The following is a 55,609-nucleotide window of genomic DNA, read 5'->3' on the forward strand; positions in this document are numbered from 1 at the left end:
GCAGGAACGCCGCCATCGGCCCGAAGCACAGCCCCATCACGAACAGCGCGCCGGCGAGCGCCAGCCACACCAGCGGGTAGGACCGGGTGTCCATCAGCGGGAACATCACCAGGCCCCACACGATCCCGAGCACGCACGCCATCGTGAGCACCCGCTTGCGGCCGATCCGGTCCGACAGCGGCGAGCTGATGACCGTGCCGAGCGCCAGAGCGAGCACCGCCAGCATCGTGATGGTGAGCATGGAGACCTGCGGGATCTTCAGGGCCTTGGTGCCGTAGGAGAGGCAGTACGTCGTCGCGGTGTAGAACAGGGTGTACTGCACCATCATCACGCCGGACCCGAGCAGCAGGTGGGCCCACTCGTGCCGGACCAGGTCCAGGAACGGCACCCGCGAGAGCGACTCCTGCTCGATGGCCTTCTTGAAGACGGGGGTCTCGGCGATGCTCAGCCGGATCCACAGACCGACGACGACCAGCACGATGCTCGCGATGAACGGCACCCGCCAGCCCCACGAGGCGAACGCTGCCGCGTCGATGTTGAGGCGCACGCCGAGGAAGATCGCGTTGGCGAGGATGAAGCCGAACGACGGCCCGAGCTGGGGGAACATCCCCCAGAGGCCGCGCTTGTCCGCGGGCGCGTGCTCGGTCGCGAGCAGTGCCGCGCCACCCCACTCGCCGCCGAGGCCGACGCCCTGGACGAAGCGCAGGATGACCAGCAGCGCTGCAGCCGCGATGCCGAGCGTCGAGTAGCCCGGGAGCAGACCGATGAGCACCGTCGAGATGCCCATCATGAGCAGCGACACGATCAGCACCGACTTGCGGCCGACCCGGTCGCCCCAGTGCCCGAAGATCACCGACCCGATCGGCCGGGCGAAGAACGCCACGGCGTAGGTCGAGAACGCGGCGAGCGTGCCGGCTGTCTCGGACAGCTCCGGGAAGAACGCCGTGTTGAGCACGAGCGCCGCCGCGATGCCGTAGGCATAGAAGTCGTAGAACTCGATGGTCGTCCCGACGAGGCTCGCCAGGGCGATCCGCCCCATGCTCGTCGAGCCCTGCCGCTGGTCGCCGTCGACCGTGGTCATCGCTACCGCCGCCCGCGCCGGCCACGGGACTTCAGCCGCACCCCCGGCAGCGGCGGCGCCGGGATGCGCGACACCTCGCCCTCGTAGCCATCGACCGTGCCGAACCGGTCGGATCCGGCCTCCCACTGCTCTCGTGCAGCGGCCACCTCGTCATGGCTTCGGCCGACGAAGTTCCACCACATGACGATCTCCTCCTCGAACGGCGTGCCGCCGAGCAGTACGACCCGGGCAGGATCGTCACCCACCTCGAGGACGAGCCGGTCGCGACCCTCGTCCACGCACCCCAGGTCGGCCGGCCCGAGCGGTCGGCCCTCGAAGGTCACCGACCCGGTGTCCACGAGCAGGCCGTGCTCGAAGCCGGGGTCGACGCTCAGCTCGAGCCGGGCGCCGGCAACCAGGTCGAGCTGCGCGCCGAGCAACGGCGTGTAGGTGTGCACGGGTGACGCCGCGATCCCCTCCAGCGACCCGAGGAAGACGAGCGCGGTCCCGGAGCCGGCCGGGAGGTCTACCGGATCGGGGGCGTAGTGCTCGAACTCGCGCTCGCCAGAACGGGACTCGTCGGGAAGGGCTACCCACAGCTGGACGCCGTGGAGCACCGACGGACCGGCGACCGAGACCTCGGAGTGCGCGATCCCGTCACCCGCGGTCATCAGGTTGACCTCGCCCGGGAGCACCTGGCCGAGCACACCCGCGGAGTCGCGGTGCTCGATGTGCCCGGCGAACAGCCACGACACGGTCTGCAGCCCGGTGTGCGGGTGGGGCGGGACGTCCATGCCGCCGGAGCCGTCCGGGTCGACGTCGACCGGACCGTAGTGGTCCACGAAGCACCACGCCCCCACGAACGACCGGTCGCGGTGCGGCAGCGTGCGCCGGACCGTGAGCGCCCGGATGCCACCGAGCGGCACCTCGCGGCCCCCCAGCACCTGCACCGACCCAGAGCTCGTCATCCGTGATCCCTCTCCTTCGTCCGGACCGACCACACGATCGTGGCCGGTCCGGGCGCTCGACGCCACCTGACGCCGGGACGGGGCGATGGTTCTACTTGATCTCGCGGCGGGAGATCAGGACGCACCCGACGACGAACGGCAGCAGCGTCCAGATCGCGGCCGCGGACGCGAGGTGGGCCCACGCCTCACCGTTCATGGTGCCCATGACGAGCGGCTCGGTGGAACGGGCCATGTCGATCCACGGGCCGGCGTCGCGCAGGGCGCTGATCATCCCGGTGAGGAACATCCACAGTGTCGGGACGATGTAGAACGCGGCGATGGCCGCGGCCGGAGCCGTCAGGAGCAGACCGAAGGCCACGCCCTGCAGCAGGTTGAGCAGCTGGGCGAGCACGCCGCCGAGGGCGCCCCAGCCGATGTGCCACGGGTCGACCGGGTCGTGGATCGCGACCGCGATCCCGGTGGAGACGACGCCGACCAGGAGGGCGACGGCCATCGAGGCGAGGCCGAGTGTCAGCGCCGCCAGAGTCTTGGCCAGCACGACGCGCAGGCGACGCGGCTCCTGGGTGAACGTCACCAGGCCGGTGCGCTGAGAGAACTCGCTGGTGGCGGCGAGGATGCCGAGGACGGGCAGCAGCAGCATCATGGCCTGCGACGAGCCGCCGACGAAGGTCGTCAGCCCGGTCGTGCTGTGGTCGCCCCAGATGAGGAAGCCGACGTTGATCGCGGCCACCAGCCCGAGGGTGATGATCAGCAGCCAGCGCCCGGAGCGGGTGTCGACGAGCTTGCGCAGCTCCAGGTGGAGCAGTCGGCCGAACGGGATGCCGGGCGATCCGGTCCCCGCGCTGCCACCGGTAGAACGGGTGGTCGGGTCCGCGGGCCCGGTCGCGTTGGCCGCGTTGGCCGCGTTGGCCGCGTTGGTCGCAGCCGGGTCGTGGGTGAGGGCGGACGTGCTCATGCTGCACTCTCCTGGGTGTCGGTGGCGTGCGTGTCGATGGCCTGCGTGTCGGAAGCCTGGTGGCCGCGGTCGGTGCTGCTGGTGAGGTCGAGGAACATCCGCTCGAGGTCGCGCTCCTGCTGGCGCAGCTCGAGCAGGACGACGCCGGCGGCGAGGGCGGCGCGGCCGACCTGCTCCGGCGTGCCGTCGACCACCAGGGCGTCGTTGGTGGACGTGACGACCAGGCCGTCGCGGCGCAGGGCGTCGGTGAGGGCAGCGTCGTCGAGGCTGCGGACGGTGATGCCGCCCTGGGCGACCAGCTCGTCGAGCCGGCCCTGGGCGAGGATCCGACCCCGGCCGATCATGACGATGTCGTCGGCGATCAGCTGCACCTCGTGCAGCAGGTGCGAGGACAGCAGCACGGTCCGGCCCTCACGCGCGAAGCCCCCCAGCAGCTCGCGCATCCAGGCAATCCCTTGCGGGTCAAGGCCGTTCGCCGGCTCGTCGAGGATCAGGACCTCGGGGTCACCGAGCAGCGCGTGGGCGATCCCGAGCCGCTGGCGCATGCCGAGCGAGTAGTCCCGCAGGCGCCGACGGGACTCGCCCTCGTCGAGCCCGACCAGCGTCAGCAGCTCGTCGACGCGGCTGCGCGGCACCCCGACGGCGATCGCGCCGAGGGTGAGGATCTCGCGGCCGGTGCGGCCCGCGTGCTGCGCCGACGCGTCGAGCAGGGTGCCCACCTGCGCGGCGGGGTTCGACAGCTGCGCGTAGGGGCGGCCGAGGATCGTGGCCGTCCCGGACGTGGCCGGGGTGAGCCCGGTGACGACTCGCATCGCGGTCGACTTGCCGGCACCGTTGGGCCCGAGGAAGCCGGTCACGACTCCCGGTCTCGCCGTGAACGTCACGTCGTCCAGGGCGGTGAAGGATCCGTAGCGCTTGGTGAGGTGCTCGAAGGTGATCATGGCTCCACCCTCGCCTGCCGCCGTGGGCGGGCACATCCGTCGAGGGGACGAAGGTCGATGGCCGAAGGTCTACGACCTAGGGATGATCGGTGCGACCTTCGGCTGACGCGCGCAGCCCCACCGGCTGGCTACGGTAGAGCCATGTCCTGGGCCCCGACCGAGCCGCCCCTCACGCGCGGGCAGCAGCTGTGGCGCATCGTCGTCACGGCGCTCATCGGGCTGCTGCTCATCGGGACGGTGCTCGTCGGGATGCCCGACGCCCCGGAGCAGCCATCCCGAGCGGGCGCCCTGCTCGCCCTCGATCTCTTCGCTGCCGGGCCGATCTCGTTGGTGCTGCTGTGGTTCCACCGGCGCTGGCCGTTGCCGATCGCCTACGCGACGCTGGCGCTGTCGACCGTCTCCGCCATCGCCGGGGTGGCGTCGATGGTCTGCCTGGTGTCCGTCTCGACCCGCCGGCGGACGGCCGAGATCGTCCCGCTGGCCGTCGGATCGATCGTGGCGGGTTATGTCTACGAGTTCGTCGTCATGCCGACCCCGGACTCCGGGCCGTGGTGGGTGCCGATGATCTTCGGCGTGGTGCTGACCGGTGCTCTCGTCGCCTGGGGTCTCTATCTCGGCACCCGTCGCCAGCTGGCCGAGACCGAGCGCCAGCGGATCGCCGACCTCGAGCGCGAGCACGCGCTGCGCATCGCCGGGGCCCGCACCGACGAGCGGGCCCGCATCGCGCGCGAGATGCACGACATCGTCGGCCACCGGATCTCCTTGATCGCCATGCACGCCGGCGCCCTGACCTATCGAGATGACTTGACCAGCAAGCAGATCCGCGAGGAGGCCGAGGTCATCCAGGAGTCGGCCGTCACGGCGCTGGCCGAGCTGCGCCAGGTGCTCGGCGTGCTGCGCGAGCAGGGAGCCGTGACAGAGCAGGACGCGTCGCCGCTGACCGTCGAGCCGCCACAACCGACCATCGACGACCTGGGCGACCTGGTCGAGCAGGCCCGCCGCAGCGGCCAGCTCGTGCAGCTGACCCTCGACCTCGGTGACGAGCGGCCCTCGCGCGAGGTCGGTCGCCACGTCTACCGCACCGTGCAGGAGTGCCTGACCAACGCCCGCAAGCACGCCCCCGGCGCCGCCGTCGCCATCCGGGTCACCGGTCGGCCGGGCGACGAGCTGGTGACGCAGGTCAGCAACGGCGCCGGCGAGGCGGTGCCGGCCACGGTGCCGGCGTCACCCCTGACTCCTGTCACGCCCGCCGGCTCCGGCCTCGGGCTGGTCGGCATCGCCGAGCGCGCCGCCATCGCCGGCGGCCGGCTGGAGCACGGCAGCACGCGCAGCGGTGGCTTCCAGGTGCGGCTCACGCTGCCGTGGGCGGCGTAGCCGGACGCCAGTCAGCCGCGGTGCGCGCCGGTGTAGAGCGACCGCGGCCACCAGAACCGGTCGCCCAGGATCAGCGCGAGCGAGGGGACGAGCACCGTGCGCACGACGAGGGTGTCGAGCAGCACGCCGATGAAGATGATGACGCCGAGCTGCGCCAGGACGACGAGCGGCAGCACGCCGAGGACCGCGAAGACGGCCGCGAGCAGGATGCCGGCGCTGGTGATCACGCCGCCGGTCGCGGTGAGCGACCGCAGCATGCCTGCACGCGAACCATGCTCTGCCGCTTCCTCTTTCGCTCGTGTCACGAGGAAGATGTTGTAGTCCACGCCCAGCGCCACGAGGAACACGAACGCGAGCAACGGCGCCCCCGCGTCCAGCCGCTCGAAGCCGAGCACCTGGGTGAAGACCAACCACGCGATGTCGAGGGCGGCCACATAGGTGAGTAGCACCGTCGCGACCAGCACCACCGGCGCGACCAGCGAGCGCAGCAGCAGGATGAGCGCGACGAAGACCAGCCCCAGCACGAGCGGGAAGATCACCGCCCGGTCGTGCGAGGTCGCGTCCCCCTCGTCGAGGCGTTGCGCCTCGCTGCCGCCAACGGACGTGTCTGGGTACTTCGCCACCGCACCACGCACGTCGTAGACCGTGTCGAGCGACTGCTCGGTGCCGGGCTGTGCGGTCGAGACGGCCTGCAGCTCGACCAGCGAGGCGGTCCTCGCGGCAGGACGCACCGACGAGATGCCTTGCACCGCCTTGATGCTCGCCGTCACGTCGGCCGCCTGCGCGGGGGTCGTCATCACGATCATCGGCTCGGCCGACCCGGCCGGGAAGGACGTGCTGAGTCGCTCCGCGGCAGCGATCGCCTCGGGCTTGCGCAGGAACTGGTCGGAGCTGGAGAGCCCGGTCTTGACCGCCAGGACGCCCAACCCTGCGGCGGCGAGCAGGATCGTGCTGACCAGCGCCACGGCCACCGGGCGACGCGACACGGCGTCGCCCACGCGTCGCCAGATCGACCGGGAGTCGACGGCCGAGGTGTCACCCACGTGCGGCACGCGCGGCCAGAAGATCCACCGGCCGAACGCCACCAGCGCACCCGGCAGCACCACCAGGGCGAAGAACGCGGCGACGAGCACGCCCACGGCACAAGCCAGTCCGAGTCCGCGCGTCGTCGGGAAGAGCGAGAGCAGGAGGGTGAGCAGGCCGACGAAGACCGTCGTCGCGCTGGCGACCACCGGTTCTACGGTCTGGCGTGCGGCGATCCGCATCGCGACGTGCCGGTCGGGGTGGCGACGCAGCTCGTCGCGATAGCGGGCGATGAGCAGCAGCGCATAGTCCGTGCCGGCGCCGAAGACCAGCACGGACAGGATGCCGGTGGTGCTCTCGTCCCACGCGACGTCGAACGCGGCGAGGACGTGCGTGGCGAGGACCGCGGCGAGCCGGTCGGCCACGCCGACGACGGTGAGCGGGATGATCCACAGGACCGGTGAGCGATAGGTGAAGACCAGCAGGACGGCGACCACCAGCGCGGTCGACGCGAGCAGCCGGATGTCGGCGCCCTCGAAGACCGCCGCCAGGTCGGCCTGCACCGCCGCCGGTCCGGTGACCTGGGCGCTGACGCCGGAGGGCAGGTCGGCCTTCGCCGCCGTGCGCAGCGCACCCACCTCGTCGGCGGCCACGGTCGCGGAGGTGCCCTTGAGAACGATGGGCACGATGGCCGCGGTGCCGTCCTCGCTCGGGATCAGCGGCACCTGGGCCGATCCGGCGAGCCTGCCCGCCCGCTCGCGCACGGTCGCCAGCTGGGCCGGCGTCATCCGGTCCGCGCTGCTGAACAGCACGATCGCGGTGCTGGTGTCCTTCGCGGGCAGCTGCTCCTGCAGCTCGGCGACCCGCGCCGACTGGGACCCCGCGGCCAGCGTGTCGGTCGCCGCGCGGGTGCGCTCGCCCTCACCGAGACCGGCCATCACGGCTACGCCCAATAGCAGGACGACCAGGGCCAGCACCGACCAGGCGTTGCGCTTCGTCCAGGAAACCATTTCAGCAGGTTACTAAGTTCGTGAAGGATATGGAAGTCCGGAGCGGCCTGCGCCATGATGGGGGCCATGTCCTCCGCCCCTGCCGAGCGCCCCGACCTCGCGGTCACCGGGGCCCACGCCGGTTGGCGGCCCTCGGAGGCCATCGAGGCCCTCGACACGTTGCTGCAGGTGTCGGACAGCACGCTGCCCACCCTGGCGCGCCGGGCCCACCTCAGCGAGAGCGAGATGCGGTCGCTGCGGCACTTCGTCACCGAGGACCTCGGCCCGGCCGAGCTGGCCCGCGTCCTCGGCATCTCGTCGGCGGCCGCCACCGGCATCGTCGACCGCCTCGAGGCCCGCGGTCACGTCGAGCGGCTCCCCCACGACACCGACCGGCGGCGCACCGTCGTCCGACTCACCGACTCGGGGATGCGCGAGACGCTCACCCTGCTGCAACCGATGTTCCAAGGCCTCGCGGACCTCGACGCCCGGCTCACCGACGAGGAGCGCGTGGTCGTCACCCGCTTCCTGCGCGATGCCACCAGCGCGTTGAAGGCCTTGCTGTAGCTCCGCAGGCTTCAGCTCAGAGGTAGGAACGCATCACGCGCAGCGCCGCGCCGCCGTAGCCCCCGCCGAAGAGGATCGCGTGCACCAGCAGCGGCGGCAGCTGGTTCCACGGGATCCGCTCGCGCCAGCCGGCGGCCAGCGGGAACGCCTCGTCGTAGGCCGCGAAGCACTCGTCCCCGAAGCCGCCGAAGAGGTTCATCATCGCGAGGTCGTACTCCCGGTGCGCCCAGTGCGCGGCCGGATCGATCAGCCAGCTGCGCCCGTCGGTGTCCACGACGCGGTTCCCCGCCCACAGGTCGCCGTGCACCAGCGCCGGCGGCTCGGGCGGGCCGCAGAGCTCGTCCGCCTTGGCGGCCAGCCGGTCTACGAGTTCGAGGGCTTGGGGGTCGAGCGCGCCTTCGTCGACGGCTCGGCGGGTGAGCGGACGAATCCGGTGCTCCACCAGGAACTCTCGCCACGTCTTCGTGGGTGTGAGGTCCACCTGCGCCGAGCCGAGGTAGCCCGCGAGCGCGGTGTCGATCGCGCCGAACGTCTCGTGCGTGGTGCGGTGCAGAGCGGCGAGCCCGCGGCCCAGCTCGGCCTCGGTGTCGCGCTTGGGCCGTCCCTGCGGGATCCATTGCAGCACAAGCCCGCTCGAGTCGGACCGGATCACCTCGGGGACGCCCAGCTCGGCCGGGGCGTGCTCCCGCAGGATCGTCAGACCGGCAGCCTCCCGCTCGAACAGGTCGGGTGTCGGCTGCTCCTTGGTCTTGAGGAACAGCGGTCCGTCCGGGGTCTCGAGCCGGTAGGCCAGCGCGATGTCGCCACCGCTCAGCGGCTCGACGGACCGGACGTCGAGGCCGTCGATCAGCGAGTCAGGCAGGGACTGGGGCAGGTTCGTGGATCCCATGGGTCGACCCTTTCACGCCCAGGGGCCGCGCCACACCGGCCCGTGCCCCGGCAGCAACGTCTCGGCGACCACGGCCGCCAGCACGTCCAGCGACCGGCGCGCGCCCGGGAGGTCGTGGGTGAAGAAGTCGGGGATGAGGTGCGGCCCGGTGCGGTCCTCCAACGGGTGGCCGGTGACGACCGCGTCTCCGGTCGCCAGCGCACCACGATCCGGGAACGAGTAGCCCGTGTGCCCGCTCGTGTGCCCGGGGCTGAGCACCGGCACGGGGCGCCCCGGCAGGTCGAGGGGTGTTGTGTCGTCGAAGGGCACGACGTGCTCCAGGTCGTCCTTCTGCAGCGCGCCCGCGCGGATGATGCGCACCGCCCACGACGCCACCCGCGGGCGCCAGGCGCGCACGAGCACGTCACGGGGGCTGGCCTGCTGACGCGTCGCCGCCTTCGCGTTGAGCAGCTCGAGCCGGTGCAGGTACGTCGGCACCCGGTGCTCGCGCCAGAGCCGGTTCACCCCACCGAAGTGATCGATGTGCCCGTGGGTCAGCAGCACGCCGCGCACGTCGCCGAGCTGGTGACCGATCGACTCGATGGACGCCTGCAGCCGCGGGTAGTCGCCCGGGTAGCCGGAATCCACCAGCGTGAGGTCACGCCCGTCCCGGACGACGAACCAGCTGGACGCCGTGCCGGCGCCGTGGAAGAGGTCGTCACCCACCTGGGTCAGCAGGGTGCTCATGCGTGGCTCCCCGCTTGCTCGAGCGCGACCTCGAGGGCGTAGCCCGGGCCGACCCGGGACGGCGTGGCGTAGGTCTTGGTGGTGTGCTCGGTCTGGTCCCAGCGGGGCCAGCTCACCGCGCCGGTGCGGACGAACTCGACCCAGTCCGAGTGCATCTCGTCGGCAAGGGCCTGGGGCGGGTCGTCACCGGTGGAGGCGGTGACCCGCTCGGCGTCGAGACAGTCCCACACGAACGGCAGGTCGACGCAGTGCGGTGCCAGCCCGTCGCCGGGTCGGGCGTACGCGAAGTCGTAGACCCACGTGGCACCCTCGTCCCGCGCGCCGGCCACGGCCACCACGGGCACCCGGAAGGTGAGCTCGGTAATGAGCTGCCCGAGCCCGTAGCCGGGTGCCTCCGGCAGATCGGCGAACGACTCCAGCAGCTGCGGCGCGGCCGCGTCGAGGCGCGAATCGGCCAGTGCGGCACCCAGATCCCCCGGCAGCTCGGCGAACATCGCTCCCACCTGGGTGAACTCGTGCGCCGTGGAGCCGATGAGCAACGGGATCGACTGGCTCGCGGGGTCGCTCAGTGCTGCCGCGAGGTCGGTCTCCGTGGTCAGCACCTCGCCGTCGAGGTAGGGCACGAACGCGATCAGGTCCAGCCCCGCGGCGACCGTGTCGGTCACGGCCTGGGCGACCGACTGCGGGTGGCGGGCCCGCTCGGCCTCGACCGTGTCCTGCAGGTCGAGCAGCTCGTCCTCGCTCAGCGCAGCGAGCCCGGCACGGGTGCACGGCACCCCGGCGAGCTCCGCGACCCGCTGCCCGAGGGCGCGAGCGTCCGCCTTCGAAGGAGGATCGAGCGCGCCGGACTGGCTTATGGCTCCGTGGAAGAGGCCTCGCGCCATCGGCGACGCGAGGAGGGCGAGCACCGAGCCGCCGCCGGCGGACTGACCGGCGATGGTCACCCGCGTGGGGTCACCGCCGAACGCCGCGATCTCGCGCTGCACCCACCGCAGCGCCTCGATCTGGTCGAGCAGCCCACGGTTGTGCGGCGCGTCCTCGACCCACCCGAACCCGTCGAATCCCAGCCGATACGAAAGGGTTACGGTGACGACACCGTCGCGGTTGAAGGCGGCCCCTTCGTACCACGGGCTCGCCGGCGACCCGGCCTTGTAGCCACCACCGTGGATCCAGACGAGGACCGGGAGGAGCTCGGTCGGCTCGGCCGGCTGGGGCGACGGCGTGAACACGTTGACGTTGAGGGTGGACTCACCCGGGATGGACGGCTCGGGGATCGCGGTCACCTCACCGAACGGTCGGCGCTGCGCCGTCGCCCCGTAGACCGTGGCGTCCCGCACGCCGTCCCACGGTCCGTGCGGCACGGGCGCACCGAACCGCAAGGCACCGACCGGCGCCTCGGCAAACGGGATGCCGAGGAAGGCGGCCGACCCGTCTCGCCAGCACCCTTGCACCGCACCGCGACTCGTGCGGACGACCGGCTGCGACGTCATCAGGAGAACCACTGGGTGGGCGGGCCGAGGCGCAGCAGCCCGGCGAAGATCAGCGAGACCACGACGACCGCACCGACGGCCGCGAGTGCCGGGCTGCCGAGCGCCCAGGCGACGGCACGGTCTACGGGACTGGTGGGGTGAGGGCCGTCGGACTGCAGGAGGCGCCACTCGCCCTCGACCAGCCCGCGGCGCTCGGCGGAGCGCTCGAACGGGACCGTGGCATACGGCACCACCGCGGAGGCGAGCCCGAGGAGCAGGTCACGCGCGCGCCAGCGATGGTCGACGGCGACGAGCACGGTGACGACGCAGTAGGAGAGGAACACGAAACCGTGGATGCCGCCGGCGATCCGGGTCGCCCAGTCGGCGCCGAGGGCGTACTTCGCGGCCATGCCGAGGAGCAGCAGGGTCCACGTCACCATCTCGGCGCGAGCGAGGGCTCCGTAGAGGCGGGCGGGGCGGGCGGTGAGCGAAGCCATGGTGCCTTCCGGTCGGGTGCGGTCCAGCCATCATCTCTCACCGGCCTGAGCGGCTACGGCCGGGGACCTGACCCCTGCACCATCTCGAGCACCTCGCGGCCGACCTCGGAGACCTCGCCGGTGCCCGTGGTCAGCTGATCCCAGCCGTGGCCGCCGTCCGGGACCCACCGAAATGCCTTGTGCTGCGTCGGAGCTGCCGCCACCATCGCCTCGAGGCGCTCACGCTGGGAGGAGTCCGGGGCTCCCAGCACGACCAGCAGGGGCATGGTCAGGGTAGGCGCCGCCGCGGCGGAGGTCGGGGCCTCGAACCACGCCGGCGGCCCCGAGAGGTCGACGACGGCGTCCGCCCCCACCGCCTTGGCGTAGCCCGCCGCCAGTGCTCCACCCATCGACGCACCCACCAGCGTGACCCGCTTGGCACCAGCCTTGCGGGCCGAGCTGACGAGCAGCGCGATCTGGGCTCGCCGGTCGACGGTCGCCTCGGTCGAGCAGGTCGAGTCGCCGAATCCGCACAGCCCGAACAGGTATCCGTGCAACGAGCCCGCCGGTAGCGCGCTCACGTACGGCCAGAACCCGCAGTAGCTCTGGTCGGACTGGTGCAGGAACACCGCCGCATTCGGTCCGCTGCCCACGACGGCTCCGGCGAGCGAGATCCCGGGCGCGGTGAGGGTGGTGGTCTTCTCCCCCCACACCTTCGCCCCGAAGCAGACCGCGCTCGTGGCCGTGGGTGCGGGAGACGTCGTCGTAGAGCTCGTGGTCGGATGGGTGCTCCCGCTCCCGCTCCCCGTTCCGTCTCCGCAGCCGGCAGCGAGCATCGACGCCAGGGCGGCCCCGGCCAGCAGAGTCGTGCCACGCCTTCGTGAGCGGCTCATCGACCCATCGTGACCCGCGCCCGACGCCGGCACAAGGCCGCGGGCCGCGCCCAAGCGTTCAGCGCCCGTGTTGCCGTCGCCGCTGGTAGGCCATCGTGTCCGGCGGTCGGCTGGTGTAGCGCTGCCCCGCAGGGGTCGTCACCTCCAGGAAGGTCGACCCATGGCCGTCCGGCTCGCGCCGGTGGCTCCAACCCGGCAGCTCCTTGACCAGGTTGCAGGCCTGGCACAGCCCCTGCGCGTTCGCGATCACGGTGGGCCCGCCGTCGGAGTACGGCATCGCATGGTCGATCTCGCGGATCACCGCGTCGCACCACGGCATCGCGCACACCCGATCCCGAGCCGTCACCAGAGCTCGCTCCCCGGCGCTGAACAACCGACGCCTCGGCTCCCGATCGACCACCGTCCCGGTGAATGGGTCGGCCAACAACCTGCGCACCCGCACCCGTGCCTCGTCCAACCATCGCACGGCCGAGCCGGGCGCAGCCTCAGCCGGCCGATCGGGTTCCGGGTCAGGTTCCGCGTCGCATCCCGGGTCGGCCGCTGGGACCAGCGGCGCGACGGGTGGTTGGACGGCACGCTCGTCCGCACCCACCACCCTCAGCCTCGGTCGGCCAGTCCCATCACCGGTCGCGGCCCCCGGTGCTCCCTGTGCTCCCGGTGCTCCCGGGGCCGATGAGGCGGCTCGGCTCGATGACGTGTTGGCGGCCAGGGCGGCACGCAGCACGGCGTCCAGGTTCCGCTGGCACGCCTGGTATCCCCTCAGCTCCTCCGCTGTCGGTCGACGCTCCAGGGGCACCGTCGGCAACACGCTCGATCGCACCCGAAGGGTCAGGAAGCCGTGCTCCTGCACCAGCCTGAACCCCTCCGGCACCGGCCTCGGCGCCAGTAGCGCCCGCACCGTCTCGGCCGGCACCGGGCCGTACCCGACCAGCCACCCAGCCCCACAGCCCCCACCCCCGCCCGAGCCGACGCGTTCAGCATCGGTCGGCGCCGTGTCGGTCTGCGCGGAACCGGCCTTCGCGGAACCGTCACCCTCGGCGGCAGCGAAGTCCTTGCTGTCGCAGGTCGGGCACCCGGCCGAGCCTGCGGTCGGGTCGGCGGGGCTGTCGCTCGGGGCGGGCCGGCTTGCTGCAGCGAGGTCGTCGCGGGTCAGGACCAGCTGCACCTCGACCGGGATGGGGTCGGCCGCGTCGCGACCGGTCAGCAACGCCACGAACCGGTCCGCCATCAGCTGACCACGGCCACGCTCGTCCCCCTGGGAACGGCGGGTCGATGCGTAGTCCTCCAACACCTTCCGGCACGCCACCCCGTCCGCAGCCGGCAAGAATCCGGACACCCACGACATCGCATCCGCCGCCGGCCGGAAGCTGACCCGACGATCCTTCACTGCGTGTCGGCCTCGGTCCACCACCGCCTGTGGATCGGCTCGGTAGGTCGCCGCGCGGTAGGCGGCGCGCACCTCCTCCACACTCATCTGGGACAGCCGCTCCCGCGCCTGCGGTGTGCCGGCGAGCTCGTCGTCCACGAGCAACCGATCATCGGGCTCCAGGCATGCCGTCTCCTGCGCCGCGACCGTCGCCGCCCATTCGCCCAACGCGCCCTCCCGCAGGGCATCCAGCGTGCCAGGCAGCTCCGCCACCAATGCCTTGGCCAGTCCCAGCAGCCGGGCGCCCTTCCATGGCGACTCCCGCCGCGCCAGCCCGACCATCGCGCCAACTCCACCGCCCTGCTTGGCCTTGCGCAGCCCAGCCGCGTCCTGCTCAGCGCGGACCACCTGGTCCAACCGGACCGCGGCCACCGCCTGGGCGGCAGCCGCCGCGGACTTCAGCACCTCGAGGGACGCGAGCAGCTCCACCAGCTCGGCACTCGACCTGCCGCCCCGGACCGCCGCACTGGAACCTTCCGCGCTCGATCCGTCCGCGGTGGGATCGGGCATGGAGGCAGTGGCGGCAGGCGCCGTGGACATGGACGGAGATGGCGACGTGGAAGTAGCGGACGAGGCAGGGGACGGCGCGGAGAGCGCGGCCACCGTCAGGGCAGCCAGCCGCTGCGTGAACGCAGCCACGTCGGCGACCTCCACCGAAGCCGCACGCGCGACGTTGGACGCGTCGGGGGCGATCGCGGCAGCGAAGGCACCGACAGCGGCTGTGTCGTTCGAGACGTCCGTGTCGCTCTGGGCATCACCCACCAGCGCAAGCCGGATCGCCGCTCGAGCGGTCGCATCCGTCTGGGCTGCAGGTGTTTTCATTTCCTTACCCTACTCTTCTCTTGATTCTCACATCAGGGTCAAATGGGTAAATCACTCTGAGCAACAATGGAATTGACGGGCAAGGCGCTACGTAGTCAGGCCCTTCTCAATGCATGAGGACAGGCGAGAACGCAACCTCGTGCCTTGATGCGCTCGACCCCAAAACGCTGAACTTCTCTGACTCCTCACTGAATTCGCGCCAACCAGTAGCCGGGGCTTGGCCGCCCCGGCAATGACAGTCAACGACCGAACCGTCAGCCCATCGATCTCTTCATCTCGTTGCCGCGACTCTAGCCCGGATGTTTCATCGGGCGACGGGGTCGGCGTAGCCGGCGTCGTTGCCGTTCGATGGGGCTGATTCTGGCAGGTGAGTACGCCACTGGCCCGCATGTCGCTGCGGGTGGGCGTCGTCTTCCACGAACGATGAGGGCGTGCTGGGGTCGTCGCGGCGGGTGGGGTTGCCGGTCAGGGCGGGGACAGCGCCCTCAGGTTGGTCCACGCGGTGGTGAACAGGGACGCCCACGGGGCGGTGTTCTTCACGTGCAGTAGCCGCTGTCGTCCGGTGCGCGCCAGGGTTGCGGCATTGGTGAACAAGCGGTGGCGTAGGGCTTTGGGTTCCCACCGCCGCGCGGGATGCCCGGCCAGCGCGAGCATGCTCATCCACGCGAGGAGGTCGTTCGCGACCTGCACGAGGAGCAGCCACAGGCGGTTCTGCGCGAAGCTCTGTAGCGGCAGGTTCGTCAGTCCGGTGTCTTTGGCGATGCGGATGCGGTCTTCGCACCGGGCCCGTCGGCGTTGTACGCCGGCTGCCACACGTCCTCGGGCACGAGCCGATACAGCTCGGGGGTGGTCGCGGGCAGGGTCCATCCGATCGAGTACGACACTGCGCGCCGGTGTAGGAAGGACAACAGTTCACGGGTGCCCCCGGCGCCATCGGTCCTGATCAGGACCCTCTTGCCCGGTCGTGAAGGGTTGATGCCGGGGGTGGCGGCCAGCGCTTGCTTGATGACCCTCTCGTGATCGGTCGCCGTGTTCGACCCGGCGTTCCCGGGCCGCAGCAGCATCGCCAGCGGCTCCCCGGTCCCGTCGGCGCCGTGGTCGAGGAAGGCGCACAACGGGTGGAACCCGTAGCCACGTTTGAACGTCGCCGCGGCGTGCTCCTTGTCCGAATGGGCCGTCACGAGGGTCGCGTCGAGGTCGATGACCAGCGGCTTGGCCGCTGACGCGTCATGGTTCGGGGCGTACCGCCCGGCCAGGTGCCACACGTGCGAGCGTGCCGCTGCTCGAGCCTGGGCGATGGCCTTCTCGACCCGCTCGATGTCGCCGGCCAGGGCCGCGATGGTGCGACTGATCGTCGCATCCGAGGCCACCGGCCCGAACAGGCTCGGCTCGTCCCGCAACAGCGCTGCGTCGCGGCAGGCGTCCCCACCCAACGCCAGCGAGACCGCGAGGTCGGTCACCACTTTCGCCGGATCGTGCCTGGCCAGGTTCTTGCGCCACGGCCGCAGGGCGTCGCTCAACGTCGTGCCCAGGCCCGAGACGCGCACCGTGCGGGTCAGCAGGGCCCCACCCGCGTGCGCCACCGCTGGCACGTCAGCGGCGTCGACTCGGACATGGGGGTACAGCCCGCTACGCTTACTCACCTGAGAAGTGCCCTTCGAATCCTGCGGTTATCGACTTCAGCAATCGACATCCTTGCAGGTCAAGGGCACTTCTCGCGTTCAGTGGTCACTCACCCCATGAAATCTCCGGGCTAGCCGTCACCTCTGACAGACCCCCCACCCCCATTCGCCGCAGAGGTGGAAGCAACGTCCATCCACCACTCCAGCGACGCGGGTCCGCGCAGAGGTCGACAGGCGCGCCCTGGTCGAGATCCGCCCACTGCGCCGAACATGCAGATGCCGGACACGACACGCCGTCCCGGCGTCCGACATCTGCCGTCCCGATGCACGACCGACCGATCAGCGAAGAGGCGCTGGCCGGCGCCTCGACGCCGGACGGGCCTGCGCTGGCGGAGCTGCGCCGGGTGAGCCAGGAGCACGACGTGGTGGTCGTCGTCGGGTTCGCCGAAAGTGCCGACCACACGGTCTACAACAGCGCGGTGGTGATCGACCGCGGAGCGACCGCCGGCACCTACCGCAAGGTGAACCTGTGGGGCGAGGAGCCCCGATGGTTCACGGCGTCCTCGGCCGGGCCGCTCGTGGTGCCCACCTCGGCGGGCACGCTCGGCGTCATGGTCTGCTACGACCTGGAGTTCCCGGAGTGGGTCCGCCAGGCCCGCCAGCTCGGTGTCGAGCTGGTCTGCGCTCCGGTGAACTGGCCTGCGCTGCAACGCCCCTCGAGCGAGCGACCGCTGGAGATCATCAAGGCTCAGGCCAGCGCCGGCTGCTACCGCGTGCCGATCGCGATCGCCGACCGGGTCGGCGTGGAGCGGGGCGTGGACTGGATCGGCGGGTCGACCATCATCGGCGCCGACGGCTACCTGCTGACGCCGCTCCAGCTCGGCGCCGAGGGCATCGTGGCGGCGGACGTCACCCTCGACGGCGCCACCTCGATCGGGCCGCACAACGACGCCCTGGCCGACCGGCGCCCCGAGCTCTACGGGGAGCGGTGACCCCTGCTACCTAGGCGGATCTGAGTAGGGGCGCCCTGTCGGCGCTCCGGGGCGCGGAGGAGACTCGTCTTGGGGAGCCCACCGTCCACCCCAGAGAGCCGGTCCGTCATGCCCACCACGTCCTCGGTCGACGCCCTGATCGCCGCCGGCCTGGTCGACCCGGCCCGCCGCGCCGAGGCCCTCGACATCCTCCGCACCACCGCCGCACCCGACACCACAACACCCGCCACCGCACGAGCCGCCACCAGCGTGGCGACCGAGATCGCCGGCTACGTCGGCGGCATCCTCGTGATCGCCGCAGCAGCGGTGTTCATCGGCACCGAGTGGAGCTCGATGGCGGCGCTCACCCGGGTCCTGGCCCTCGTGCTGAGCGGGCTGCTGCTCGTCGGCGCGGGCCTCGCAGCGACCCGGCTCGGGGTCGCCGGCTCGATCCGCGACGCGGGGCAGGACATCCGTCGCTACCTCGCGAGCGTGCTGCTCGTCGGAGGCGCAGCAGTCCTCGGCGGCGCCGTCGGGGTGTGGGCCGCGGAGCTCACCTCCTGGGACGACATCTGGGCGTCCCGCCTCGCACTGATCACCATCACCGTGCTCGCCGGCTTGTCCTACGTCGTGGTCCCGTCTGCGGTGGCGCAGCTCGTCACCGCCTGGAGTCTCGGACAGGCGCTCGCCGTGATCACGTTCGGCACCGGCGACCTCGAGCACAGCGCCCTGCTCTTCGCCGCGCTCCTGCTCGTGACCGCCGTCGCGTGGGGGTTGCTGACCGAGGCCGGCGCCTTCCGCGAGCGCCAGCTGGGGCGATTCATCTCCGGCGTGCTCGCCGTCGTGGGCGCCCAGTTCCTCTCATTCGAGTCGGGTGACCGGTGGTGGGCCTATCTGGCCCTCGCCGTCATCGGCACCCTCTGCTTCGCGCTCTACGTCCGTCGCGGCGCCTGGCCGCACCTGGCCGTCGGCGTCGTCGCCCTCACCATGGCCGTCACCGAGGCCGCTCTCGACCTGAGCGACGGCTCGGTCGGCGCTGCCGGTGCGCTGCTGATCGCCGGCACCGTCCTGCTCAGTGCCAGCGTGCTCGGGATGCGGCTGCGCTGCAGGGCCGCAAGCTAGAGCTCGCCCTGCTCGGCCGTGCCCGCCGGCAGCGGCGTCATGATCACCACGTCGACGGGCCCGGCCAGCAGTTCACCGGTGGCGGCCTGCAGAGCGGCCACGGCCTCGCCCCGCGAGTGCGCGTCCAGGTCCTCGCGGGTGGTCCACTTCTCGATCATCGTGACGGTGCCGTCCTCGGCATCGTGGATCGCGTAGAGCTCGCACCCGGGCTCGGCGTGCACGCCCGGCATCGTCTCGCGCAGGGCGGCGACGAGCTCGTCCTTGCGACCCTCCAACGGCGTGAACACGGCAGTGACGACGGCGGTCATGGCCGCAACACTCTCACGCCCCAGCGGGTCCCGCAGGGCGACGATCGGGCCTAGGGTGGCTGCATGGGTGATGTCGTGCGTCTTCCCGCCCGCTCCCGCCGGGTCGAGCCGCTGTGGCGCGAGTGCGTGGGTGAGGTGGTCCGAGAGGAGCGCCTGGACCGTGGCGAGCGGATCACCGATGTCGCCGGCCGGGCCGGGGTCGCCCCGCAGTACCTCTCGGAGATCGAGCGGGGCCGCAAGGACCCGTCCTCGGAGGTGCTCGGCGCCGTCGCCGGAGCCCTGGAGCTCACGGTCACCGAGATCGCGCGCCGCGCCGCCGGACGGCTGGAGCGCGGCCCGATCTGCCTGGCCGCCTAGCGCTCGCCGCGGGTCGTCATGATCGCGTCGATCACGCCGTAGTCCAAGGCGCGCTCTGCCGTGAGGATCAGGTCGCGCTCGGTGTCCTCGCGGATCTGCTCGCACGACCGTCCCGTGTGCCGGGCCAGGATCTCCTCCAGCAGGGTGCGCACCCGCTCGACCTCGTCGGCCTCGAGGATGAGGTCCGGGATGGCCCCACGCCCCTCCGCTGCCGGGGCATGGATCACGACCCGGCCGTGCGGCAGCATCGACCGGTGACCCGCCTCGCCCCCGGCGACCAGCACCGCGGCGGTCGATGCCGCCTCGCCGACGCACGTCGTGTGCACCTCGCACCGGACGAACTGCATCGCGTCGTAGATCGCGAGCATCGCCGGGATCGAGCCTCCGGGCGAGTTGACGTAGAGCGCGATCGGCTGGTCCGGGCTCTCGGACTCCAGGTGGATCAGCTGAGCGATCACGGTGTTGGCCACGCCATCGTCGATCCCGGTGCCCAGATAGATGATTCGCTCGGACAGCAGCCGTGAGTAGACGTCGACGGTGCGCTCCCCCTGGTTGGTCCGCGTCGTCACGTACGGGATCGGGTAGCTGCTCATCGCGGCCCTCCGGCGAAACCCGTGCCGGCGCCCTTGCGCGCGGACGCGAGGACAGGATCCATCGTCGTGACGATGTGGTCCACGAAGCCGTAGTGCCGGGCCGCCTCGGCGTCGAACCAGCGGTCGCGGCGCGAGTCACGCTCTACGGTCTCGACGTCCTGGCCGGTGTCCTCTGCGACGAGCGACAGGACGGTGTCGCGCGTGTGCCGTAGATCGTCCGCCTGGATCGCGATGTCCATCGCCGTGCCGCCGATCCCCGCGGAGCCCTGGTGGAGCAGCACCTTGGAGTGCGGCATCGCGTAGCGCTTGCCCTTCGTCCCGGACGACAGCAGGAACTGCCCTGCGCTGTAAGCCATCCCGAGATTCACCGTGACGACGTCGCAGGCGACGGCACGCATGCAGTCGCGGATCGCGAGCATCCCGGGCACCGACCCACCCGGCGAGTTGATGAGGAGCCGGATGTCGCTGTCAGCGTCCTGCGCCGCCAGCAGGAGCAGGCCGTTGCACAGCCGGTTGGAGTTCCAGTCCTCCAACGCCTCGCCGAGCAGCAGGGTGCGGCGCTGGAACAGCTCGCGATACAGGTCCTCGTCGAGCGTCCGGCCGGGTCTTGTCGTAGCGCCATCGTTCATGTCCTCAGCGTGCGCCTGCGCAGGAGCGTGGTCGGGCCGGTGCTGCTCTGAGCAGCGCGGCTCAGGGCAGCGCGCCCCGACAAGGACCCCACCTCTTGTCGACCCTCAGGCAGCCTGCTACCGTTGAACCGGAACCAACCACAGGATTGTGACTCGGCAACGAGGCAAGACCTGAGACCGCACGAGGGTGCGTCGTCTCGGGTCTTTTTTGTTGCCCGGGTCCCCGAGAAGTCAGGGACGACAATGGGGTCCGTCAACTATCAGCAGCTCGCCGCAGACATCGTGGACAAGGTCGGGGGCGAGGACAACATCGCCACGGCGACGCACTGCGCCACGCGGCTGCGGCTCAAGCTGCGCGACGAGAGCAAGGCCGACAAGGCTGCCGTGGAGCAGCTGCCCGGGGTCATCGCCGTCATGCCGGCCGGCGGCCAGTTTCAGGTCGTGATCGGCAACGACGTGCCGCAGGTCTACCAGGAGCTCGGCAAGATCACCCGGTTCGGCGGTGAGGCGGACTCCGACGCCGGTGGCGAGGAGGGGCCCAAGGGCAACCTGCTCAACCAGTTCATCGCGCTGATCTCGTCGATCTTCCTGCCCGTGCTCTGGCCGCTGTCCGGTGCGGGTCTGTTCAAGGCGTTCCTCGCGATGGCGGCGCAGTTCCACTGGCTCGCCGAGACCAGCCAGACCTACATCGTCCTGAACGCCGCGGCGGACGCGGTGTTCTACTTCCTGCCGATGTTCCTCGCCGTCACGGCGGCAAAGCGCTTCCGCACCAACCAGTTCACATCCATGGCGATCGCCGGTGCGCTGGTCTACCCGACCATCGTCGCGCTCAACACGGCCGGTGCCCCCGTGCACTTCTTCGGCATCCCGGTGACGATGATGAGCTACACCAGCTCGGTCATCCCGATCATCATCGGGGTCTGGCTGCAGGGCTATCTCGAGCGCTTCCTCAACCGCACGCTCCCCGGGGCGATCCGCAACTTCATGACGCCGCTGCTCGCGATCCTCATCATGGTGCCGCTCATCCTGATGACCGTCGGCCCGATCACCACCTACGCGGCGCGGGGCATCTCGAGCGGCGTCAACGCCCTGTTCGCCGTCGCCCCCTGGCTCGCCGGCGCGATCATGGGCGGTCTGTGGCAGGTGTTCGTGCTGTTCGGTCTGCACTGGGGCTTCGTGCCGATCATGGTCAACGACCTGACGACGCAGGGCTACACGCTGCTCGGCGGCCCGCTCGTCTCCGCCGTCCTCGCCCAAGCGGCCGCAGCGCTCGCCGTGTTCGTCCGCACCCGCAGCGCCAAGCGTCGGGAGATCGCGGGACCCGGTGCCCTCTCCGGCTTCCTCGCCGGCGTGACCGAGCCCGTGATCTACGGTGTGAACCTGCCGCTCAAGCTGCCGTTCTACTTCGGCATCGCGGGTGGCGCCGTGGGTGGTGCGATCGCGGCGGCCGGCGGCAGCGCCAACAACGCGTTCGTCTTCCCGTCCCTGCTCGGGCTCTCGGCCTACATGGCGCACGGCAGCTTCGCCATGCAGCTGCTCGGCACGGCCGTCGCCATCGCGATCGGCTTCACCCTCACCTTCCTGTTCGGCCCGCGCGAGGAGCCGGACAGCGCGAATGCCGCTGGTGCGGCAGCGATCCCGGACGACGGCTCGCTCGACACCGTGCCTGGACCCGGTGGTGTGGCCGGCGGGTCGGGCATGGCGACCGCCGTCAGGACGCTCGACGTGAGCGCCTCCGTGGCCGGCACCTTCGTGCCCCTCGAGGACGTCAACGACAAGGTCTTCGCGACCGGCGTGCTCGGCAGCGGGCTCGGCATCCTCCCCACGGACGGGACGGTCCGGGCGCCCGTGTCCGGCACGCTCATGACCGCGACCAGCACCGGTCACGCCTTCGGCGTCAAGACGGAGGAGGGCGTAGAGGTCCTCGTCCCCGTCGGCGTCGACACGGTCCAGCTCGAGGGCCGGCACTTCAGCACCAAGGTCACCCAGGGAGAGCATGTGGAACGGGGCGACGTCCTCGCTGTCGTCGACCTCGACGCGGTCCGCGCGGCAGGCTATGACACGACGACCATCATGGTGATCACCAACACCGCGGCCCTGACGTCGGTGACCCCCATCGCGCAGGGTCAGGTGGCGGTCGGCGACCCGGTGCTCGCGCTGGAGATCTGACATGTCAGCTGACCCGACCACGAGTCGGCCCACCACTGCGCAGCACACGTCCGACCACGACACGAGGAGAGACATGACCGACACCACCACGACGTTCCCCGAGGGCTTCCTCTGGGGCGGCGCCACCGCGGCCAACCAGCTCGAGGGCGCCTACGACGAGGACGGCAAGGGCCTGTCCATCCAGGACGTCATGCCGAAGGGGATCATGGCCCCGCCGGTGGAGGGCCCCACGCCGGACAACCTCAAGCAGGTGGGCATCGACTTCTACCACCGCTACGCCGAGGACATCGCGCTCTTCGCCGAGATGGGCTTCACGGTCTTCCGGTTCTCGATCGCGTGGAGCCGGATCTTCCCCAACGGGGACGAGGAGACGCCCAACGAGGAGGGCCTCGCGTTCTACGACCGGGTGCTCGACGAGCTCGAGAAGCACGGCATCGAGCCGCTCGTCACCATCTCCCACTACGAGACGCCGCTGCACCTGGCCCGCACCTACAACGGGTGGGCGAGCCGCGAGCTGATCGGGTTCTACGAGAGGTTCGCGCGAACCCTGTTCGAGCGCTACGGATCTCGCGTGAAGTACTGGCTGACGTTCAACGAGATCAACTCGGTGCTGCACGCGCCGTTCATGTCCGGCGCCATCGCCACGCCGCCGGAGCAGCTGAGCAAGCAGGACCTCTACCAGGCGATCCACCACGAGCTCGTCGCGTCGGCGCTCGTCACCAAGATGGCGCACGAGATGGTCCCCGGGGCCCAGGTCGGCTGCATGATCCTGGCGATGCCGACCTACCCGCTCACCCCCGACCCGGAGGACGTGCTCGCCGCCAAGGAGGCGGAGCATGCCAACTACGCGTTCGGCGACATCCACTGCCGCGGCGAGTACCCGGGCTACCTCCTGCGCACCCTGCGCGAGGCGGGCGTCGAGCTCGACATCACCGACGAGGATCACGAGATCCTGCGCAACACCGTCGATTTCGTGTCGTTCAGCTACTACTCGAGCCTGTGCGAGACCGCCGACCCGGCGAAGCGCACCGAGGGCGGCGGCAACATCTTCGGCGGGGTGCAGAACCCGGTGCTGAAGGCCTCCGAGTGGGGTTGGACGATCGACCCGGTCGGTCTGCGGATCGTGCTCAACGACTACTGGGAGCGTTGGCAGAAGCCGCTGTTCATCGTCGAGAACGGTCTTGGTGCGGTCGACGAGCTCGTCGAGGTCGACGGGATCGAGACGGTCGTCGACGACTACCGCATCGACTATCTCAACGACCACCTGGTCCAGGTGCGCGAGGCGATCGCAGACGGGGTAGACCTCCTCGGCTACACCTCGTGGGGCTGCATCGACCTGGTCAGCGCGTCGACCGCCGAGCTGAAGAAGCGCTACGGCTTCATCTACGTCGACCGGGACAACGACGGCAACGGGACGCTCGAGCGCTACCGCAAGAAGTCGTTCGACTGGTACAGGGACGTCATCGCCAGCAACGGCGCCAACCTCGCCTGACCCCGTGAAGGTCGTGCGCGTCTTCAACAACAACGTCGTGCTGGCGCAGGATGCCGGTGGCGGCGAGGTTGTGCTGACCGGGCGCGGGCTGGGCTTCCAGCCCGCCCCGGTCAGCAGGTCGACCCGGCCAAGATCGTGCAGACCTTCGCCCCGACGGACGGTCGCGAGCCCGGCGCGCTCGGTGCGCTGCTCGCCGAGATCCCGCCCGAGCACATCGCACTCGCGCAGGAGGCGCTCGCCGAGGTCGGGGACGCCGCCGGGTCCAGGACGCTCGTCGCGCTCGCCGACCACCTCAGCTTTGCGATCAAGCGGCACCGGCGGGGCCTGCAGCTGGAGTACCCGCTGCAGGCCGAGGTGGCGCACCTGTATCCCGACGAGCTGGCGCGGGCCCGACGCATCCTCGCGGTGGTCAACCGCCGGCTCGACGCCCAGCACACGCCGCAGCTGCCGAGCGCCGAGGCGGTGCCGATCGCCCTGCACCTGGTCAACGCCGGCTTCGCCACGGGCGACCTGTCGTTGACCTACACCATGACCGGCGTGCTGGGTCAGCTCTTCGAGGTCGTCGAGCAGACCTACGGCCGGTCGTTCGACACGTCCGACGTCAACGCGGCGCGGTTCATCACCCACCTGCGCTACTTCTTCGTCCGGGCGCGCACCGGACGCCAGCTGCACGACGGGCAGCTCGCGTTCGGCACCGCCATGCGCACGGCCTACCCGGAGGCGTGTGCGTGCGCGTTGCGCCTGCGCGCCGTCCTCGAGCTGCGCCTCGACCATCCCGTGAGCGAGGACGAGGTCACCTACCTGACGATGCACGTCGCCCGGCTCACCACGCCGGACCGCGACGGCTGATCCCCCCTCAGCTCCCCACCGCCCCGAGAGGAATCCCGTGCCCACGCCCCGCACCGGTCCGTACGCCCTGATGGCCTTCGACATCGACGGCACCCTGCTCACCCGCGAGGGGACGATCTCGCCGCGGACCCGGGCGGCGATCGACGCGGCCCGAGCGTCGGGCCTGGTGATGATGCTGGCGTCCGGCCGCCCGGAGGCCGGGCTGCGCCACCTCGCCGAGCGTCTGGAGCTGGACACCGACGGGCTGATCCTGGCTCCCTGCAACGGATCTCGGGTACTCCGGGCCGACACCGGCGAGGTGCTCGGCGAGGTGACGCTCGGCAAGGACGTTGCGGACGAGGTCTACCGGACGGTGAGCGACCTGCCGGTCGCGCTGATGATCGACGACGGCCCGGTGCTCTACGCGAACGACCCGGAGGGCGTCAACGTGCCCGGCGAGGCGAAGGCCAACGGCATGGAGCTGCGGATCGTCCCAGACCTCGCCGAGCTGGACCTCGATCCGCTGAAGATCCTGATGAGCACCTCCGCCGAGGCCATGGTCGAGGTCGAGCCGGTGGTCCGGCAGCGCCTCGACGGGCTCGGCGAGCTTGCGCGGTCGGCCCCGATCTACCTCGAGCTCACCGCGAAGGGCTCGCACAAGGGACGGGCCCTCGAGAGTGCCTGCGCCGCGCTGGGTGTCCCGCTGTCGGCGTCGATCGCGTTCGGGGACAACGAGAACGACCTCACCATGCTGGCCGCCGCCGGGCACGGGGTGGCGATGGGCAACGCGACTCCCAACGCCCTCGCCGCGGCCGACGAGGTCACCGCCTCGCACCAGGACGACGGCATCGCCCTGGTGCTGGAGCGCGTGCTGGCCTGATGGCCCGATAGGTCCACCAGGGTGACCCGACACGCATGGCCCATCCCTCTCGGTCTACGGTGGGCGTCCGCGCGATCGGGGGATCGCGCCTGACGCAAGGGGAAATCATGAAGCGACGCCTCATCTCGTCCGCCGCCGCCCTCGCCGCCGCGCTGGCCGTGCCGGTGATCACCGCACCAGCCGCGAGCGCGGACGGCAAGGCCAGCATCTACAACTGCTCGAGCCGCACGATGACCTCCGACCAGCGCAGCCTGTCCGTGGTGTGCAACCCGGCCGGCACGATCTACCGCTTCGAGGTGCAGTGCTCCTGGTACAGCGCCGGACAGGGCGGCTCCTACTGGGTGTCGTCGCCCTGGACCAAGGACGGGTCGCGCGCGACCGCCAGCTGCGGCAGCGCCTACGTGACCGGAGTCGGCGCCACCGTCTACTACCGTTAGCCTCGACTCGAGGAGGACGTCATGATCTTCATCTGCGTGAAGTGGCCCGTGAAGCCGGAGTTCGCCGACCGGTGGGTCGAGCTGACGCGGGACTTCACCGAGGCCACCCGGGCCGAGCCGGGCAACCTCTTCTTCCAGTGGTCCCGCAGCGTCGACGACCCGACCGAGTTCGTGCTGATCGAGGCGTTCAAGGACGACGCCGCGGAGGCGCACGTCACGTCGCCGCACTTCCGCGAGGCTCAGGACGAGCTGCCGCAGTACCTCACCAGCACGCCCAAGGTGCGCAACGTGCGGATGGACGGCGACCACTGGGACGAGCTGAGCGAGTTCGAGGTCTGAGACTCAGGCCGACTTGGCGAGGAACTCGTCGATCTGGTTGATGGCCAACGTCGCTCCCTCCTCCATGCCCATGTCGAGGACGGTCTGCAGCGCCTCCGCCGAGTCGTAGACCGTGCTGCTCGTCAGGCGGGTGCCACCGTCGACCGCCTCGAAGCGGTAGACGTTGTGCGAGACCGGAAGGTCCTCGTTGGGGGTGAAGTCGTCGTGGGCGAAGCCGTCGTCGAAGGTGAACGAGCGCGGCTCGTCGACCTCCTTGATCTGCCACCAGCCCGAGAAGCGCTCTCCCGCAGGGCCGGTCATGTAGTAGAGGCTGCGCGAGCCGGGTGCGAGGTCGTGCTCAGCGAAGGTCGCGGGGTGCGAGGGCGGGCCCCAGACCTGCTCGAGCTGGCGCGGGTCGGCGTAGAGCGCCCACACCCGCTCCACGGGCGCGGCGAACTCGGCCGTGATGGTGATCTCGCGGGCGTCCAGGTCCTTGGTGATGTCGATGACAGGCACGGTCATGATCCTTTCGGGGTGATCTCTGGGTCGTCTGGATTGTCTTGGGACAGAAGCAGATCGATGCGATCGATGCGACCGCGCCAGACGGCCTCGAGCTCGTCGAGCATCGACGCGACCGAGCGCACCGCCGCGACGTCGCCGCTGGCCAGCTGCTCGCGACCTTGACGTCGCTTGGTCAGCAGGCCGGCTCGCTCGAGCACGGCGACGTGCTTCTGGACCGCGGCGAAGCTCATGTCATAGCGCGCCGCGAGCGTGCTGACCGAGTGCTCCCCGGCGAGGACGCGGCGCAGGATGTCACGCCGGGTCCGGTCGGAGAGAGCGTGGAAGAGGGCGTCGGCCCGGTCCTCGCTGCTCTCGTTCATGAGTCGAACATACAACTACTTGGTTGTACGTTGTCAAGACCCTGCCGAGAATCCACCGAAAGGTGGAGGTCGGCCGGTGGGATCGATCGGCGTCCGCGAGGACCGTAGAACCATGCCCACCACCACGCTCTTCACCCGGCGGATCGCCGCCCTCGTGCTGCTGCTCTCCCTGCTCGTCGCGGGCGGGACCATGGCGGCGTTCTCGGACGCGACCCCGCCACCGCGCGGGTCGGGGGCGCCCGTGGCGTCCGAGTCCGCCCGCGCCGACGCGCTGGCCGCCCGGCTGCCGGGCCACGACGTGCAGACGTTGGTGCTCGTCGCCACCCGTGCGGACGGTGGTCCCCTGACCCCGACCGAGCTGTCCCAGCTGACCACGCTCGGTCGCGAGGTCGGTGCGGGGACCGGCCACGGCGCCTCGCCCGCGATCGGCTCGAAGGACGGCAAGGCGGCCACCGTCATGGTGCCCGTCGAGGTGAGCGGCGGCTCCAGCCAAGCCAGCTCGGTCGTCAAGAGCGTGCGTGCCGCCGTCGCGGCGGACGCGCCCGCGGGTGTCGACGTGCAGGTCACCGGCGGTCCGGCGTTCGGCGTAGACATCGCGTCGGCGTTCGACGGCGCGGACCTGCGGTTGCTGCTCGTCACGGTCGGGATCGTCGCGCTGCTGCTGCTCCTCACCTACCGCTCCCCGATCCTCTGGCTGGCGCCGCTGACCGTCGTCGGCATCGCCGACCAGGTGGCCGCGAAGGTCACCGCGGCGCTCGGCACCGCCTGGTCGCTGGAGTTCGACTCCGGCATCGTGAGCGTCCTCGTCTTCGGCGCCGGCACGAACTACGCGCTGCTGCTCGTCTCCCGCTACCGCGAGGAGCTGCACCGCCACCCCGACCACCGCACCGCGATGCGCATCGCCTGGCGCGAGTCGCTGCCCGCCATCGTCGCGAGCAACCTCACCGTGGTGCTGGCCCTGCTCACCCTGACGTTCGCCGTCATCCCGGGGACGCGCGGCCTCGGCGTGACGTCCGCGGTCGGTCTACTCATCGCGCTGGTGGCCGTGCTCGTCGCTCTCCCAGCGGTGCTCGTGCTCTGCGGCCGAGGGATCTTCTGGCCGTTCGTGCCACGCTTCGACGAATCCAGCCCAACGGCGTTGCGCACCAACCTCTTCGGCCGGGTAGCCCGCGGCGTGGTGCGTCGACCGGCCACGGTCCTCGGTGTTGCCCTCGCGGGACTGGCCCTCATGGTCACCGGCCTGGTCGGCACCAGCGTCGGACTGAGCCAGACCGAGAAGTTCCGGGTGCCGAGCGAGTCCGCGGCCGGGCTGGAGACGCTCGCCGCGCACTTCCCCGCGGGTGAGGCTGCGCCGCTCCAGGTGCTGACGCCCACCGCAAGCGCGACCGAGGTCGCCTCGGCTCTGCGCAGCACGCCCGGGGTGGCCTCCGTGCGCCCCGGCGCCGCGGGTGAGGTCGACGGACGGTCGTGGACGACGATCAGCGTCACGGGCACCCCAGCGCCGGGCACGGCAGCGGGCCGTGCGCTCGTCGCCGACGCGCGGACCGCGGCGCACGCGGCCTCATCCGGCCAGGCGCTCGTCGGCGGCAGCCAGGCGACCGACGTGGACAGCCGTGCGGGCGCCGACCACGACCTGCTGCTCGTCGCCCCGCTCGTGCTCGCCGTCAGCGGCCTGACCCTGGCCGTCCTGCTGCGTTCGCTCGTCGCGCCGGTGCTGCTGCTCACCATCAACTGCCTCAGCTCGCTCGCCGCTCTCGGGGCCGGCGCCTGGGTCGGCCGCACGTTCTTCGGGTTCGAGGCGCTGGACAAGCCCGTGCCGCTGCTCGCCTTCCTCTTCCTCGTGGCGCTCGGCATCGACTACACGATCTTCCTGGTGCATCGGGCTCGCTCCGAGGCTCGCGACCACGGCACGCGCGACGGCATGGTCCGCGCGGTCGCCGCGACCGGTGGGGTGATCACGTCGGCCGGGATCGTGCTGGCCGCGGTCTTCGCCGCTCTCGGTGTGCTGCCGCTCGTGACACTCGGCCAGCTCGGTCTGATCGTCGGGCTCGGCGTGCTGATCGACACCTTCGTCGTGCGCACGATCGTCGTGCCAGCGGTGTTCGCGGTGCTCGGCGACCGCATCTGGTGGCCCGGTGGCGCACCTCGCCTGTCCCGTCAGCCGCACCCGGCGCAGTAGCGTCGTGCTCGTGCATCCCGCTCGCGCCGGTCGTGTCGTCTCCTCGATGACTGCGGTCCAGCACGTCCTCTTCGCCCTGCTGCTCGTCATCGGTCTGGTGCGGGCGGTGCAGGACGGCGCTGCCACCGTGCCCCTCCTGCTCGCCACGCTCGCGCTGGTCGGCTGGTACGCCGCCGGCGCGCGGCTCGGGCGCCGCGCCCAGGACCAGCCGTCCGCGCCCCGCCCCGCCTTGGGCGCCTGGTTCCTCCTCGGACTCGCCCTCGTCTGGGTCGCCCTGGTGCTGATCTCGCACGAGCTCGTCTGGCTGGCCTTCAGCCTGTGGCTGCTCGCGGGTCACCTCATGACGACGCGGGTAGCCCTCCCCTTCAGTCTCGCGGTCCTCGGCGTCGTCGTCGCGGCGCCGTGGCACGCGCTCGGGGCGCCACCCGGTGCGGCCGGGATCATCGGGCCGGCGGTGGGTGCGGCATTCGCGCTGGCGCTCTCGCGCGGTCAGCAGCGCCTGGTCCGGGAGAACATCGAGCGCCGCCGGCTGGTCGAGTCGCTGGTCCGCGCGCAGGCCGAGTCCGAGCTGCTGCACGCCGAGCTCGCCTCTGCGCAAAGGGAGTCCGGCATCCTCGCGGAGCGCACGCGCCTCTCGCGGGACATCCACGACACGCTCGCGCAGGGCTTCTCGTCCATCCTGCTGCTGGCTCGCGCCGGTGCCGTCGCCGACGCCGATCGGCGGGCCGAGCTGCTCGCGCAGATTGAGGCCACGGCCTCCGACAACCTGGTCGAGGCCCGCCGCGTCGTGGGCGCGCTGGCGCCCCAGCAGCTCGAGGGCAGCGGGCTCGCCTCCGCGCTGCGCCGGATCCTGGACGCGCAGGCGGACGAGACCGGTGTGGCTACCGAGCTGCGGGTGGAGGGCGACCTCGCGTCCCTGCCCACGGTCGTCGAGGTAGCCCTCCTGCGCGCTGCCCAGGGCGCCCTCGCCAACGTGCGCGAGCACTCCGCCGCGCGGCACGTCGTCGTCACGCTCACCGAGTCCGACGACAGCGTCCGACTCGACGTGGTCGACGACGGCCGGGGGTTCGACGCCGCCGCGTGGGCGAGGGCGGCGCCGAGCGCACCGGAGCTCGGGGGCTACGGACTGCGCTCGTCGCGTGCACGGCTGCGCGAGCTCGGTGGTGGTCTCGAGATCGAGAGCCAGGCCGGGTCGGGCACGGCGCTCTCGGCGTATGTGCCTCTCACGCAAGCATTCTCGAGCCACCCCGTCGACCACGAGGAGGATCACCGATGACCGTTCGGGTCCTGATCGTGGACGACCACCCGGTGGTGCGCTCCGGCCTGGTGGCGCTGCTCGGCGCCCAGCCCGACCTGGAGATCGTCGGCGAGTCGGCCAGCGGCGAGGAGGCGGTGCAGCTGGCCGCACAGACCGCGCCCGAGGTGGTGCTCTGCGACCTGCGGCTCGGCGCGGGGATGGACGGGGTCGCCGTGACCCGCGCGCTCGCCGGCCTCGCGGCGTCCCCGGCGGTGGTCATCCTCACGACCTACGACCACGACGTCGACATCGTGCGCGCCGTCGAGGCGGGCGCCGCGGGCTACCTGCTCAAGGACGCGGCCCCCGCAGAGATCGCCGCAGCGGTGACCCAGGCCGCGGCCGGCGAGACGATCCTGTCGCCGGACCTGACCGAGCGGGTCATCCACACCATGCGCAACCGCACCGCCGGGCTCAGTGCGCGCGAGCTGGACGTGCTGCGGCTGGTCGCTCAGGGCCTGTCCAACCGGGACACCGCGGCGCGCCTGTTCGTCAGCGAGGCCACCGTGAAGTCGCACCTCATCCACGTCTTCAGCAAGCTCGGCGTCGACTCGCGCACCGCCGCCGTGGCCGCGGCCCGGGCGGCGGGGCTGATCGACTGAGCCGAGGAGTCTGGGGGTCGGCGGGAGTCAGCTCTTGGTGAGATCCTGGGCCAGCATCACCAGGATCCCGCTGGGCCCCCGCAGATAGGTGAGCTTGTAGACCTCCCCGTAGGTCGCGACGCCGCGCATGGGTTGGCAACCGTGCTGGGCGGCGATGGCGAGGGACTCGTCGATGTCGTCCACCGAGAACGCGACGCGGTGCATACCGATCTCGTGCGGCCGGGTCGGGCTCGTCTCGATCGCGTGGGGGTGGAGATACTCGAACAGCTCGAGGCAGGCGTTGCCGTCGGGGGTCTGCAGCACCGCGATCTTCGCGTGGTTGCCGTCGAGCCCGACCGCGGTGTCGGCCCACTCCCCGCTGATCGTGTCGCGGCCCACGACGCTCAGGCCGAGGTCGGTGAAGAAGGCGATGGCCTCCTCGAGATCACGGACGGCGATCCCGACGTTCTCGAAGGTGATGGGCATGCTCGCTCCTAGATCGCCGGCAACAGGTCGGTGTGGTTGAAGTCCTCGCCCACAAAGAGCAGCGGGCGCCCGGTGACCGCGGCCAGGGCGTAGGCGAAGCAGTCCCCCACGTTCAGTCGGGCCCCGCTGCCGCTGCCCGGCCCGAACTGCTGGTAGGCCAACCGACCCACCTCCGCCTGCTCGGCGGTGACCGGTTCCACGACCACGCCGAGCAGGTCGAGCAGCCGGGTCAGCCGCCGCCACTGCGCCGGCGGCAGTCGTCGCTGCAGGACGATGCTGCACTCGAGCAACGTCCCGGCCGACATCGCCAGGTCCTGCGCCTCGAAGAGCGCCGCCTCCACGCGCTCGCTCCCGGGCTCCTCCAGCAGGACGGCGACCAGCGCCGACGTGTCGACGATCATCGCGAAAGGCCCGCCTCGTCGTAGAGCCCCTCCGCGCCCTGACGGATCGCGGCGCGGTCCTCGTCGGTCAGCCGCGTCCGGAGCTCACCGAGCAGCACCCGGGCCTCACCCCGTCGCCGCCGTTCCGCCTCGTCCTCGTCGGGCGCGGCAGCGGCGCTGTCCAGCACCTCGAGGTACTGCTCCAGCGCCCTCTCCAGCACGCTCACCTGCGTGAGACCGGTGCGCTCGGCCGCCCGCCGCGCGAGCTCGCAGACGTGATCGTTCTTGATGTTGAGGGCCATGGGTAGACGTTACACCTCGATACGGTGCCATGGTGTAACGGACCATTGGCCGCCGGGCGCGCGGAGGCAGATCGTTGCACCCGGCCGAGGCTGTGCCGCCACCTGCCACTACAGTGGGGCCAACCTCATCGGGGAGGGTTCAACTGATGTCCGCACACACCGGAGGTAGATCCGCAGGGCCGCCGCTGACTCGTCGGCAGGCACTCCAGCTCGGCGCTGCCGTGGCCCTGGGCGGCGCGACCGCGTCGCTGGCCGGCTGCTCGGCGTCCTCGGACGCCATCACCTCACAGCTCATCCACGGCGCCACGGGCGGCGGACTGAAGGACACCCTGGACCCGCATTTCCCGGTGACCATGCCCGACATCGCGCGCGTCCGCAGCCTCTACGAGCCGCTGCTGCGGTTCACCCCGGACTACACGATCGAGCCGTCGCTGGCGACGGCGGTCGAGCACAACGCCGACGCGACCGAGTGGACGTTCCACCTGCGCGAGGGCGTGACCTTCCACGACGGCAGACCGCTCACCGCCGACGACGTGAAGGCGTCGATCGAGCGGATGGCCGACCCCAAGAACCCGGCCGCGCTGTTCTCCGACATCGCCCCGACCGTAGACCTCGCCGCGAGCAAGGCGCTCGACGACAAGACCTACCGGATCAAGCTCAAGGTGCCGCACAGCATCCTCGACCAGGTGCTCGCGTCCTACTCGCTCGGCGTCGTGCCGCGCGACTTCGACGTCAAGCATCCCATCGGCACCGGTCCGTTCCGCTACGAGAGCTTCCTGCCCGGCCAGCGCAGCCACTTCGTCCGGCACGACGGCTACTGGGACCACAAGGCCAAGGTCGACTCGCTGCTGATCCTCGACTTCGGCGACGACGCCGCCAAGGTGTCAGCGCTGCTCGCCGGGCAGGTGCACACGATCGACAACCTGCCGCCCTATCTCGCCTCGGCCATCGGGCAGCAGGGCGCCCACGCGCTCGTGTCCGAGACCGGCGGCTGGGTGCCGTTCACCATGCGCGTGGATCAAAAACCGTTCTCGGACAAGCGAGTCCGCCAGGCGATGCGGCTGATCGTCGACCGCCAGCAGCTCATCGACCAGGCGCTCTCGGGGTTCGGGCGCGTCGGCAACGACCTCTACGGGCCGTTCGACCCGGACTACCTCGGCACGGAGCTGCCGCAGCGTCATCAGGACATCGCCCAGGCCAAGCACCTACTCAAGGCCGCCGGCCACGAGGACCTCCAGGTCGAGCTGGTCACCTCGCCTGCGGTCGGCTCCGGCGGCGTCGAGTCGGCCAACCTGCTGGTGCAGCAGGCGGCCAAGGCCGGCGTGCAGGTGCGCGTCACGAAGGCCGACCCCAGCGTGTTCTACGGACCGCAGTACCTCCAGTGGCTCTTCGCCCAGGACTTCTGGTCCACCCGGCTCTACCTCCCGCAGGCGATCGCGTGTGCCCTGAAGACATCGCCCTACAACGAGACTCACTTCGACCACCCGCAGTTCACCGAGCTCATCACCTCGGCGCGGCGCGAGACCGACCCGGCCCGGCGGCGCACCCTGCTGCAGGACGCCCAGCGCATCGAGTACGACGAGGGCGGGCTGATCATCTGGGCGTTCGCCAACCAGGTCGACGGCTACTCCCGCCAGGTCAGCGGCGTCGTGCCGTGCCGCGAGCAACCCGTGTCGTCCTACCGCTTCCACCTGTTCACGGTGAAGGACCAGTGATGTCGACCGCAGCCAGCCACGCAGCCACACCGGCCCCCTCGCCCGAGCCGGACCGCCGCGACACCGCCCAGGGGCGATCGGCCGGACGGGCGTGGACTCGCTGGATCCTCAAGCGACTTGGTCTCGCCGTCCTCACCTTGTGGGTCGTCTCGCTCATCGTCTTCGTCGCCACCTCGGCGCTCGGCGACCCGGTCCGCGCGATCCTCGGCAAGGACTTCGCCGTCAGCCCCGAGCGGGTCGCGCAGATCCGCGCGGCGATGCACCTGGACGAGTCGCTGCCCCAGCGCTACTGGATCTGGCTGTCCGGGCTGCTGCGCGGGGACCTCGGCACCTCCATCGCCAACGGCGTCCCGGTCAGCGAGCTGATCGGTGCCAAGGTCGCCAACAGCGCCTTCCTCGTCCTGGTGGTCACGCTCATCATGGTGCCGCTGTCGCTCGGCCTCGCGATCCTCGCCGCACGGCACCGAGGAGGCCCGATCGACAACGCGATTCAGGTGGTCACCCTCGCCCTTGCCGGCGTCCCGGAGTTCGTCACCGGCATCCTGCTCGTGTCGCTGCTGTCGACCAGCGTCTTCCACATCCTGCCCGCGGTCACGGTGCTGCCGGCGGGTGCGATGGTCTGGCAACGCCCGCTCGGGCTGATCCTGCCGGTCGCCACCCTGGTGATCGCCGTGGTGCCTTATCTCGCGCGGATCCTGCGCTCCACCCTCGTCGAGACGATGGACTCGGACTACGTCGAGCTGGCGCGGCTCAAGGGCATCCCCGAGCGACTCGTGCTGCGCCGTCACGCGCTGCCCAACACCCTGGTCCCCACGGTCCAGGTGTCCGCGCTCCAGCTCGCCTGGCTCGTCGGCGGCGTCGTGCTGGTCGAGTACCTCTTCAACTTCCCCGGCATCGGCGCCGCGCTCGTCGACGCGGTCCGCAACGGCGACTTCCCGGTGGTCCAGGCGCTCGCCATGGTGATCGCCGCGGTCTACATCGTTGTCAACCTGGTCGCGGACGCGTTGTCGATCCTGCTCACCCCGCGCGCCCGGACGGAGATGGTGGCATGAACCGCCTCGCCGGCCTCGCGCGCGACCCCAAGATCGTCATCGGTAGCGCCATCACCCTCCTCGTCGTCCTGCTCGGTGTGCTCGGGCCGCTGCTCGCGCCGCACGGCGAGTTCGACATCGTCGGTAGACCGTTCACGCACGAGGGCTCGTTCCTCGGCACCGACTATCTGGGCCAGGACGTGCTCAGCCGGGTGCTCTACGGCGGGCGCTCGATCCTGCTCATGTCGATCCTCGCGACGGCGCTCGGCATGGTGGTGGGCGTGACCTACGGCGTGCTCGCGGCGTATGCCGGCGGCTGGGTCGACGAGCTCTTGATGCGCACCAACGACGTGCTCCTCGCGTTCCCGCAGATCCTCGTCGCGCTGCTCGTGCTGAGCGCGGTGCGCCAGCCGTCGTGGTGGGTGATCGTGCTGTTCGTCGGGCTGGCGCATGCCCCTCGCGTCGCACGGGTCGCCCGAGGCGTCGCCCTGACCTACGTGAGGCGCGACTTCGTGGCGGCCGCCCAGGCCGTCGGCGAGAAGCGCTGGCGGATCGTCGCCACCGAGCTCGGCCCCAACCTGGTCGTGCCGCTGCTGGCGGAAGCGGGGCTCCGACTCACCTACTCGATCGGGCTCATCGCCGGTATCGGCTTCCTCGGGTTCGCCGCCGACCCGGGCGCTGCGGACTGGGGCCAGATGACCAACGAGAACCGCCTCGGTCTGCTCGTGCAGCCCTGGGGCGTCCTCGCTCCCGTCCTCGTCATCGCGCTCTTCACGATCGGGACCAACCTCATCGCCGACGCCCTCGGCTCCCATGCGGCACAGGGGGACTCATGACTCAACAACCGAAGTGCGACGCCCGTCTGTCTGGTGCGCGGCCTGGAGGTGGGGCTGGTCGGCCGCGACGTCGACGTCATCGACGGCGTGGACCTCACCATCCGTCCCGGTGAGATCGTCGGGCTGGTCGGCGAGTCCGGGTCGGGCAAGACCACGGCGGGCACGGCTCTGCTCGGCTACGCGCGCGCCGGAGCAGCGATCGTCGGTGGCGAGCTCGACGTGGCCGGCCACGAGCTGCGCGAGCTCTCCCCCACGCAGGTGCGCAACATCCGCGGCGTCGACGTGGCCTACGTCCCGCAGGACCCCAGCTCGGCGCTCAACCCCTCGATCCGGGTCGGCCGACAGCTGCGCGAGCTGCTCGACCTGCACGACATCGGCACCCCCGAGGAGCGCGACCGGCGCATCCGCGAGATCCTGCCCGAGGTGGGGCTGCCCGGCACCGACGAGTTCCTCGCGCGCTACCCGCACCAGATGTCCGGCGGGCAGGTGCAGCGCGTGGCGCTCGCGATGGTGTTCCTGCCGCGCCCTCAGGTGCTGGTGCTCGACGAGCCGACCACCGGGCTCGACGTCACGACGCAGGGCCGGGTGCTCGCGACCCTGGCCGAGCTATGCGAACGCTTCTCTGTCGCAGCGCTCTATGTCACCCACGACCTCGCCGTGGTCGCCTCGATCGCCGACCGCGTGGCGGTCATGTACGCCGGCCGGGTCATCGAGCAAGGGGTGACGCGGGATGTGTTCTCCTCCCCCTCGCACCCCTACACGCGCGCGCTCCTCGCGGCGATCCCGCACCTGCACCGCGCCTTCGCGCTCAAGGGCATCCCGGGCAGCACGCCGGCGCCCGGTCGGCGACCCAGCGGCTGCCGCTTCCACGACCGGTGCCGCTTCGTGGCCGAGGAGTGCACGACGATCGATCCGCCGCCGGTAGACCTCGGCAACGGTCACGAGGCCCGGTGCCTGCGCATCGCCGAGCTGCCACCGTGGGACCCGGACGACCGCGTCGTCGCCGACACCGCCCCCGACCGCGTCCGCGAGCCGTTGCTGTCGGTGTCGGACCTCGAGGTGTCCTACGGGCGGTCCACCGTCGTGCGCGACGTCAGCCTCGACCTCGCACGCTCCGAGATCGTCGCCCTGGTGGGCGAGTCCGGCTCGGGCAAGACCACCATCTCGCGGTGCGTGGGTGGCCTGCACGGCGACTGGCGCGGGCGGATCAGCCTCGACGGGGTGGAGCTGGCGCCGACCGCCCGGGCGCGCACGGTCGAGCAGCGCAAGCGCATCCAGTACGTCTTCCAGAACCCCTACCAGTCGCTCAACCCGCGACGCACCATCGAGCAGATCCTGCTGCGGCCGCTGGCCCTGTTCGGCGTCGCGCGCGGGCGACAGGCGCGAGACCGCGCCGCCGCGCTGCTCGAGTCGGTGCAGCTGGGGCCGGGCGTGCTGTCCATGCGCGCCGGAGGTCTGTCCGGGGGTGAGCGCCAGCGAGTAGCCATCGCACGCGCCCTCGCCGCCGAGCCGGACCTCCTCGTCTGCGACGAGATCACCTCTGCCCTCGACGTATCCATCCAGGCGTCGATCATCGACCTGCTCGAGGGGATCAAGCGTGAGCGCGGCATCTCGATGCTGTTCGTCACGCACGACCTCGCCCTGGCCCGCTCGGTCGCCGACCGGATGCTGGTGCTGCAGCACGGCCGGCTCGTCGAGACGGGGCTCACCGCCCAGATCCTCGACCACCCGCAGGGGCCCTACACCCAAGAGCTCATCTCGCACACGCCTCAGCTGGCGGCGGCGTTCTCCGACGGGGGCTGAGTGGGCGTTTGCGCTGCCGCGTCCACCAGCCGCTGCAGCGCTTCGGCACCATGGGCGAGGTGCCGCGCGAAGGTGTCGACGTCCGCCGCCGGCATGGTGCTCTCGTCGGTGTTGAGGCTGATCTCGTAATCACGCCCCAGCTCGTCGTCGACCGGCACGTAGTAGACGCCGATGCCGCCAACACTGGTGGGGGCGAACGCTGCTCGCACGATGAAGTCCTGAGTGCCGAGCGACGTCGTCGACAGGAAGTCGGTCGTGAGCATCCGGTAGGCCGGGTCGTCGTGCAACGGGCTGGCGTAACCGTGCCGCTGCCGCATCAGTGCCAGGCCGAAGAGGTGCCGGTCGATCGCCTGCCCGGCCTTGCACCGCTTGACCTGCTCGCGGTGCCCCTGCAGCGCCGCGGCCAGCTCCGTCGGCGTCGCGGTCCCGTCGAGCATCGCGCGGACGAGCTCGACGGCCGCCGGGGTGTTGGGTCGCAGACACTCGGTGCGCCCGGACTGGAACTCGCGCATGTCAACGGACTCGTAGGTGCTGCGCAGCCGCCCGAACGTCGCGAGCTGCGCGTAGAGCAGGATGAATTGCTGGAAGGCGTCGTGACTCACCTTGAACGGCAACGCTGCTCGCGTCGTGATGGCCGGGACGCGGACGATCCGGTAGCGCAATCCCTGCGCCAGCTCGTCGTAGGCCGTTGCACCCGTAGCCAGCTCGGCGGACAGCTCGTCCGTCAGGCGCCAGGCGAGGGGTGGCGTCGCTGATGCCTGGGTGGCGTTGTCTCTGTCGTAGGTGCTGGCCGGCAGCTGCTGCGCCCGCTGGATGATGGCACCGACGGTCGCCCCGTCGGCCATGCTGTGCTCGAAGTGGATCCCGACGAACCGGTCGTCGCTGAGCGACACCTGCAGGCTGAGCGGCTTGAACGGCCAGGCCTGGGAGCGCCCCCACGCGACGCTCTGCATGTGCTGCTCGATGGGTTGATCCTCGTCCGTGAGGTTGACGACGAAGAGCGCATCACGCAGTCGCGCGTAGGTAGCGGCGTTCTCTTCGTCAGCCAGCAGCTGCTCGAACACCGTTGCGGCAGAGCCGTTGTCGAGATATCCAGGGGTCGTGAAGTCGACCTGCTGGTCAGCCTGCTGAGCGACCTCCTGATCAACGACGGGCTCGTCGACGCTGGACGTGCCGGCGAAGGCGCCTTCCAGCGCAGCGTGCAAGGTTGCCACCGGGAGAGGTTGGCCGGCAGCGTCGCTCACCGGGAGGGCTACGGCTCGACCGTGGTGCAGCACCACCACCTCGCGGTGCTCGGGGCTGGGCGAGCCGGCCACGAACTCGTCCCGGTCCGGCCGCGGGTCGCGCAGGCCACCGCGGATCAGCTGCCACTGCTGGCCGCAGAGCTCCTCGCCGCGGGTGCTGGTCAGCGGCCGGGCCTCACCGCGCAGGTGCTCGAGGTGCACCTGCGCGAAGCGGTGGATGACGTCGGCAGCCCGCGCGAGGCCTACGCCGGGGCTCGGCATCGCGATCGCGAACCCGACGTTGCTGACGAGCGGCAGGGGGACGCGGGTGACGTGATAGGCCTCGAGCCAGGCGTCCCAGAGCCAGCTGCGGCCGGCCGCGTCCTCGGCCTTCGCGAAGTCGAGCAGCGCCTGCTGGCAACGGGGTCCGTCGCCCGTCGCGAACGCCTCGACGGCAGCCTCGGTGCGGGCCAGCTCCTCGGTGCCGAGCAGCGGCGACACCGCCTCGAGGTAGCGGTCGAGGGTCTGCGCCAGCGAGGGCACCGGGAGCGTCTTCATGGGCGTCGTCCTGGTCGGTTCGGGCACGGCGCGGTGATCGCCGTCGGTCTGCCTCGAGCATGCTGCAGGCGACGCGCCGCCGCAATCGGCACACGCCGCCTGGCACGGGTTCACCGCTTGTCCGGCGTCTGGCGGACTCCACGGTCACATCGTTGCCGCGCCGATCGTCAACCAGGTGCGCGACCATTGCGCGACAGACACACGACGGAGGTAGACATGGCTGGTTTCGACACGATCATCGTGCCCGTGACGGATGTGGCACGGGCGCGGGACTTCTATCGGGCGCTGCTCGGGGTGGAGCCCTTCGCCGACGCGCCGTACTACGTGGGCTTCATGGTCGAGGGCACCCAGCTCGGGCTCGCCCCCGGTGGTCCGACGGGTGGCGCGGGTGCGATCGCCTACTGGAGCTCCCCGGACATCCAGGCCGCAGTCAAGGCGGTCACCGCCAACGGCGGCACGATGACGGCCGACCCGCGCGACGTCGGTGGCGGCAAGCTGGTGGCCACGTTCACCGACCCCGACGGCAACACCCTCGGCCTGAGCCAGGACCCGGCCGCGTGATGCTCGATCGAGACGGCCGTTAGGCACGCAGGACGCGTCGAGATGGTGGTTAGCCACCGAAACGGCTGCTACAGCGCACATCTCGGTGCCGAAGTGCCGTGTCGACGCGGTGGGCGTGACGAAGTGCCCTCTCGGTGGCCTCGGGCCCGGCGCGCGGGTCGGCCGCCCAACCTGGTGACAGTTGTCATGCCCAGGTCATGACGGAGCATCTGATGCCGGCGCGGCGGGTGCGGGCAGGCTGAAGCCATGAACACGATCTCCAGCCCCGCCGCCCAGACCACCACCACCCAGACCGCCGCGGCCGACGCCCGGTGCCACCGCCGCTCGGTGCGAGCCGGCCTCTGGCTCATCGCCATCGGTGCCCTCATCATCGGAGACGCCCTGCGGGTCAACATCCCCCAGCAGCTCTGGGGCGTGCTGCTGTTCCTGCCCCTGGCGGGCGCGCTCGTCGCCACCTGGCGCGAGTACAGCCAGTCGCGCAGCATCGGCGGCCACCTGTGGTGGATCTTCGGGACGCTGTTCCCGGCCGCTGCGGGGGTCAGCATCCTCACGCACCGCGCGATCGACTACAGCTTCATCGTGGCCGCCGGGTTCATCGCGTTCGGCCTCGCAACGCTGCTCCGACGCCGCTGAATCTCCCCTCGTGCGACGGCTCCCCGGCACGTAGCCTCGAAGGGAGCCGATCCGCCCGAGCAACGGAGCCCGCCATGCGCAGACAGGTCGTCAACGATCCCGACCAGATGGTCGCCGAGGCCCTGGAGGGGCTGGCACTCAGCCACCCCGACCTCGTCCGCTACGACCCGCGGCGCCAGATCGTCACCCGCCGCCACCAGGCCACCGACAAGGTGGCGCTGCTCTCCGGAGGCGGGTCCGGGCACGAGCCGCTGCACGCCGGGTTCGTCGGGGTCGGCATGCTCGACGTGGCGGTCCCCGGCGCGATCTTCGCCAGCCCGACTGCGTTGCAGCTGCACGAGGGCACGCTCGCCGCGGACAACGGCCAGGGCGTCCTGCACATCGTCAAGAACTACACCGGCGACGTCCTCAACTTCACCATCGCGCGCGAGCTGGCCGACGACGACGGCGTCCGCACCGCCGAGGTGCTGGTCGACGACGACCTGGCCACTGACTCGAACAACGACGACACCGAGGACGACGAGGAGGACGACGGCGGCCCGGGCCGTCGCGGCACGGCAGCCGTGGTCGCCGTCGAAAAGCTATGTGGCGCAGCGGCGGAGGCCAGCGCGTCGCTCGACGAGCTCGCCCAGCTCGGCGCCGACGTCGTCAAGCGGTCGTCGACCCTGGCGTTCGCGCTGGAGGCGGGCACGCACCCCGGTCAGGACCGCGCCGGCTTCGACCTGGAGGCCGGCGAGGTGGAATTCGGCGTCGGCATCCACGGCGAGCGCGGTCGCTCGCGCATCGACTTCGCCGCCGCCGACGACCTCGTCGCCCACGTCGTAGACCCCCTGGTCGAGTCCCTGGGCCTGGCCCGCGGCGACGCGGTGCTCGCCATCGTGAACGACCTCGGCTCGGCCTACCCGCTCGAGACCTACGTGGCAGCCCGCGCCATGCACCGGCAGCTCGACGGCCGCGGTGTCACGGTGGCCCGCTCGCTCGTCGGGCCCTACGTCACCTCGCTCGACATGCACGGCCTGTCAATCACTTTGGTGCGCGTCGACGACGACCTGCTGCGACTCTGGGACGCACCTGTCCACACACCGGCACTCACCTGGGGAGGCGCGAGATGACTACTCTGCAAGCGGGATTCGGCGAACGTTGGGTGGCCACGCTGCAGGCGACGTTCGCCGACGCGGCCGCTGCTCTCGGCGACCTGGACCGGCAGTCCGGCGACGGCGACTTCGGCACCAACATCACCTCGGCGTTCGCCCGGGCGCGAGGCGAGGCAGAGGAGGCCCAGCCCTCGACCTACCCAGAGTGGTTGACCGCCGTCTCGCGCGGCTTCCTCGGGACCGGCGGGACGAGCGGACCGCTCTACGGGATGTTCTTCCGCGAGCTGGCCCGGTGCACCGACGGTGACGAGCCGAGCCTCGCCGAGCTGAGCGCCGGGTTCGCCGCAGGGCTCGCGACGGTGCAGAGGTACGGCAAGGCTAAGGTGGGCCACAAGACGATGGTCGACGCGCTGTCGCTGGCGGTCGATGCGCTGGAGGGCAGCTCCGACGAGAACGACCCGGCCGAGGCTCTGGGTGCCGCGGCCGACGCGGCGCAGGAGGGCGCTCGGTCGACGGCCGAGATCACCGCCCGCCGAGGCCGCGCGGCGTACGTGGGTGAGGTGTCGCGCGGCGTGCTCGACCCCGGAGCCGTCGCCATGGCGCTGGTGATCCGCGGCGCGGCGCAGGCCGCCGGCGGCTCGACCGATGCCGTCGACGCCAGCTGGATGCAGGCGTAGCCCGGCACCCCGAACCCACCTCTCCTGCTACGCAATTCAGGTCAGGCGTCGCCAATCCCAAAGTCCTCCAACCGGGTTGCCAGCAACACGTTCAGCGCGATCGACTCGCCGTCGCGAGCGCCCTTGCCCACCTGGAGAGGTGGTGGCGAGGGCTCTACGGGGACCGTGCGGAAGCGCCCGAACGTGACCGGCGGCACGACCAGCACGTAGTAGGCGCCGTCCTCGCCCAGACCGATGGAACGGTCGCGCTTGAGATACCAGCCGGTGATGCCGGTGCGATAGCGGCCGGACCCGCTCCAGGGACGCGAGGTGAGCTCCTCGGTCGGGACGCCGGCCGACTTCAGCTGCGCGACGAATCGGTCGATCAGCACCTGGGCCTCGGCGGACTCCTGCGCCTCGCGCCGATGCTGGACCTCGATCTGGTAGTTCGCGATCTCGGCCAGCTCGGCCCGTCGCTGCTCGGTCTCGTCGTCCATCGTCCTCGTCACCTCCCGCGACGCACGCCCGGCGTCGACCACACCAGTCTGCGCCGAAGGGAGCCCGGACGCGCTGCCGCACCACGGGTAGACCACCCCGGCGCACCCTTGCGCGGCGGAGGGCCGGCGTGCCTACGGTGGAGACGTCGGAACCACACCGAGGAGGTCGGACCATGCCGCAGGAGCAGTGGAGCGACAAGCGCGAGCGTCAGTACGAGCACATCAAGGAGAGCGCGCTCGAGCGCGGCGAGAGCGAGGACGTGGCCGAGGAGATCGCGGCGCGTACGGTCAACAAGGAGCGCGCCCGGGCCGGCGAGGCGAAGGAGGCGAGCAAGACCTCCCTCGATGACATCTCCTCGGGTCGGCGCGGCGGCCTACGCTCGCATCGCGGCGCCGGTGGCCGGACCCGTGACCAGCTCTACGAGGAGGCCAAGCGCAAGGGCGTCAAGGGTCGCTCCTCGATGACCAAGGCCGAGCTCGAGAAGGCCGTGGACGACTGACTCGATGACGTTCTCTCACCCCATATCGCCATCTCAGTAGATTCAGGTAGAGAGCGATAGGCCGGCGCCGAAGAGGTAGCGCAGTCTGGATGGCGCAAAGCACCAGTCAGACGCTAGGCTGTGAGCGGCTCATTCGACCGCTCAGGAGGCGGCATGCACACAGCTCCGCAGCCCTTCGTCGACTGGCGCGAGCTCGCGTCGGCCGCTGATCCGGTCCACCCGCCGACACGCGCTCGCTATCGGCGGCTGCTGAGCGACCTGCCCGCCCAGGGCGTTGCCACACCGGTCCGCGCAGATCACGGGGTCGCGGGGAGCCGGAAGCTCCACAGCGTGCTCTCGTTGCTGGCCATCCATGCGCACCAGGCGGGAGACGAAGACGGTGCGGCGACCCTGTCTGTGGGGGCGTCGGCGCTGGAGGCGGCCTTCGCCACACAGCTGGCCGATCTGGGTCGTGAGGGCCATGCCCAGGACTGGCTCGCCGACGCCCGCAGACGCACCGCGGAGGTGATCGACCACTGGCCCGGGCTGGACCGGGTCCTGCTCGCCGAGGGCCGGATTCGCGAGTCGCTCGACGCCTACGTCCTCGTCGCGTCGACCGCGAAAGGTCATCAGGGCGACGATCAGATCCTGGTCCCGGCCGAGCTTGCCGCGGAGCATAGCCTCGTCGCCGGCGATGACGTGTGGGTCCTCCAGCGCCGCCTCGGCAGAGCGGTCGTCATCGAGCTGCTGCCGGCGGCCCCGCTGGACGAAGACTGGGTGGATGTCGCCGACACCACCGGGCTCGAGTCGATGCCCACGTCCAGCGAGCTCGCGCAGATGTCCGTCGACGTCGCGCACAAGCCGCCGCGTCGGGTTCGTGTCGGCTGACCCGTCTTGCATGTCAGTTGATTATCAAAAACTATTGGACAAACGCGATACTTTTGTAGACCTTGCCATCCTCACCCTGCGCCCCCGACCACCGAACACGCGCCACCCGTAGCCTGCCGCCTTGGGCCCTTGAACGGTCCCGTCGACCGCCTGGATGGAGCAACTTCCCGAGGAACGGTCGCACGGCTCGTGACAGGAGCTCTACGTTCTGTATCCGTCAGGGTACGCAGGGTGCCCTGCCTGCCTCTGAGGCTCGCGCGCTTGTCACAAGTCGGTCGCGCTCAGCATGCAGAAGCGACTGATCGCGAAGGAGCCACCGTGACCGAGTCCGTGCAGAACCCGCACGTCCCCCAGCATCCGACCTCGCATGAACTCGCCCCAGCGCAGGTGCAGATGACGCCGTCAGCCCCAGTCCCGGTGCCACAGCAGATTGTGCCCTCGGGATGGCCTCAGGTTGCCCAGCAGAGCGCGGCGATGTCTTCGGGCATCGCCTTTCCGGGCACGGGAAGCAGCACCTACCGGGTTAACATCGCTGGCATCGAACAGGGTCCCTATCCCGTCGAGCACGTGCGCGCGCTGGCCCGCACCGGGCAGCTCGCGCCGACCGACGCCGTGAGCTACGCAGGGCAGGCGTGGGTGCCGGCGACAAGCGCGCCCGGGATCTTCTCGGACAAGTCCTACATCGCCGCCCTGCTTATCTCTTTCTTCCTTGGTGCGCTCGGCATCGACCGCTTCTATCTCGGTTACATCGGCCTCGGGGTCGCGAAACTCTTCCTCGGCTGGCTCACGTTCGGTATCTGGCCGTTGATCGACTTCATCCTGATCGCCGTCCGCCAGGTGCCGGACGCGCACGGCCGCCCCCTGCGCTGAATGCCCGGCAAGGGTCGACGCCCCGCGCCGAGACTGCAGATGTCGGACACGACACGCCGCACAGCTGTCCGACATCTGCCATCTCGGTGTCGCCCGCACAACCTTGATGCCTCGAGGCACCGAGATGGCGGTTGGCCACCACTCCCGCCTCGACACGGCACTTGGGCACCGAAACGGCTGTTACGCCAGCCATCTCAGTGGCTAGGTGCCATCTCGACGGGGTGAGCATCACCAACCGTCATCTCGGCACAGCGGGCTGAGGCCCGGGCGGGCTGCGCGCCCAGCGGCTCTCCAGGCAGGCCACCTAGGGTCGAACCCATGAGCGCCATCGTCGACTGGATCGTCGGGCTGATGGCGGTGATCGGCGCACCGGGGGTGGGTGTCGCCACAGCGCTGGAGACCGTCTTCCCGCCCATCCCCTCCGAGCTCGTCCTGCCACTCGCGGGATTCACGGCCCAACGCGGCGAGTACACGGTGCTGGCGGCGATCGTGTGGGCGACGATCGGCTCCGTGGTGGGGGCGCTCGTGCTCTACCAGCTCGGTCGCATCTGGGGTCTGGAGCGACTGCGCAGCACGGCCGAGCGCATCCCCCTGCTGCACGCCAGCGACGTGGACAAGGCCATGGACGCGTTCGCCAAACGCGGCCGCACCTCGGTGCTCGTCGGCCGACTCATCCCGGGCGTCCGCAGCTTCGTCTCCATCCCCGCGGGTATAGACCGGATGCCGCTGGCGACCTTCCTGATCTACACCACCATCGGTAGCGCCGCCTGGAACGCCCTGCTCGTCGGCCTCGGTCACGAGCTGGGGAACCGATGGACGCTGGTGGAGACGTACGTCGGCCGCTTCTCGACCGTCGTGTGGACCCTCATCGGCCTCGCCGTCGCCGTGTTCGTCACGCGCCGGCTGCGCCGGCGGTCGCGGGCTCTCGCGGAGGCCGAGTCGCGGTAGAGCCTTTAGCTGCCTTGCGCGGCCTGGGCTCGACGCCGTGCGGCGACGGCCTTGCGCGCAGCCTTGGCTTGCGCGAGGACAGTCTCTAGGTCCTCGTCGTCGAAGGGCGCTGCGACCTCAGCGAGCGCGCGACACTGCTCTTCCTTGCGGCGCTCGCGATACTCGAGGACATCCTGGAGCCGCACCTTGCGCCGGGTGCTGACTCGCTCGAAGGGCATGCGGCCTTCGTCGAGGAACTTCACGAGGGTGGGGCGCGTGACCCCCAGCAGATCGGCGGCTTGCTGGGTGGTCAGGACAGGGTCGTTCGGCGTAACGGTGATGGCTTTCCCCGCCTGCATCGCTGTGACGACTTGCTGAAGGATCTCGTAGACCGGCTCCGGCAGCGGCACATCACCACGGGGTCCCCGCAGTGCGAACTCTGCCTGGGGGTTGGGTGCGTCGGTCAGGGCCTGCTCGACAGGGGTCAGCTCCTGGTGGGTGGCCGGGAGATAGGTTCGCGCGGTGAGGGTCATCGCCGTGCCCTCTCTGGTTCAGAGAAGAAAGCATAAGTCACTTTCGTTTTTTTCGCTACGGGTCAACGCCCGCGGCGACCCGGCCCGCCAGATGGCGGGAGGTCTACGGGGCGGGCGCGCCCACGGCGACGAGGTGCCGCTGCGCGGCGCGGGCGGCGGGGTGCATGGCTGCTGCGGCCGCGACGGCGATGACCGCGATGACCGCCCAGCCGACGGTGCCCCACTGGAGCGCCAGGAAGGTGTAGAGCGCGGGGAAGATGATCGGTTCGATCTGGTAGCCAAGCCCCCAGATCCCTTGGTAGTCACCGAGCCTGCGGTGGTCGGACAGCTCGCTGGTGAAGCCCCAGTCCGCCGCGGACTGCCACAGCTCGGCACCGGTGATCGTCACGTGGCCCGCCCAGATGAGCAGGATCGACACCCAGCCGACCGTCTGGTGGGTGACGGCGATGATGGCGCACGAGATGACGAACGCCCAGCCCGACCAGCGCACGGCACGCAGGCACCCGTTGACGGAATCGGCCACCCGCGAGGCGCGAACCTGCAGCAGCACGGCCAGCACGGTGTTCGTGCCGAACAACCAGGCCAGCAAGGTGTGCGGCGCGTCCGTGCGGCTCACGAGCCACAGCGGGACGACCACGTTGAGCAGCACCTGGTTGGAGGCCAGCACGCCGTTGCCCATCGCCAGTGCGACGAAGCCCCGGTTGCGCCACGCCGCGGGCGCCGCTTCGAGGGCGTCCTCGATCGTCGCCGTGGGCACCGGGCGCTCGATCGCGGGCAGGCGCGTGATCACCTGAATCGCGTTGATCACCAACAAGGCTCCCGTCAGCAGCGGGATCAGCTTGACGGCCGACAGGCCGAGGCCGAGGGCTACGCCGCTGGCGCCGGCGCCGAGGGTGTAGCCGACGTTGCGCGCGGCTCGCTGGTAGGCCATCGACCGCACCCGCTGCTCGCGCGAGAACACGGCGAGCCGGTAGACGTTGCGGGCGTTGCGTCCTGCCGACTCGAAGACCGCCAGCACCGACAGCATCGCGATGTAGCCGACGAGACCGCCGATGAACGGCCACACGAAGTACAGCGCGGCTTCGACCGCAGCGGACAGCACCCAGAGCGGCTTGGCGCCCATCCGGTCGGCGAGCCGTCCCATGGGGATCTGCAGCACGAGCGCCACGAGCGCGGCCACCGACATGCCCAGACCGACCTGAGCACCGGTCAGCCCGACGACCTGCGTGAAGTAGACGGCCGTCCCGGTCAGGAACGTCCCCGTCGCGAACGCGGAGAGCACGCTCTGGTAGACCAGGTCGCGCTCGAGAACCGTCGGGGGCAGGATCCGTCGCCACCCTTGCATGCTCATGACACCTCCGCTATCTCGATGTCAAGATAGCCGAGGGCGGGGCCCGCGCGGCAAGTGATTTAGGCGACCGGGCGCGCCGCTCCCACCGTCACCGCGCGTGGGCGGCGGCGATGACCTCCTGGTAGAACCGGGCCGAGTCCTTCAGGGTGCGCTCGCCGGTGGGGTAGTCGACACGGATGATGCCGAAGCGCTTGCTGTAGCCGTAGGCCCACTCGAAGTTGTCCATCAGCGACCAGAGGAAGTAGCCGCCGACGGGGGTGCCGTGGTCGATGGCGTCGGCGACGGCGTTGAGGTGGCCGACGAGGTAGCCGACGCGGTCGGCGTCGTGGACCTGTCCGTCCTCGCTGACGACGTCGGGGTAGGCCGCGCCGTTCTCGGTGACCATCAACGGGATTCGCGGGAAGCGCGCGTGGGTGCGGTCGAGCAGGTCGGTGAGACCGGACGGGCGCACCAGCCAGCCCATCGCCGTGTGCTCCCCCTGCTGGGGGACGAGGTCTACGTCGTCGCAGCCGACGAACGGGGTGCGGTCGCTCGACTTATGCGCGTTGTCGTCGACGCGCGGCGACGTGCCGTCCCACTGCCGCGCGGTGCCGGTCGTGTAGTAGTTGATGCCGAGCACGTCGAGTGGCTGGTGGATGATCGCGAGGTCGCCGTCCTGCACGAACGACCAGTCCGTGATCGCCTTGGTGTCCTCGATCAGGTCAGTTGGGTACTCCCCCAACAACATCGGGTCGAGGAAGATGTCGTTGGCCACCGCGTCGATGCGGCGCACGGCGCGACGGTCGGCCTCCGACGACTCGTCCTCGGGATAGGTCACGTGCAGGTTGAGCGTCACCGAGCACCGGGCGTCCGGCAGCTCCTCGCGGATCGCCCGCACGGCGAGCCCGTGCGCCAGGTTGAGGTGGTGCGCGGCGGCGAGCGCGGCCGCCGGCTCCTGACGCCCGGGCGCGTGCACCCCCGCGGCGTAGCCCAGGAACGCCGAGCACCACGGCTCGTTGAGCGTGGTCCAGACGTCGACGCGGTCGCCGAGCTCGCGCGCGAGGTGCCGCGCGTAGTCCTCGAACCGCAGCGCCGTCTCGCGGTTCGCCCAGCCGCCCGCGTCCTCCAGGTCCTGCGGCAGGTCCCAGTGGTAGAGCGTGACGACCGGCTTGATCCCGGCCTCGATGAGTCCGTCGAGCAGGTCGCGGTAGAACGTGAGGCCGTCCTCATTGAACTCACCGGACCCCTTCGGCTGGATCCGCGGCCACGCGATCGAGAGCCGATACGCGTCGAGGCCCAGCTCCTGCATCAGCTCGATGTCCTCCGGCCACCGGTGGTAGTGGTCGCACGCCACCTCACCGGTGTCGCCGTCGAGGACCTTGCCGGGCGTACCGGAGAAGGTGTCCCAGATCGACGGACCGCGCCCGCCCTCCTTGGCGCCGCCCTCGATCTGGTAGGATGCGGTCGCCGAGCCCCAGACGAAGTCCTTCGGGAAGCTGTCGAGGCGCACCTGCTTGACGGCAGCGGCGATGTCCGCGGCGGTGTCGGCGGCAGTGTCAGGAGCCGAGGTGTCGGCGGCGGTGCTCGGGGTGGTGGTCATGCGATCTCCTTGGACGAGGTGCGAGACGACGGGCGGCCGTGGTGGTCGGCCACGAGCTGGTTGGCGGAGCGCAGGACCCGCGCCGAGACGAGCTCCGCCGGGTCCAGGTCGGTGGTGGAACGGACGACGAAGGTGTGCGACTCCCCGGGCGTCAGGGTGACGAGCCCGGAGTCGAACCGCGCGTCAGGGTCGAGCTTGTCGACGAGCAGCATCAGGTCGAGGGTGAGCGTCGGCGAGGTGACGGTCACCTCGTAACCGTCGGCGGTGCGGTCTACGGACGTGATGAGGGTGTCCTCCAGCGGCAGGTCGATCGGCTCTACCGGTGGCATCACGACGTGCCGGTCAGCGAGCTCGACGTCGGCGACGTGGCCGGGCCGGGGGTTGCCGAGCACGCGGTAGGCCACGCCCCGCGGCGGCACGTGCAGCGGCTCGAGCGCGTGCGTCTCGCCCTCGGTCGCGGGCAGCAGGTACTCGTGCCACACGCCCTCGACGACCCACTCCTCGTCGGTGTCGTTGGAGCAGACGAGCGCGAGGTTGCCGTCGCGCGGCTGCAGGGTCGCGAGCCGGTCGGCGTAGACCTCCCGCAGGGCAAACCAGAGCGGCTTGCGGATGCCGGCCGAGTCGACCGCCGCCCACGACGTCACCGGCCAGCAGTCGTTGAGCTGCCACACGATCGAGCCCATGCACAGCGGCTGCAGCGAGCGGAAGTGCTCGATCGCGAAGCGCACGGCACGCGCCTGCTGCAGCTGCGTCGCCCAGTGCCAGTCCTCGAATTCCGTTGGCAGCGGCAGGTGCCCACGAATCCCGTAGGTGAGCTTGTCGTCACCCCAGAGCGCCTTCTGGTGCACCAGCATCTGCGGCGACGTCGGTGTCGTCGGCTCGTCGTGGACCGCACCGACGAGGGTGCTCCACGCCGGCGGACCCTGATAGCCGAACTCGCTGACGAACCGCGGCTGGTAGCGCGCGTAGACGCTCTGGTCGGCGGCGTTCCACCCGTCCCAGATGTGCATGGTGCCGTGGTGCGGCGAGTTCGGGTGCTGATCCTCGTCGAACGACCACGGGCTGCCCGGCGAGTACGGCCGGCTCGGGTCGAGCTCGGCGAGCAGCTCCGGCAACAGCTGGAGGTAAAACCCGTAGCCCCAGGAGCGGTCCTCGAGCGTCTCGGCCCAGTGCCAGTCGACGAAGCCCCAGAGGTTCTCGTTGTTGCCGTTCCACACGGCGAGGCTCGGGTGCGCGGACAGACGCGGCACGGTGTCGCGCACCTCGGCGACGACCTCCTCGCGCAGCCGCTCCTCGTCGTAGGCCGCGCAGGCGAACAGGAAGTCCTGCCAGACCAGCACGCCGGCCTCGTCGCACGCGGCGTAGAACGCGTCGTCCTCGTAGATCCCCCCACCCCAGATGCGCAGCAGGTTCATCCCCGCGTCGGCGGCGTCCGCGACGGCCCGCGCGTACTGCTCGGGCGTGATCCGGGACGGGAAGCAGTCGTCCGGGATCCAGTTCGCGCCCTTGACAAAGAGCTCGACTCCGTTGACCGCCAACGCAAATCGCCGGCCGTGCCCGTCCTCGCTCGTGTCCAGCGTGACGGTCCGGAATCCGGTGCGAATGGTCCGGGAGTCGTACTGTTGGCCGCCGTCGCGCGCGTCGCTACCCGCCGGCGACCCATCACCGTCCAGCAGCTCCACCCCCACGTCGTAGAGCGGCTGGTCACCGTGCGCGAGCGGCCACCAGGGCTCCACTCCCGGGACGTCGAGCCGCCCGCGGGCTACCCCGTCGACGACGGGCAGCCGCACCTCGGCCTCGCCGCACGTGACCCGCAGCTCAAGCGGCCGGTCGTCGACCGCCTCGACGGCGACGTCGATGTCGAGCGAGCCCTGCCGGGCGGCGCCGTCCCACCCAGGCAGCAGCGTGGTCGCGCCGAGGCGTGCACCGGTCCAGCGGCGCACCTCGACCGGCCGCCAGAGCCCGGCGGTCACGAGGTCCGGGCCCCAGTCCCAGCCGAAGTTGCACGCCATCTTGCGCAGCGCGTTGAACGGGTGGTGGTTGACGTGGATGCGGTGCTGCTGCTCCTGCGCCGCGAGGTAGGCCGCGTGCAGCTGGGCGTCGAAGGTGACGACGAGCGGCAGCTCTCCGCGCCCGGCGAACCGGGTCACGTCGAGGACGTGCGTCCGGTGCTGGTTGCGCACCTCGGCCAGCAGCTCACCGCCCAGCTCGATCGTGGCGACCGTGTCGACTCCGTGGAGGACGAGCTCTACCCGCTCGTCGTCGGACGCCGCCGCCACGAGATCGAGCGCGGTCGCGAATTCCCAACGGGTCCAACCGATCCAGTGCAGGTCGTGCTCGTTGGCCCCGTCGTAGGGATCGGGGATGAGCCCGGCGGCGAGCAGGTCGGTGTGGACGCACCCGGGCACGGTGGCGGGGATGCTGTCGGGCAGCTCGGGCTTGGCCTGCCACAGCTGCGGGCAGTCGGCCGCGAGGTCGCCGGGGGTGCCTTGCGGCAGGTCGGCGAGCGGCTCCGGCTGATCGAGGGCACGCAGGGTCCAGCCCTGCACGGGCGTGACGTTCATGAGGATCCTTCGTCGAGGTCTACTTGACCGCGCCGGCGGTCATGCCGGCCACGAGGTGACGTTGCGCGAGCAGGAAACCGACGACCACGGGCACGCTGACGACCAAGGAGGCGGCCATGATCTCGTTCCAGTAGACGTTCGTCTGGGTGGCGTACTGGCGCAGGCCGACCGCGAGGGTGCGGTTCTCGTCGGTGGTCATGACGGAGGCGAAGAGGACCTCGCCCCAGGACGTCATGAACGAGTAGATCGCGACCGAGATGACACCGGGCAGCGCGGCGGGAAGCACGATCTGCCACAACGTCTTCCACCGGCTGGCGCCGTCCACGAGGGCGGCGTCGTCGAGGTCGCGCGGGATGCCGTCGAAGTAGCCGACCAGCATCCAGATCGAGAACGGCAGGCTGAACGTCAGGTAGGTGATGATCAGCCCGATGCGGGTGCCGACGAGCTTGATGCCGAGGCTGGTGTCGATGTTGACGAAGATGAGGAACAGCGGCAGCAGGAAGAGCACGCCGGGGAACATCTGCGTCGACAAGATGGTGGTCGTGAACGTCGAGCGCCCGTGGAAGTGGAAGCGCGAGACGGCGTAGGCCGCGAGGATCGCGATGAACACGCTGACGACCGTCGCGACGGTGGCGACGATGATGCTGTTGACGAAGTAGTGCGCCAGCGGCACGGTCGACCACATCGACACGAACGGCTGATAGGTGAGGTGCGACGGGAGCCAGGTGAACGCGCCCTGCACGTCGCCGAGCGGCTTCAGCGACGAGGTGGCCATGACGTAGAGCGGCACCGTCGTGAAGATGGTGAGGAAGGTCAGGACGACCCAGCGCAGGATCCTCGAGGCGGTGGTGTCACGCATTGGCGGACCTCCTGTTCGTCAGCGCGAGATAGAGGCCGGTCACGATCATCAGGAAGATCAGCAGCAGACAGCTCATCGCGGCACCGCTGCCGAAGTTCCAGGTGAGGAACGACGCGTTGTAGATGTGGAACGAGATGAGGTCACCGGCGGGTGGCTGCGCGGAGCCGAACAGGACGAACGGCGTGTTGAAGTCGCAGAAGGTCCACAGGAACAGCACGAAGATCAGCACGGTGTTGACCGGGCGCAGCATCGGCAGCGTGATCATCCGCCAGGCCTTGAGCGGTCTGGCGCCGTCGACCTCGGCCGCCTCGTAGACGTCCTGCGGGATGGATTGCAACCCAGCCATGATCGTGAGGAAGGCGAACGGCCACAGTCGCCAGATGGCTACCACCACCAGGGACACGAAGGCGTTGTTGCCGATCAGCCAGAACGGACGGGTGTCCGTCAGGTGCAGCTGGTCGACGAGGATGTGGTTCACCAGGCCGGTGTCGCGCTGCAGCATGAAGTTCCACGTGATGATGCCTGCGTAGGCCGGCAGCGCATAGGGCACGAGGAACAGGGTGCGGAAGAACGCGCGCCCCTTGAACTCCTTCTGCAGCACGACCGCGGCCAGCATCCCGAGCGCCCACGCGAAGAGCACGGCGAGGGCCGAGAACGCGCAGGTGACCAGGAAGGACTGCAGCAGTCGCTGCCCGACGATGCCGTTGAAGTCGACGGCGACGCGGTAGTTCTTCAACCCGACGAACGGCGCGGCCGACCAGTTGCGGATGAAGAACTTGGTCAGTTGGATGAACGACATCCAGACGCCCACCGCCATCGGGATGAGGTGGATGGCCAGCTCGAAGATGACCGCCGGGGCGATCAGCAGATAGGGCAGCCAGCCGCCCGTGGTCCTCGGCCGCTCACGCTTCTTCCGGCGGGTGGTCGAGGCGCCCGGGGCGGGGGCGATCTGTGGGACGGCGCTCATCGTCGAGCCTCCTTCCAGGTGGTGGCGCGGCGGGTCAGCTGGAGGCCGCGACCTGGTCCTGGGCGTCCTTCATGGCGGCCTTGACGTCGGCGGCGGAGACGGTGCCGCCGGACGCGATCTTGGCGAACATTGCGTTCATCGCCTTGCCGACCGTGGACTCGAACTGGTCCTCCGCGGGCACGAGCGGCAGCGGGGCCGAGCGCGTGTTGTAGATCTCCTGGAAGGTCTTGGCCTCCTCGGCGTTCTCGGTGAAGACGGGGGTCTCCCCCTTGAGCACCGGCAGCGAGGAGAACGGCTTGCCGAGCGTCTTCTGCGTCGAGGCGTCGGTCATGAACTTCACGAACTTCAGCGCCGCGTCCTGGTTCTTGGTGTTCTTGAAGACCGACAGGTTGATGCCCGCGACGTGCGAGGCCGTGTTGTTCTTGGCGTCCGCGGGGGCGGGGAAGGGCACGACGCCGTACTCGTCGGCCTTCATCCCGTTGGCGATGATCGAGGCGTCGGCGTTGTTCTGGTTGATGATCATCGCCGCCTTCTTGGCGGAGAAGTCGGCGACGGACTTGGTGCCGTTGTCGTACTGCGCGTTCGAGGGGTTGACGACCTTGTGGGTCTGCATGAGGTCGAGGTAGCGCACGATGCCTTGAACGTTGGCGTCGGTGTCGAAGGTCGGCTGCCCGGACGCGTCGAAGAAGTTGCCGCCGTTTTGCTGGCTGTTGATGAAGGCGAAGTGGTTGTTCTCGGTGTAGGAGCCGGCGGCCAGGCTCATGCCGTAGACGTTCGTGGACGGGTTGGTCAGCTTCTTGGCGTCCGCGACCATCTCCTCCCACGTGGTGGGCGGGGTGAGGCCGGCGGCCTTGAACATCGCCTTGTTGTAGTAGAGGCCATACGCGAGACCGTAGAGCGGCACGGACGTCGGGTCCTCGCCCTCCTTGCCGCCGGTCTTGAGGGCCGTCTCGACGAACTTGTCCTTGCCGCCGATCGCCTCCATGGCCTTGGCGTCGAACGGCAGGAAGGCGCCCGTGGCCTGCAGCGACGCCGCCCAGGTGTTGCCGATGTTGACCACGTCCGGGCCCTGGCCGGAGGTGACCGCGGTCTGGATGCGGGTCTGCAGGTCGTTCCACCCGATGACCTCGAGGTTGACCTTGATGCCGGTCTGCTTCTGGAAGGCGTCGAGCACCGGCGTCAGCTGCTTCTTGTCGTCGTCCAGGCTGGTGCCCTGGTTGCTGGCCCAGTAGGTCAGCGTGCTGCCACCGGCCGCGGCCCCCGGGCTGGCGGACGTCGTGTCGCCGCCACCGCCGCCACCGCAGGCGCTGAGCCCCAGGGTGAGCGCGGTCGCGGTGGTGAGCGCAAGAACGGTACGGATCTTCACAGCTGACTCCCTTGTCAACGGGCCCAGGTGAGTGAAGTCCAGCAGAGTGGTGTACGACGGACCCGAGTGAGCGCGTGCCTCCGACGTAGGCGCGGCCACCGGGTGGATCCTTCGAGTGATCTGCGAAAACCGACTCGAAGAAGGAACCACAACGATGACCGCTGTACCCAGTATCGACCCTGCCCGCTTCCTCGACGAGCAGCTGTCGGGCC

General features: G+C 70.5%; 54 protein-coding genes and 1 pseudogene. 26 read left to right on the top strand and 29 right to left on the bottom strand.

Annotation, left to right across the window (positions count from 1 at the left end; translation table 11 throughout):
* The 4 genes from MM440_RS05835 to MM440_RS05850 all read right to left on the bottom strand — a co-directional run.
* The coding region (locus MM440_RS05835; RefSeq protein WP_241443383.1) for an MFS transporter at positions 1-1,081 on the bottom strand (1,081 nt) is incomplete at its 3' end.
* A gap of 2 nt (positions 1,082-1,083) precedes the next feature.
* Positions 1,084-2,028, bottom strand: coding sequence for a pirin family protein (locus MM440_RS05840; RefSeq protein WP_241441689.1), 945 nt, complete (start codon positions 2,026-2,028; stop codon positions 1,084-1,086).
* Between the two features lie 91 nt (positions 2,029-2,119).
* Positions 2,120-2,983: an ABC transporter permease gene (locus MM440_RS05845; protein ID WP_241441690.1), complete on the bottom strand. Its 864-nt coding sequence runs from the start codon at positions 2,981-2,983 to the stop codon at positions 2,120-2,122.
* A complete protein-coding gene (locus MM440_RS05850) occupies positions 2,980-3,924 on the bottom strand; it encodes an ABC transporter ATP-binding protein (RefSeq protein ID WP_241443385.1) in 945 nt (314 codons plus the stop codon). Before MM440_RS05850 ends, MM440_RS05845 begins: the two co-directional genes overlap by 4 nt.
* A 141-nt stretch (positions 3,925-4,065) precedes the next feature.
* Between MM440_RS05850 and MM440_RS05855 the strand changes: the two genes are divergently transcribed.
* Positions 4,066-5,298 (top strand): sensor histidine kinase, encoded by a 1,233-nt coding sequence (locus MM440_RS05855; RefSeq protein ID WP_241443387.1) that lies wholly within the window; start codon positions 4,066-4,068, stop codon positions 5,296-5,298.
* An 11-nt stretch (positions 5,299-5,309) separates the two neighbouring features.
* Here the strand turns inward: MM440_RS05855 and MM440_RS05860 are convergent, their stop codons facing one another.
* Entirely contained in the window at positions 5,310-7,331 is a 2,022-nt protein-coding gene (locus MM440_RS05860) for an MMPL family transporter (protein WP_241443389.1), read from the bottom strand.
* Positions 7,332-7,397: 66 nt separating this feature from the next.
* Here MM440_RS05860 and MM440_RS05865 point away from each other — a divergent pair, with 66 nt between their 5' ends.
* Positions 7,398-7,877 carry a MarR family transcriptional regulator gene (locus tag MM440_RS05865; RefSeq protein WP_241443391.1) on the top strand — a complete coding sequence of 160 codons (480 nt, stop codon included), beginning with the start codon at positions 7,398-7,400 and terminating at the stop codon, positions 7,875-7,877.
* A 16-nt stretch (positions 7,878-7,893) separates the two neighbouring features.
* Here MM440_RS05865 and MM440_RS05870 read toward each other — a convergent pair whose 3' ends face one another.
* The 7 genes and pseudogenes from MM440_RS05870 to MM440_RS05900 all read right to left on the bottom strand — a co-directional run bounded on the left by MM440_RS05870 (position 7,894) and on the right by MM440_RS05900 (position 16,221).
* Positions 7,894-8,766, bottom strand: coding sequence for a fructosamine kinase family protein (locus MM440_RS05870; protein ID WP_241443393.1), 873 nt, complete (start codon positions 8,764-8,766; stop codon positions 7,894-7,896).
* Positions 8,767-8,778: 12 nt separating this feature from the next.
* Complete coding sequence (locus MM440_RS05875) at positions 8,779-9,492, bottom strand: MBL fold metallo-hydrolase (protein WP_241443395.1); 714 nt, start codon at positions 9,490-9,492, stop codon at positions 8,779-8,781.
* Complete coding sequence (locus MM440_RS05880) at positions 9,489-10,982, bottom strand: carboxylesterase/lipase family protein (protein WP_241443397.1); 1,494 nt, start codon at positions 10,980-10,982, stop codon at positions 9,489-9,491. The genes MM440_RS05875 and MM440_RS05880 overlap by 4 nt, the downstream gene beginning before the upstream one ends.
* Positions 10,982-11,458, bottom strand: coding sequence for a DUF3817 domain-containing protein (locus MM440_RS05885; RefSeq protein WP_241443398.1), 477 nt, complete (start codon positions 11,456-11,458; stop codon positions 10,982-10,984). The genes MM440_RS05880 and MM440_RS05885 overlap by 1 nt, the downstream gene beginning before the upstream one ends.
* A gap of 53 nt (positions 11,459-11,511) precedes the next feature.
* Positions 11,512-12,330 (bottom strand): alpha/beta fold hydrolase, encoded by an 819-nt coding sequence (locus tag MM440_RS05890; RefSeq protein ID WP_241443400.1) that lies wholly within the window; start codon positions 12,328-12,330, stop codon positions 11,512-11,514.
* 58 nt (positions 12,331-12,388) lie between these two features.
* Complete coding sequence (locus MM440_RS05895) at positions 12,389-14,266, bottom strand: HNH endonuclease signature motif containing protein (RefSeq protein ID WP_241443402.1); 1,878 nt, start codon at positions 14,264-14,266, stop codon at positions 12,389-12,391.
* 777 nt (positions 14,267-15,043) lie between these two features.
* Positions 15,044-16,221: pseudogene (locus MM440_RS05900) on the bottom strand (transposase).
* Between the two features lie 302 nt (positions 16,222-16,523).
* Here MM440_RS05900 and MM440_RS05905 point away from each other — a divergent pair.
* Entirely contained in the window at positions 16,524-17,192 is a 669-nt protein-coding gene (locus MM440_RS05905; RefSeq protein ID WP_241443404.1) for a nitrilase-related carbon-nitrogen hydrolase, read from the top strand.
* A gap of 108 nt (positions 17,193-17,300) precedes the next feature.
* Positions 17,301-18,293: a hypothetical protein gene (locus MM440_RS05910; RefSeq protein ID WP_241443406.1), complete on the top strand. Its 993-nt coding sequence runs from the start codon at positions 17,301-17,303 to the stop codon at positions 18,291-18,293.
* Here MM440_RS05910 and MM440_RS05915 read toward each other — a convergent pair.
* Positions 18,290-18,601: a putative quinol monooxygenase gene (locus MM440_RS05915; RefSeq protein ID WP_241443407.1), complete on the bottom strand. Its 312-nt coding sequence runs from the start codon at positions 18,599-18,601 to the stop codon at positions 18,290-18,292. The genes MM440_RS05910 and MM440_RS05915 overlap by 4 nt on opposite strands.
* Positions 18,602-18,664: 63 nt before the next feature.
* Here MM440_RS05915 and MM440_RS05920 point away from each other — a divergent pair, with 63 nt between their 5' ends.
* Complete coding sequence (locus MM440_RS05920) at positions 18,665-18,958, top strand: helix-turn-helix domain-containing protein (RefSeq protein WP_241443409.1); 294 nt, start codon at positions 18,665-18,667, stop codon at positions 18,956-18,958.
* On the opposite strand, the gene MM440_RS05925 is transcribed toward MM440_RS05920, so the two are convergent.
* Together MM440_RS05925 and MM440_RS05930 are read right to left on the bottom strand one after the other, a co-directional pair.
* A complete protein-coding gene (locus MM440_RS05925; RefSeq protein ID WP_241443411.1) occupies positions 18,955-19,551 on the bottom strand; it encodes a ClpP family protease in 597 nt (198 codons plus the stop codon). The two genes, MM440_RS05920 and MM440_RS05925, sit on opposite strands and share 4 nt — an antisense overlap.
* Positions 19,548-20,180, bottom strand: coding sequence for a ClpP family protease (locus MM440_RS05930; protein ID WP_241443413.1), 633 nt, complete (start codon positions 20,178-20,180; stop codon positions 19,548-19,550). Before MM440_RS05930 ends, MM440_RS05925 begins: the two co-directional genes overlap by 4 nt.
* 243 nt (positions 20,181-20,423) lie before the next feature.
* On the opposite strand from MM440_RS05930, the gene MM440_RS05935 reads away from it, so the two are divergent.
* The 6 genes from MM440_RS05935 (at position 20,424) to MM440_RS05965 (ending at position 26,325) form a co-directional block, all read left to right on the top strand.
* Positions 20,424-22,349 (top strand): beta-glucoside-specific PTS transporter subunit IIABC, encoded by a 1,926-nt coding sequence (locus MM440_RS05935; RefSeq protein ID WP_241443415.1) that lies wholly within the window; start codon positions 20,424-20,426, stop codon positions 22,347-22,349.
* Positions 22,350-22,422: 73 nt separating this feature from the next.
* Positions 22,423-23,841: a glycoside hydrolase family 1 protein gene (locus MM440_RS05940; protein WP_241443417.1), complete on the top strand. Its 1,419-nt coding sequence runs from the start codon at positions 22,423-22,425 to the stop codon at positions 23,839-23,841.
* A 135-nt stretch (positions 23,842-23,976) separates the two neighbouring features.
* Positions 23,977-24,690 carry a BglG family transcription antiterminator gene (locus tag MM440_RS05950; protein ID WP_241443418.1) on the top strand — a complete coding sequence of 238 codons (714 nt, stop codon included), beginning with the start codon at positions 23,977-23,979 and terminating at the stop codon, positions 24,688-24,690.
* Between the two features lie 37 nt (positions 24,691-24,727).
* A complete protein-coding gene (locus MM440_RS05955) occupies positions 24,728-25,549 on the top strand; it encodes a Cof-type HAD-IIB family hydrolase (protein ID WP_241443420.1) in 822 nt (273 codons plus the stop codon).
* A 107-nt stretch (positions 25,550-25,656) separates the two neighbouring features.
* A complete protein-coding gene (locus MM440_RS05960) occupies positions 25,657-25,986 on the top strand; it encodes a hypothetical protein (RefSeq protein ID WP_241443421.1) in 330 nt (109 codons plus the stop codon).
* 21 nt (positions 25,987-26,007) lie between these two features.
* A complete protein-coding gene (locus MM440_RS05965; protein WP_241443422.1) occupies positions 26,008-26,325 on the top strand; it encodes a putative quinol monooxygenase in 318 nt (105 codons plus the stop codon).
* A gap of 3 nt (positions 26,326-26,328) precedes the next feature.
* On the opposite strand, the gene MM440_RS05970 is transcribed toward MM440_RS05965, so the two are convergent.
* Positions 26,329-26,820 (bottom strand): SRPBCC family protein, encoded by a 492-nt coding sequence (locus tag MM440_RS05970; protein WP_241443423.1) that lies wholly within the window; start codon positions 26,818-26,820, stop codon positions 26,329-26,331.
* Between the two features lie 2 nt (positions 26,821-26,822).
* Positions 26,823-27,185 carry an ArsR/SmtB family transcription factor gene (locus MM440_RS05975; RefSeq protein WP_241443424.1) on the bottom strand — a complete coding sequence of 121 codons (363 nt, stop codon included), beginning with the start codon at positions 27,183-27,185 and terminating at the stop codon, positions 26,823-26,825.
* Between the two features lie 112 nt (positions 27,186-27,297).
* On the opposite strand from MM440_RS05975, the gene MM440_RS05980 reads away from it, so the two are divergent.
* The 3 genes from MM440_RS05980 to MM440_RS05990 are packed head-to-tail and all read left to right on the top strand — an operon-like array spanning position 27,298 to position 31,260.
* Positions 27,298-29,364: an MMPL family transporter gene (locus tag MM440_RS05980; RefSeq protein ID WP_241443425.1), complete on the top strand. Its 2,067-nt coding sequence runs from the start codon at positions 27,298-27,300 to the stop codon at positions 29,362-29,364.
* 10 nt (positions 29,365-29,374) lie between these two features.
* Positions 29,375-30,640 carry a histidine kinase gene (locus MM440_RS05985; RefSeq protein ID WP_241443426.1) on the top strand — a complete coding sequence of 422 codons (1,266 nt, stop codon included), beginning with the start codon at positions 29,375-29,377 and terminating at the stop codon, positions 30,638-30,640.
* Complete coding sequence (locus tag MM440_RS05990) at positions 30,637-31,260, top strand: response regulator (protein WP_241443427.1); 624 nt, start codon at positions 30,637-30,639, stop codon at positions 31,258-31,260. The genes MM440_RS05985 and MM440_RS05990 overlap by 4 nt, the downstream gene beginning before the upstream one ends.
* 27 nt (positions 31,261-31,287) lie before the next feature.
* Here MM440_RS05990 and MM440_RS05995 read toward each other — a convergent pair whose 3' ends face one another.
* The 3 genes from MM440_RS05995 to MM440_RS06005 are packed head-to-tail and all read right to left on the bottom strand — an operon-like array spanning position 31,288 to position 32,407.
* On the bottom strand, positions 31,288-31,725 hold the full coding sequence (locus tag MM440_RS05995) for a VOC family protein (protein WP_241443428.1): 438 nt from the start codon (positions 31,723-31,725) through the stop codon (positions 31,288-31,290).
* Between the two features lie 8 nt (positions 31,726-31,733).
* Positions 31,734-32,126 carry a type II toxin-antitoxin system VapC family toxin gene (locus MM440_RS06000; RefSeq protein WP_241443429.1) on the bottom strand — a complete coding sequence of 131 codons (393 nt, stop codon included), beginning with the start codon at positions 32,124-32,126 and terminating at the stop codon, positions 31,734-31,736.
* On the bottom strand, positions 32,123-32,407 hold the full coding sequence (locus MM440_RS06005) for a type II toxin-antitoxin system VapB family antitoxin (RefSeq protein WP_241443430.1): 285 nt from the start codon (positions 32,405-32,407) through the stop codon (positions 32,123-32,125). The genes MM440_RS06000 and MM440_RS06005 overlap by 4 nt, the downstream gene beginning before the upstream one ends.
* A 146-nt stretch (positions 32,408-32,553) precedes the next feature.
* Here MM440_RS06005 and MM440_RS06010 point away from each other — a divergent pair, with 146 nt between their 5' ends.
* The 4 genes from MM440_RS06010 to MM440_RS06025 are packed head-to-tail and all read left to right on the top strand — an operon-like array spanning position 32,554 to position 37,792.
* Positions 32,554-34,122 carry an ABC transporter substrate-binding protein gene (locus tag MM440_RS06010; protein WP_241443431.1) on the top strand — a complete coding sequence of 523 codons (1,569 nt, stop codon included), beginning with the start codon at positions 32,554-32,556 and terminating at the stop codon, positions 34,120-34,122.
* Complete coding sequence (locus tag MM440_RS06015) at positions 34,122-35,174, top strand: ABC transporter permease (RefSeq protein ID WP_241443432.1); 1,053 nt, start codon at positions 34,122-34,124, stop codon at positions 35,172-35,174. Before MM440_RS06010 ends, MM440_RS06015 begins: the two co-directional genes overlap by 1 nt.
* Entirely contained in the window at positions 35,171-35,989 is an 819-nt protein-coding gene (locus MM440_RS06020; protein ID WP_241443433.1) for an ABC transporter permease, read from the top strand. The genes MM440_RS06015 and MM440_RS06020 overlap by 4 nt, the downstream gene beginning before the upstream one ends.
* Before the next feature lie 33 nt (positions 35,990-36,022).
* Complete coding sequence (locus MM440_RS06025) at positions 36,023-37,792, top strand: ABC transporter ATP-binding protein (protein WP_241443434.1); 1,770 nt, start codon at positions 36,023-36,025, stop codon at positions 37,790-37,792.
* On the opposite strand, the gene MM440_RS06030 is transcribed toward MM440_RS06025, so the two are convergent.
* Complete coding sequence (locus MM440_RS06030) at positions 37,759-39,573, bottom strand: choline/carnitine O-acyltransferase (RefSeq protein ID WP_241443435.1); 1,815 nt, start codon at positions 39,571-39,573, stop codon at positions 37,759-37,761. The genes MM440_RS06025 and MM440_RS06030 overlap by 34 nt on opposite strands.
* Positions 39,574-39,789: 216 nt before the next feature.
* Here MM440_RS06030 and MM440_RS06035 point away from each other — a divergent pair, with 216 nt between their 5' ends.
* From MM440_RS06035 to dhaL, 4 genes are all read left to right on the top strand, one after another.
* Positions 39,790-40,134, top strand: coding sequence for a VOC family protein (locus tag MM440_RS06035; RefSeq protein WP_241443436.1), 345 nt, complete (start codon positions 39,790-39,792; stop codon positions 40,132-40,134).
* Between the two features lie 246 nt (positions 40,135-40,380).
* A complete protein-coding gene (locus MM440_RS06040; protein WP_241443437.1) occupies positions 40,381-40,767 on the top strand; it encodes a hypothetical protein in 387 nt (128 codons plus the stop codon).
* A 74-nt stretch (positions 40,768-40,841) separates the two neighbouring features.
* The gene (locus tag MM440_RS06045) at positions 40,842-41,879 is read left to right on the top strand and encodes a dihydroxyacetone kinase subunit DhaK (protein ID WP_241443438.1); all 1,038 of its coding nucleotides are present in this window, start codon (positions 40,842-40,844) and stop codon (positions 41,877-41,879) included.
* The gene (gene dhaL, locus MM440_RS06050; protein ID WP_241443439.1) at positions 41,876-42,538 is read left to right on the top strand and encodes a dihydroxyacetone kinase subunit DhaL; all 663 of its coding nucleotides are present in this window, start codon (positions 41,876-41,878) and stop codon (positions 42,536-42,538) included. Before MM440_RS06045 ends, dhaL begins: the two co-directional genes overlap by 4 nt.
* Before the next feature lie 41 nt (positions 42,539-42,579).
* On the opposite strand, the gene MM440_RS06055 is transcribed toward dhaL, so the two are convergent.
* On the bottom strand, positions 42,580-43,014 hold the full coding sequence (locus MM440_RS06055) for a hypothetical protein (RefSeq protein WP_241443440.1): 435 nt from the start codon (positions 43,012-43,014) through the stop codon (positions 42,580-42,582).
* A gap of 173 nt (positions 43,015-43,187) precedes the next feature.
* On the opposite strand from MM440_RS06055, the gene MM440_RS06060 reads away from it, so the two are divergent.
* From MM440_RS06060 to MM440_RS06075, 4 genes are all read left to right on the top strand, one after another.
* Entirely contained in the window at positions 43,188-43,514 is a 327-nt protein-coding gene (locus MM440_RS06060; RefSeq protein WP_241443441.1) for a plasmid stabilization protein, read from the top strand.
* Positions 43,515-43,844: 330 nt separating this feature from the next.
* Positions 43,845-44,381, top strand: coding sequence for a hypothetical protein (locus MM440_RS06065; protein ID WP_241443442.1), 537 nt, complete (start codon positions 43,845-43,847; stop codon positions 44,379-44,381).
* 318 nt (positions 44,382-44,699) lie between these two features.
* Entirely contained in the window at positions 44,700-45,251 is a 552-nt protein-coding gene (locus MM440_RS06070; protein WP_241443443.1) for a TM2 domain-containing protein, read from the top strand.
* A 318-nt stretch (positions 45,252-45,569) separates the two neighbouring features.
* Positions 45,570-46,199 carry a DedA family protein gene (locus tag MM440_RS06075; RefSeq protein WP_241443444.1) on the top strand — a complete coding sequence of 210 codons (630 nt, stop codon included), beginning with the start codon at positions 45,570-45,572 and terminating at the stop codon, positions 46,197-46,199.
* Between the two features lie 5 nt (positions 46,200-46,204).
* Here MM440_RS06075 and MM440_RS06080 read toward each other — a convergent pair whose 3' ends face one another.
* The 7 genes from MM440_RS06080 to MM440_RS06110 form a co-directional block, all read right to left on the bottom strand.
* The gene (locus MM440_RS06080) at positions 46,205-46,711 is read right to left on the bottom strand and encodes an excisionase family DNA-binding protein (protein ID WP_241443445.1); all 507 of its coding nucleotides are present in this window, start codon (positions 46,709-46,711) and stop codon (positions 46,205-46,207) included.
* Positions 46,712-46,814: 103 nt separating this feature from the next.
* Positions 46,815-48,062, bottom strand: a complete 1,248-nt coding sequence (locus MM440_RS06085; protein ID WP_241443446.1) for an MFS transporter — start codon at positions 48,060-48,062, stop codon at positions 46,815-46,817.
* A gap of 88 nt (positions 48,063-48,150) precedes the next feature.
* Positions 48,151-49,641: a GH1 family beta-glucosidase gene (locus MM440_RS06090; protein WP_241443447.1), complete on the bottom strand. Its 1,491-nt coding sequence runs from the start codon at positions 49,639-49,641 to the stop codon at positions 48,151-48,153.
* Positions 49,638-52,205: a glycoside hydrolase family 2 protein gene (locus MM440_RS06095; protein WP_241443448.1), complete on the bottom strand. Its 2,568-nt coding sequence runs from the start codon at positions 52,203-52,205 to the stop codon at positions 49,638-49,640. The genes MM440_RS06090 and MM440_RS06095 overlap by 4 nt, the downstream gene beginning before the upstream one ends.
* 19 nt (positions 52,206-52,224) lie before the next feature.
* Positions 52,225-53,064, bottom strand: a complete 840-nt coding sequence (locus MM440_RS06100; protein ID WP_241443449.1) for a carbohydrate ABC transporter permease — start codon at positions 53,062-53,064, stop codon at positions 52,225-52,227.
* Entirely contained in the window at positions 53,057-54,031 is a 975-nt protein-coding gene (locus tag MM440_RS06105; protein WP_241443450.1) for a carbohydrate ABC transporter permease, read from the bottom strand. Before MM440_RS06105 ends, MM440_RS06100 begins: the two co-directional genes overlap by 8 nt.
* Positions 54,032-54,065: 34 nt before the next feature.
* Positions 54,066-55,397 carry an ABC transporter substrate-binding protein gene (locus MM440_RS06110; RefSeq protein ID WP_241443451.1) on the bottom strand — a complete coding sequence of 444 codons (1,332 nt, stop codon included), beginning with the start codon at positions 55,395-55,397 and terminating at the stop codon, positions 54,066-54,068.
* Positions 55,398-55,609 lie beyond the last annotated feature (212 nt).

It is taken from the genome of Arsenicicoccus piscis (genome assembly GCF_022568835.1).
GTDB classification, from domain to species: Bacteria; Actinomycetota; Actinomycetes; order Actinomycetales; family Dermatophilaceae; genus Arsenicicoccus; species Arsenicicoccus piscis.

Bases quoted from the DNA above. Each gene is read 5' to 3' on its own strand.
- MM440_RS05840 (WP_241441689.1), bottom strand. From the start codon at position 2,028: ATGACGAGCTCTGGGTCGGTGCAGGTGCTGGGGGGCCGCGAGGTGCCG.
- MM440_RS05845 (WP_241441690.1), bottom strand. From the start codon at position 2,983: ATGAGCACGTCCGCCCTCACCCACGACCCGGCTGCGACCAACGCGGCC.
- MM440_RS05850 (WP_241443385.1), bottom strand. From the start codon at position 3,924: ATGATCACCTTCGAGCACCTCACCAAGCGCTACGGATCCTTCACCGCC.
- MM440_RS05855 (WP_241443387.1), top strand. From the start codon at position 4,066: ATGTCCTGGGCCCCGACCGAGCCGCCCCTCACGCGCGGGCAGCAGCTG.
- MM440_RS05860 (WP_241443389.1), bottom strand. From the start codon at position 7,331: ATGGTTTCCTGGACGAAGCGCAACGCCTGGTCGGTGCTGGCCCTGGTC.
- MM440_RS05865 (WP_241443391.1), top strand. From the start codon at position 7,398: ATGTCCTCCGCCCCTGCCGAGCGCCCCGACCTCGCGGTCACCGGGGCC.
- MM440_RS05870 (WP_241443393.1), bottom strand. From the start codon at position 8,766: ATGGGATCCACGAACCTGCCCCAGTCCCTGCCTGACTCGCTGATCGAC.
- MM440_RS05875 (WP_241443395.1), bottom strand. From the start codon at position 9,492: ATGAGCACCCTGCTGACCCAGGTGGGTGACGACCTCTTCCACGGCGCC.
- MM440_RS05880 (WP_241443397.1), bottom strand. From the start codon at position 10,982: ATGACGTCGCAGCCGGTCGTCCGCACGAGTCGCGGTGCGGTGCAAGGG.
- MM440_RS05885 (WP_241443398.1), bottom strand. From the start codon at position 11,458: ATGGCTTCGCTCACCGCCCGCCCCGCCCGCCTCTACGGAGCCCTCGCT.
- MM440_RS05890 (WP_241443400.1), bottom strand. From the start codon at position 12,330: ATGAGCCGCTCACGAAGGCGTGGCACGACTCTGCTGGCCGGGGCCGCC.
- MM440_RS05895 (WP_241443402.1), bottom strand. From the start codon at position 14,266: ATGCCCGATCCCACCGCGGACGGATCGAGCGCGGAAGGTTCCAGTGCG.
- MM440_RS05905 (WP_241443404.1), top strand. From the start codon at position 16,524: ATGCACGACCGACCGATCAGCGAAGAGGCGCTGGCCGGCGCCTCGACG.
- MM440_RS05910 (WP_241443406.1), top strand. From the start codon at position 17,301: ATGCCCACCACGTCCTCGGTCGACGCCCTGATCGCCGCCGGCCTGGTC.
- MM440_RS05915 (WP_241443407.1), bottom strand. From the start codon at position 18,601: ATGACCGCCGTCGTCACTGCCGTGTTCACGCCGTTGGAGGGTCGCAAG.
- MM440_RS05920 (WP_241443409.1), top strand. From the start codon at position 18,665: ATGGGTGATGTCGTGCGTCTTCCCGCCCGCTCCCGCCGGGTCGAGCCG.
- MM440_RS05925 (WP_241443411.1), bottom strand. From the start codon at position 19,551: ATGAGCAGCTACCCGATCCCGTACGTGACGACGCGGACCAACCAGGGG.
- MM440_RS05930 (WP_241443413.1), bottom strand. From the start codon at position 20,180: ATGAACGATGGCGCTACGACAAGACCCGGCCGGACGCTCGACGAGGAC.
- MM440_RS05935 (WP_241443415.1), top strand. From the start codon at position 20,424: ATGGGGTCCGTCAACTATCAGCAGCTCGCCGCAGACATCGTGGACAAG.
- MM440_RS05940 (WP_241443417.1), top strand. From the start codon at position 22,423: ATGACCGACACCACCACGACGTTCCCCGAGGGCTTCCTCTGGGGCGGC.
- MM440_RS05960 (WP_241443421.1), top strand. From the start codon at position 25,657: ATGAAGCGACGCCTCATCTCGTCCGCCGCCGCCCTCGCCGCCGCGCTG.
- MM440_RS05965 (WP_241443422.1), top strand. From the start codon at position 26,008: ATGATCTTCATCTGCGTGAAGTGGCCCGTGAAGCCGGAGTTCGCCGAC.
- MM440_RS05975 (WP_241443424.1), bottom strand. From the start codon at position 27,185: ATGAACGAGAGCAGCGAGGACCGGGCCGACGCCCTCTTCCACGCTCTC.
- MM440_RS05980 (WP_241443425.1), top strand. From the start codon at position 27,298: ATGCCCACCACCACGCTCTTCACCCGGCGGATCGCCGCCCTCGTGCTG.
- MM440_RS05990 (WP_241443427.1), top strand. From the start codon at position 30,637: ATGACCGTTCGGGTCCTGATCGTGGACGACCACCCGGTGGTGCGCTCC.
- MM440_RS05995 (WP_241443428.1), bottom strand. From the start codon at position 31,725: ATGCCCATCACCTTCGAGAACGTCGGGATCGCCGTCCGTGATCTCGAG.
- MM440_RS06000 (WP_241443429.1), bottom strand. From the start codon at position 32,126: ATGATCGTCGACACGTCGGCGCTGGTCGCCGTCCTGCTGGAGGAGCCC.
- MM440_RS06005 (WP_241443430.1), bottom strand. From the start codon at position 32,407: ATGGCCCTCAACATCAAGAACGATCACGTCTGCGAGCTCGCGCGGCGG.
- MM440_RS06010 (WP_241443431.1), top strand. From the start codon at position 32,554: ATGTCCGCACACACCGGAGGTAGATCCGCAGGGCCGCCGCTGACTCGT.
- MM440_RS06015 (WP_241443432.1), top strand. From the start codon at position 34,122: ATGTCGACCGCAGCCAGCCACGCAGCCACACCGGCCCCCTCGCCCGAG.
- MM440_RS06020 (WP_241443433.1), top strand. From the start codon at position 35,171: ATGAACCGCCTCGCCGGCCTCGCGCGCGACCCCAAGATCGTCATCGGT.
- MM440_RS06030 (WP_241443435.1), bottom strand. From the start codon at position 39,573: ATGAAGACGCTCCCGGTGCCCTCGCTGGCGCAGACCCTCGACCGCTAC.
- MM440_RS06035 (WP_241443436.1), top strand. From the start codon at position 39,790: ATGGCTGGTTTCGACACGATCATCGTGCCCGTGACGGATGTGGCACGG.
- MM440_RS06040 (WP_241443437.1), top strand. From the start codon at position 40,381: ATGAACACGATCTCCAGCCCCGCCGCCCAGACCACCACCACCCAGACC.
- MM440_RS06045 (WP_241443438.1), top strand. From the start codon at position 40,842: ATGCGCAGACAGGTCGTCAACGATCCCGACCAGATGGTCGCCGAGGCC.
- dhaL (WP_241443439.1), top strand. From the start codon at position 41,876: ATGACTACTCTGCAAGCGGGATTCGGCGAACGTTGGGTGGCCACGCTG.
- MM440_RS06055 (WP_241443440.1), bottom strand. From the start codon at position 43,014: ATGGACGACGAGACCGAGCAGCGACGGGCCGAGCTGGCCGAGATCGCG.
- MM440_RS06060 (WP_241443441.1), top strand. From the start codon at position 43,188: ATGCCGCAGGAGCAGTGGAGCGACAAGCGCGAGCGTCAGTACGAGCAC.
- MM440_RS06075 (WP_241443444.1), top strand. From the start codon at position 45,570: ATGAGCGCCATCGTCGACTGGATCGTCGGGCTGATGGCGGTGATCGGC.
- MM440_RS06080 (WP_241443445.1), bottom strand. From the start codon at position 46,711: ATGACCCTCACCGCGCGAACCTATCTCCCGGCCACCCACCAGGAGCTG.
- MM440_RS06085 (WP_241443446.1), bottom strand. From the start codon at position 48,062: ATGAGCATGCAAGGGTGGCGACGGATCCTGCCCCCGACGGTTCTCGAG.
- MM440_RS06090 (WP_241443447.1), bottom strand. From the start codon at position 49,641: ATGACCACCACCCCGAGCACCGCCGCCGACACCTCGGCTCCTGACACT.
- MM440_RS06095 (WP_241443448.1), bottom strand. From the start codon at position 52,205: ATGAACGTCACGCCCGTGCAGGGCTGGACCCTGCGTGCCCTCGATCAG.
- MM440_RS06100 (WP_241443449.1), bottom strand. From the start codon at position 53,064: ATGCGTGACACCACCGCCTCGAGGATCCTGCGCTGGGTCGTCCTGACC.
- MM440_RS06105 (WP_241443450.1), bottom strand. From the start codon at position 54,031: ATGAGCGCCGTCCCACAGATCGCCCCCGCCCCGGGCGCCTCGACCACC.